The organism is Pseudoalteromonas haloplanktis ATCC 14393 (genome assembly GCF_000238355.1).
Classification (GTDB): Bacteria; Pseudomonadota; Gammaproteobacteria; order Enterobacterales; family Alteromonadaceae; genus Pseudoalteromonas; species Pseudoalteromonas haloplanktis.
In genome coordinates this window covers 114,776-172,446 of record NZ_AHCA01000009.1, presented here as the reverse complement: position 1 = coordinate 172,446, position 57,671 = coordinate 114,776, and the positions used below count along the sequence as shown (strand labels likewise).

Sequence of the window (57,671 nt, the reverse complement as noted above, 5' to 3'; positions counted from 1 at the left end):
GGCCCTGCAAAGTAACACTAGCATCGCCTGTTATGTTATTTTTCATCAGCTGGTTAAGTTCAGCAAACCCTTGAGTGTTGTTAAACTGTTTTTCTAGTACTTCTAGCCCTTCTTTACCGTTAGGGCCTTCATCGGTAATCGATAACTTGTGGTTGGTACGATTTGATAAGTGCACCACTTTTTGATCGCCGTCGAGTAAAAAGCCAAAGCCTTGGCCGTTAAAGCGAATATCTTCAACCATTTTATTGATTTTATTGAGTTGTAAATCAACACCACCAAAACCAATGAGTTCACCTTGTTGATCATAAACAGGTTGTTGTACGACGGCTGAGGCATTGCCTGTTGTTAAATCAACAGAAATTGGCCCTACATATAAGCGGTTTAGTTTTAATGCATCTTTCCACCAGCCGCGTTTATACGCATAATAGGGCTCGTTATTGTAATGAGTGGTTCGCTCATTTTCTTTAAAGTATTCGCCGGTTTTTGCTGATGCAAAAAAGGCGGATAAAATATTTTCGTCTTTACTACTAATGCGCACAAAGTCTTGGTTTATTTCATCATATCCAGGTGCACCTTGTAAGGTTTGGTCACGTTTTTCCCAATTATCAAACCAGTTTACTAAATGCGGATTATTGACAAAAGTGGCTACTACTTTTCCGTACTGAGCAAAATAGCTTTGCATTGATAGTTGTTCGCTTTGCAAGTAGCTGTGGGCTTCACGCTCGATACTTTGTCGAGACAAAGCGGCAATGTGATTAACAAAGTACGCAGAGGCAATCAGTAATAAGACACTTATAGTGCCACCGATCAGTAATAGTATTTTTTTTCGCAATGATAGATTTTTAAGCATAAGTGCACACATTTTTGTTATTTAGTAGAGTAAGCACTCTTATCTAACCATATCTTGATACGTAGTGCTATGGTATCTGATAAGACAAATTAATGAAATTTTATAAAATTGTAAGGGTGATGTTACGTAATGGGTACAAATAAAGACCAGTTAATTGTATTAGGTGCAGGTTGGCTGGGTCAGCCCTTGTGTTTACAACAGCAGGCTAAAGGCTGGGACGTACAAGGTACGCACCGCAGCAATGTACACCAACATGCTTTTCAACGGCAGCTAGTATTGCTAGACAATAAGCTAACTCATCAACTTGATTTACATAATGCGTGGTGGGTATGTGCAATACCGCCTCGTAGCCGACACGCAGACAGCCACTATTTAGAAACTCTGACGCTGGCCATTGAGCTTGCTGAGTCTATGAAGGCAAAAGGGTTTCTCTTATGCTCATCAACAGCTGTGTACGATCAAGATAATGCAATCTATACAGAGCAAAGTGAGGTTAAAGCAAGCACTGCACGTCAACAGCCACTAATTGATGCAGAGCAATTAGTGTTAAATGCGGGGGGAAAGGTACTTCGATTAGGTGGTTTAATTGGTCCTGATCGCGAACCAGGTAGGTTTGTGGCGGGTAAAGAATTACGTGGCTCGAGTCGACAAACCGTTAATATGGTGCAGCAGCAAGATGTAATTAATGCGGTACTTACGGTGCTGGATAACTGGCAAGTGGCAGCGCCAATATACAATGTTGTGAATCCCGCGCATCCAACTAAAGCGGATTATTATCAGCAGAAGTGTCAGCAGTATGGTACGCAAGCGCCCACCTTTATTAGTGACAAAATAGCCGAACGCATCATCAATGGTTCGGCTATTGAAGCGTTAGGTTTTAATTATCAATTTGCTATTTAAAACGAAGGTAAAATGCCCGTAGGCAACAAGTTACATAGTTTACCTTGTTGCAATAACGTATTGGCAGCTTCGATATCAGGGCCAAAATAACGGTCCTTATCGTAGTAACTGACCTTTTCACGCAAGATAGCTTTAGCTTGCTCTACTTTTACAGAAGCTGTTAATGGTTTTCTAAATTCCAACCCTTGCGCGGAGGCAAGCCATTCAATGGCTAATACACCTTGGGTGTTATTGGCCATTTCACCAAGACGACGCGCTGCAAAGGTTGCCATTGAAACATGGTCTTCTTGGTTTGCTGACGTTGGTAGGCTATCTACCGACGCAGGGTGCGCCAGTGATTTATTTTCAGATGCCAGTGCTGCCGCTGTTACTTGCGCAATCATAAAGCCCGAATTAACCCCACCATTTTCAACTAAAAACGGTGGCAGTTTTGATAGATTTGAATCAATCAATAGGGCAATTCGACGCTCCGCAAGGGCGCCAATTTCGGCAATCGCTAACGCTAAGTTATCGGCTGCCATTGCAACTGGCTCGGCATGGAAGTTACCACCAGAGATAATATCACCGACATCTGCAAAAACTAATGGGTTATCTGTAACACCATTTGACTCACACAATAACACCTCTGCGGCTTGGCGAATTTGTGTTAAGCAGGCTCCAAGCACTTGTGGCTGACAACGTAAGCAGTATGGATCTTGTACTTTTTCACAATCAACATGGGCTTCGCTGATCTGCGATTGTGCACCAAGCAGTTCACGGAAGATGGCTGCGGTATCTATTTGCCCGCGTTGACCACGTATATCATGAATACGCGCATCAAATGGTGAGCGACTACCCATAGCCGCTTCAATGCTGATTGAACCAATAGCACAGCTTTGTGCATATAAGTCTTCGGCGCGGAATAAGCCTTGCAGAGCAAATGCAGTAGAAGCTTGAGTGCCGTTTAACAAAGCTAAGCCTTCTTTAGCGGCAAGTGTTAGCGGTTCAAGCTTGGCAATTTCTAGGCCTTGGGCAGCGCTGATTAATTTACCTTGATGACGCATTTCGCCTTCACCCAATAGTGGTAAACACATGTGTGATAACGGTGCTAAATCGCCCGATGCACCCACCGAGCCTTTCTTGGGCACACAAGGGTAAACTTCGGCTTCAAGTAATTGCATAAAAAACTCAATAACTTTTAAGCGAATACCGGAAAAACCACGAGATAAAGAATTGATTTTGAGCACCATCATCAAACGTACCGTGCTGTCATCCATGTATTCGCCAATACCTGCTGCATGAGAAAGCACAATAGAGCGCTGTAGTAGTTCCAGTTCATGCTCGGCAATTTTAGTATTAGCCAGTAAGCCAAAACCAGTGTTAATCCCGTATACTGTACGCTGCTGATCAATCACATCTTGCACCGTTTGTGCGCTTGCGGCGATCTTGATGTCGCTGTCTTTAGCAAGCGTTAACTTAACTGGCGAAAGATTAATTTTACGCAGTGTTGCCAAATCGAGCTGGCCGGGTGTGAGAGTATATTCAAACATGGTTATTCCTTATTCAACATAGGTAAGTCGAGACCTTGCTCGTTTGCGCAATTAATTGCAATATCGTAACCTGCATCAGCATGGCGCATTACGCCGGTAGCAGGGTCGTTCCATAGCACGCGACCAACGCGTGCGGCAGCTTCATCTGTACCATCGGCAACAATCACCACACCAGAGTGTTGGCTAAAGCCCATCCCTACGCCACCACCATGATGCAGTGAAACCCACGTCGCACCGCCGGCAGTATTCAGTAAGGCGTTTAATAATGGCCAATCAGAAACGGCATCTGAACCGTCTTTCATTGCTTCGGTTTCACGGTTAGGGCTGGCAACTGAACCTGAATCTAAATGGTCACGGCCAATCACGATTGGTGCTTTTAATTCGCCATTTTTAACCATCTCGTTAAACGCCAGTGCTAGGCGGGCGCGGTCTTTTAGGCCAACCCAACAAATACGCGCTGGTAAACCTTGGAACTGAATACGTTCACGAGCCATATCAAGCCAGTTGTGCAAATGCTTATCATCAGGAATAAGCTCTTTAACTTTAGCATCAGTTTTATAAATATCCTCAGGATCGCCAGATAGCGCTACCCAACGGAACGGACCGATGCCTTCACAAAATAATGGGCGAATATAAGCGGGTACAAAACCTGGAAAATCAAAGGCATTACTTACACCTTCTTCAAACGCCATTTGGCGAATGTTATTGCCGTAATCAGTTGTCGCAGCGCCAGCTTGTTGTAGGGCTAACATAGCAGTGACTTGTACTGCCATAGATTGTTTTGCAGCTTTCACTACGGCTTGTGGATCTTGTTCACGCATTTTAGCAGCGTGTTCCATGCTCCAACCTTGTGGTAAGTAGCCATTAAGCGGATCGTGCGCTGATGTTTGATCGGTTACAACGTCTGGGGTAATTTTACGTTTAACTAGTTCACTAAATACATCGGCGGCGTTACCAAGTAAACCAACCGATAGCGCTTCACCTTTAGCGCATGCATTGTTGATAAGCTCTAGGGCATGATCCAAATTGGTCGCTTTAACGTCTACATAGCGGGTTTTAATTCTAAAATCGATACGTGTTTCATCACATTCAACAACTAAGGCACTAAAACCCGCCATGGTTGCAGCAAGTGGTTGTGCGCCACCCATACCGCCTAAACCACCGGTTAATACCCATTTACCAGTAGCATCACCGTTAAAGTGTTGTTTTGCCATGGCGACAAAGGTTTCGTAAGTACCTTGTACTATGCCTTGTGAGCCGATATAGATCCAAGAGCCTGCGGTCATTTGCCCGTACATCATCAAGCCCAGTTTATCTAGCTCATTAAAATGCTCCCAATTAGCCCAGTGTGGTACTAAGTTTGAGTTCGCAATTAATACCCGTGGTGCATTGCTGTGAGTCTTAAATACCCCAACAGGTTTACCCGATTGCACGAGTAGCGTTTCGTCGTCTTCGAGTCTATCAAGGGTTTCGATGATTTTATCAAAACAAGGCCAATCACGGGCTGCACGACCAATGCCACCATATACAACGAGGGCATGTGGGTGCTCTGCAACCTCAGGATCTAAGTTATTCATTAACATACGCTTAGCCGCTTCGGTGAGCCAGCTTTTAGCGCTTATCTTATCGCCATGTGGCGCGCGGATCACACGCGATTCGTCAAGTCTATTGTTCATGGAGTGCTCCTGTTGTATATACAAGCTTGTTAGTTACAAAAAATACGCTGTTAAGCGCATCATTTTGATATTAATGATCTTTTAATGTTGCTTTTTAAATGTTAAATGGCCACCTAAGCGGTATTTACTACCAGGGGACACTAAACGAGCAAAGCTTACTATGCCTGCGGATGACCAGGTGCGGCGGATCACCTGCAAACAAGGTTCTTCATGGTATAAGTTTAACCACTGGCACATTTCACTATTGGGCATAATTGCTTCAACTGTGTGGCGTGCTTCGGTCAGCGGAGCCACACTTGATAAATACTCATGCGGTGTCAACGTGGTAAAATCTTGCTGTAAGTAGCTTTGTGCTAGCGCGGGATTAACAAAGCGCTCCTCCACTTGCAGTGGTTGATCGTTTTCGTTGTGCACCAGCACACTGCGAAATACTACACTGTCTACTTCAACACCAAGGGCAATGGCAATCGGTGCCACGGCATTGATTGATTCAAGTACTAATACCGTACAACTGTAATTGCCATTTCGGGCTTTCACTTCATCCGCTATATTTTTAATTTCAAGTAATGATGACTGTGATTTGAAACTGGCGACAAACGTCCCTAAGCCTTGGCTACGAGTAAGGATGCCGGCTTCGGTTAATTCGCTTAATGCTCGGCGTGCAGTCATGCGGCTAACACTAAATTGTTCGGCTAACTCGTTTTCAGAAGGCACTCGTTGGTTTTCAAGCCACGCGCCTGAGCGAATATTATCAACAATAAACTGTTTTATTTGCGCGAACTTAGGTGTCGTCATGTACAGAGCCACTGCGTTATTTTAATGAAATACAGGCTATAAGATGGCACATTTATCTTGTATATACAAGATAGCTTGTTAAACTGATGAAAACATTTTTTAGGGGCTGCTATGACAAATCTAACTGTAAATAACCACGGTGAGGAGTGGGACTTATTGATCACTGATGCCAATATTGCCACTATGGATAGCAGTATTGCTGCACCTTACGGGGCTATTGAAAATGCCGCGTTGGCAATTAAGGATGGTCACATAGCTTGGCTTGGTAAGCAAAGCGAGTTACCACAGTTTGATGCATTGGCAACGCCAATCATTTCGGCAAAAGGGCAGTGGCTCACGCCTGGTTTAATAGATTGTCATACCCACTTAGTGTTTGCCGGCTCCCGCGCTGAAGAATTTGAACAGCGTTTGCAAGGTGTAAGTTATGAGCAAATTGCCGCACAGGGCGGCGGTATCGCAAGTACAGTCAGCGCCACTCGCGCAGCTGATCATGAAACATTATTTGTATTAGCGAAAGATCGTTTAAATGCACTTTATGCTGAAGGTGTTACGACTGTTGAAATTAAATCGGGTTATGGACTCGATTGCGAAAGTGAAGTGAAAATTCTCGAAGTGGCGCGATTACTGGGTGAAAATCACCCTGTTGATGTAAAAACCACTTTTTTGGGTGCTCACGCACTCCCAGCAGAATATAAAGACCGCAGTGATGAATATATTGAGTTAGTGTGCAATGACATGTTGACGCAAGTCGTTGCGGGTAATTTAGCCGACGCAGTGGATGTATTTTGTGAAAATGTCGGTTTTAGTCCTGCACAAACTCGTCGTGTGTTTGATGCGGCCACTAAGCACGGTCTACCTGTTAAATGCCACGCAGAACAATTATCAAATCAACAGGGCGCGCAGCTAGTTGCTGAGTTTAATGGTTTATCGGCGGATCATATTGAGCATCTAGATGAAGAGGGTGTAAAAGCCATGGCAGCGGCAGGTACTGTCGCGGTTTTACTACCCGGTGCATTTTATTTTTTACGTGAAACTAAGCAGCCGCCAATTGCATTATTAAAGCAATATAATGTGCCCATGGCCATCTCAACCGACTTTAACCCAGGTACGTCACCCTTGTGTTCTTTGCAATTAATGATGAATATGGGCTGTACCTTATTTAGGCTAACACCAGAAGAAACCTTAACAGGTGTCACTAGAAATGCAGCAAAAGCCCTAGGTTTAACTGATCGTGGGGTACTGAAAGTGGGTATGCGTGCAGATATAGCACATTGGCAGATATCCCACCCTGCGCAATTAAGTTACCAATTAGGCGTAAATAAACTGTTAAATTTGTGGGTTTTGGGTAGACTAAACTAATCAGTATTAATGTTGTACTCAAAAGATGTTTTTAATTGCGCTATTAACAAACACAGGACTTGAACATACTGCAGGGAGCGCATTACTTAACCACACAATTACCTGTTTTTTTGGCCGGTGCTGTTTTAATGGCGATGATCTGCGCTTTGTGCGTTACTCAAAAGCCGTTATTCCGTTTGAGTTACTTGATCAATAGCGTACTAGCGCTGGCAGTATTAAGTAATGAGCTTAACTTTTTGGAGTTATTCTTCGCAGCCAGTATCGGCTTACATTTATGGTTGGCATTTTCGCAAGATAAATGGACGATGCTAACAATCAGTTGCTGTTCTGCTTTGGTGTTTACCGTATTTTTAGCCGCTCATTTATTATTGGGGTCACCACTTTATTTGATTGTACTGGCGAGCATAGTATTAACGATATCAGGCTATTTTACTGATGAAGAGCTGACAACTAGCGCAGATGAAACAACTCAACTTAGTAGTGCCAGTTACATGGAACCTGCGCCGTTATTAAATTTACCTAACACTACACTGTTACGCCAACGTTATTATCAGTGGCGTAAAGATAACCCACAGCGTGCAGCCTTGGTGGTATTTCGTTTAGAAGGGTTTGCACAAGTTAATCAGCATATTGGTCGTGATTTTGGTGACTTATTACTTGCGCAGTCGGCGAACCGTATTAAGCAATTACTTCTTATTGATGAAGTGATTAGCTTAGCGGGTGAGCAGAAGTTAGCGCATTTAGGTGGACTTAACTTTGCTTTTATTTGTAATTTAGCCCACCAAAAACACTTACATGAACAGCTAATCAATCAAATATTAGGGGCGACAGTAAAGCCTTTTAATGTAGCTAACTGCACCATCAAAGTAAGCGCGCGGGCGAGTTTTGTAGATTGTGATGAGCAAGAAAATAGCTTTGATAATCTAATTTCGTTCGCTTTTCTCGCGTTAGATAGCCACCCTCAACAACAAGTGGTTGCTTATCATCAACAAATGAAAATAGAGCAAATAGAACAGCAAGCCCGCTTACAAGAGCTCGCAAATATAGATTTTACCAGTGAGTTTGAATTGTATTTCCAGCCGATTATTTGTAATCAGCATGAAAAAATTGAGTTTTTAGAGTTATTGCTACGTTGGCAGCATCCTCGACAAGGGATCTTATCAGCCAACCGTTTTATAGATGATATACGTGTGGCTGGGCTTGCCTATCCATTAGCGACCTTTGTAATAGAGCGCGCTGCGGAACTTGCTATGGCACTGCGAATGGAAGGTATTAGTATGCCTTTAAGTATCAATCTATTTGGTTCAGAAATGCTCAATGAAGAATTTATTGAGTTTATCGATCGCATCTTTGCTGAGCATAATCTACAAGCGGGTGATTTAATTATTGAGTGCCCATTAAACTTGTTTATGAGCCTAGACGAGCAGGGTAAAGCCATGGTGTCGCGCATAAATAGCATAGGGATTAAAGTGTGTGTGGATGGTCTTGGCGATAGCCCTATTTGGTTAGCTAAACTGCCAAATTTAGCGGTTGAGTATGTAAAAATAGCCCCGGCATTAACTGCCGATTTTAGTCAACAAAGCCATGTTCGCAGTTTGATAAGTGGTATGGTCGATATGCATAATCAGCAAAATGCGAAAGTCATTTGCGAAGGGGTTGAAACCCGTGAGCAGCTAAACTTTGTGAAAAGCTTAAATACTTACGCTGCACAAGGGTATTACTTTAGTCATCCATTGAGTAGTGTTGGCATGATCTCTTGGCTTAAGCAATGGCAAATTGAGCATCAATAGCTGTTATAGCTGCTCTCTGGCTTGTAAATAAGCATTCACTAGCGCAGTTATTATTTGTCCTGCGTCGCTCATTCCTGCCTGCATACCGCTGGGGTGTTGATTCGGCGCAGCTTCACATAAATGCAAGTAGTGGCTGTTTATTTGGCTGGCAGCCAAATGCACAAAATGCTCGGCATCACTGACACTAAAACCACAGTTTGTGTAAGCACTGACGGGCATTAATGAAATGCTATCTAAATCAACTTCCACCCCAAGAGGAGCATGAGTTAGCGTTGCAAGTGCTTGCTGGCAAGCTTCTGTGAGAGTTTTTTCGCGTTTTACTTGCAGTGCTTGGTAGCTGTCATAATTAAATTGCGCAGTTGCTAAAGCGTCAATAATCGTTTGATTGTTTTTTAGTTCATGCATGCCAATTACATGGTAATTAGCTAGGCACTGCTCATTGTAAGCATAACGAAAGCCATTGCCGCTGTGGCGACCTTCGCAATCACGAAAATCAGCATGTGGATCAAAATTAATTGCATTGATCGCAGTTTGTTTGTGTTTGCTGAGTGCGCGAATAATACCTAAGCAATTATTATGACCACCGCCAATAACGATAGGCTCAAGACCTGCGGCAAAAATTAAACTCAACACTTGCTCAACACGCTGATCAAGTTGAGCACATAATTCACGTAATTGGATTAACTGCTGAGGATCTTGGTTTGATAAATCGCGTGCCGCAAGGGTTAAATCGTTCACTGCGACTTCACCTAATAACAACACTTTTTCGTTCGCTAAAAATTGGTTATCAGGTTGATTTAAAAATCGTTTAAGGAATGCTTGCCAACCATCTTCCGCACCACCATTGCCTAGATTAGCGCGCGGACCAATATCTTCGCACACCCCTACTAGCACATACTTAATACCAAACTGTGCGGCATCTTGCATGGCTTGCAGAGGATCTACATGGGTATCGAGCAAAGCGATAGATTGCCATGCTTTTTTTTCATTGGCGCGACTACTACACCAAGGTTTTACAGTCGCTTCGTCATAAATATGGAGATGGTTTGTCACTGACTATTCTTCTACAATTTCCAGTTCAAGTTCTTCTGCTGATAACACAATACCTGTACTATCGGCGTAGATAAAATCATCATCAAAAAACGATACACCCGCAAAGTTTACGCCAATGCCATCTTCGCCAGCACCAGTGCTATCAGCCGCTACAGGGATCGAAGCGATGGCTTGAATACCTAAATCAAGTTCTTCCAACTCATCAACATGGCGAACGGCCCCATAAACAATAATACCTTGCCAGTTATTTTCAATGGCGAGTTCTGCAAGCTCAATATCAATAAGCGCACGACGTGTCGAGCCACCGCCGTCAATTAATAGCACACACTCGTCCCCATCTTGAGAGAGTATGTCGCGGATCAGTTCATTATTTTCAAAACACTTTACGGTTTTTATTCGGCCACTAAAGCTGTGACGACCACCAAAGTTAATGAACATAGGTTCGAGCACATCGACCACATCGGCAAAGTGATCGCATAAATCTGAAGTGCTGTAATCCATTTTTCTATCCTTTTTGAAGATACGTGAGCTGAACTTTAGTATACCTTGCTTTATTGCAATAACAACGACTTAATTGCAATGCTTTGTTCTTTTTTTAAACAATTATTGCGCTAAAACAGTAAAAGCAATATTAGTGTCTTAAAAGCGTCACTCAATTGTTATTTTCACCACCTAAGCTGAAATTGTGTACAGCGTTTACACCATAAAGGAGCAAGTGATGAATGAGAACAACATGCTAAAAAAAATGGCCCAGCTTGATCAAAGCTTATTTTTAATGGTGTTTAATGGTAATGCCCCAAACTGGTTAAGAAATTCTGCCTTAGGTTTTTCTAAAACAGGGGATGGGGGGCTTTACGTGTTAATTGCTGTTGGTTTTGGTTGGTTAAGTAATGAACCTGAGTTACGCCTTTTAGCAATGACCTTATTACTTGGCTTTTTAATCGAGCGACCAATTTATTATGTCGCAAAAAATAGTTTTGCCAGAATTCGGCCATGTGATTGCTTAATCAAAGGGGCTTACATTGTCCCTAGCGATAAGTTTAGCTTGCCATCAGGGCACAGCGCCGGCGCATTTTTAGTTGCCGTTGTATTAGCTCAGTACTTTCCAGAACTCATTAGTTTGTGGTTTCTATGGGCTACATGTGTTGCTACTTCTCGGGTTTTACTTGGCGTTCATTTCCCTATAGATGTCGTTCTTGGTGCATTGATGGGCAGCAGCTGTGGTTTATTAGCAATCTTACTAGTGGCGACTTTATGAAGATATTGTATGGTATTCAAGGGACCGGCAATGGTCATGTTACCCGGGCGCGCGTGATGGCGAAGGCGTTCAAGCAAATGGGGGTTGAGGTTGACTATGTGTTCTCAGGACGAACCCAGCAAAATTACTTCGATATGGATGAGTTTGCAAATTATCGTAGTTTTCGCGGCTTATCCTTTAGTACTAAAAATGGCCAAGTAAATAGCTTTCACACGGTGAAAAATACTCGGCTTTGTAAATTGCTGAGAGATATAAAACAGCTCGATGTATCTGATTATGATTTTGTATTTAACGATTTTGAACCTATTACCGCATGGGCGGCAAAGCGCCAAGGAGTGCCTGTTATTGGCATGAGCCATCAGGCCGCATTTTTATCGCCTAAAGTACCGATGTTTGGACACAGCTTACTTCGGCGCTCATTTATTAAATATTATGCTCCTGCAGATATTTATTTAGGGGTGCATTGGCAACCTTTTGCGCAAAATATCATTCCGCCATTTATTGCTCATCATCACCATAACAACCCTGTTAATGTAGATAATAAAGTATTGGTGTATCTTCCTTTTGAAGATCTCAATAGCGTAATTGATTACTTACGCGATTTTCCTGAAAAAGAGTTTTATTGTTATCACCCCCAAGCTAGCAATGCATCAAGTGGGCATATTCATTTGCGAACTCCAGCCCGAGATGGCTTTTTAAATGATTTAGCAAATGCCAGTGGTGTGATTGCTAATGCAGGATTTGAACTGTCGAGTGAAGCATTAAAGCTTGGTAAAAAGTTGCTACTAAAACCCTTATCAGGACAGTTTGAACAAGATGCCAACGCACAAACATTATTGGCAATGAAAGCTGCACACGTTATGAATTATTTAAACCCCAATGCCTTGGATGATTGGATCCACAGTGCCGGGCAAAAACAAATTAATTTTCCGAGTGATCCACAGCCATTAGTTGATTGGTTGGTGGCAAAGCAGTGGCATAGCACTGAGGATTTGCACCAAAACTTGTGGTCAGCGGTAAGCTAACGTTAAATTTAGTTCAGTTTTTAAAACATCTTGTAAATAGAGCAATAATGTAAGCTAACTTTCCGTTATTTAACTATACTATTTACAATGAATAACTTTAAAGGCTGTTGTTAATGGGTTTACTCCAAAATTTGACTATTAAACGTCGTTTACAAGTCAATGCACTCGTAGTTGGTCTTGCGATGGTAGTTATGCTGTGCGTCATTATTTATGAAGCACGCATAATGTTAAAACTAAATGAAACGATTCAATATGCAGAAGAACTCGATATCCATGAGCTTTCTATGCGTAAGTACGAAAAAGACTTTTTGTTTTATAAGCAAGAAAGCAGTTTAGAGTTATTTGCACAAGAATATGAGCAACTAAAATATAAAATTAGTATGTTAACAGAGCTCTCCCAAGAGCTGGATATCGCCACGGCACAGGTAGAGCAATTTGCCACTCTTGCTGAGCAGTATAATGAAGATTTTCAGCACGTTGTTAAATTGCAAAAGAAAATAGGTTTACACCCAACAGATGCACTTTATGGTGAACTACGAGATGCCGTCCATCAAATGGAAGCTTTGCTCGATAAGCAAAATAACTACCACTTATTAAGCCTAATGTTACAGCTTAGACGCTCAGAAAAAGACTTTATGTTGCGCTTTGACCTGAAATACCTAGACCGTTTTGAAGAGGGGGTTGCTCAGCTGGCAAGGCAGATCCGCAACGAAGACTTAGCAACCAATCAGCAGTCTGAATTGCTCAGTCTACTCACCAGCTATAGTAGCAAGTTCAAAGCATTAGTTGATGCACAAGTTGCGCTAGGTTTAGATTTAGATTCCGGTGCGCTGGGTAAAATGCGTACGAGTGTGAAAAAAAGTGATGACGTGGTGACACAAATTACCGCAGCAACTAAAAAGCAAGTGGAATCTACAGCCGCCCAAGCACAAATGACGGCGATCATAATTTTTATTATCGCAAGCTTGTTAGTGATGCTTTTAGTGTACTTCACAAGTCGCTCGATTATAGTGCCTATTGAGCGGGTTTATCATGCTATTAATGATATTCGCCGTAACAATGATTTACGTCTTTCTATAGAGCACACAGGTAAAGACGAAGTAACCACTATGACCATTGACTTTAATAGCTTAGTGGGTGATTTTAAAAAGCTAATTTATGAGGTGAATACCGCTTTAACCACGCTAAATATAGCGACCGACCATCTATCGGAAACTACCGCCGCTACCAGCTCAGGTATGCAAGAGCAGTTACATGAAGCCGACATGGTAGCAACGGCTGCCACTGAAATGCAGGCGACTATTCAGGATATTTCTCATAATACTGAAGCCGCAGCTAAAAAAGCTGAATCAACTAACCAAAGCGCGCAACAAGGCCGCCAAGAAGTTGAAGCAACGGTTAAACAAATAAATCAACTGTCTGATTCGCTAGGTGATGCCTCAGCGGTTGTATCGCAGCTCGAAAAAGACGGCGAAACAATTGGTTCAGTACTTGACGTTATTCGCGCTATTGCCGAGCAAACAAACTTACTAGCCCTAAACGCTGCAATTGAAGCCGCACGAGCTGGCGAGCAAGGACGCGGCTTCGCAGTGGTGGCCGATGAAGTTCGCTCGCTTGCCCAGCGCACGCAAGAGTCAACAAAAGAGATTGAAAGCATTATTTCTATCTTGCAAGGGCGCACTCAAGAAGTGGTAAGTATAATGCAGCACTGTAGAAATCAAGGCGGCGAAAGCGCAGCGCAAGCAACTAAAGCCGGTGAACTGTTAGGCTCAATTACCGAAGATGTACAAACGATTATGGAAATGAGCACTCACATTGCCGCCGCAATTGAGGAGCAAAGCCAAGTTGCTTCAGAGGTAAATAAAAACGTAGTACGTATTCGCGATATTGCCGAAGACGCCTCCGGCCACGCCGCCACTAACGCACAAACCAGCGAAGAAGTGTCAGAGCAAGCAAGAGTACTTTATAAAGCAATAGATAAGTTTAAGGTGTAGCTGTCAGCTGTCAGCTGTCAGCTGTCAGTTTTAAGCGCTAAGCCATAAGTTTTAAGCAGCCTGAGTTGTTTGAAAGTTATGGCTTTTTTGTTTGGATCATTAAATGAGCGCAGCGTCTCTTAACCTCTTTGTGAGTAATTCAGTTAAAGATCTTTTGTACAAAGGGAAGGGGATAACAAGCCGCGGGGTTCGAGCAACGAGCTGTGGGTATATACCTAGCACCATTGTAGGTCGTCATTTATGGCGAGAATCAATTAACTATTGGAATTGACGCGCTAAAGCACGACCTACGCCAATCTCAGGCTCTAGTTGAATAATTCAGTTAAAGATCTTTTGCACAAAGGGAAGGGGATAACAAGCCGCGGGGGTCGAGCAACGAGCTGCGGGTATACACCTAGCACCATTGTAGGTCGTCATTTATGGCGAGAATCATTAACTATTGGAATTGACGCGCTAAAGCACGACCTACGCCAATCTCAGGCTCTAGTTACCTAACCTCTAAACTTCGGTTTTTCCTCTAAAGCGCAGTGTCTCTCAACCTCTTTGTGAATAATTCAGTTAAAGATCTTTTGCACAAAGAGAAGAGAATGAGAAGTAAATGAGGGAAACGTAGCGCTTAGCATTGGCATGTTTAAATAATCGATAATCTAACACTAATGTTACTAAGCGATTGAATCAAAATAGCAACTCGGCTATGGTTGATGCATCAATAAAAATAAAGACGAGTTACTCTACAGGCTCGTTATGTGCTTAGGAGGATTCGTGTTCAAATTCATTATTGGGGCTATTTTAGGTTGCTTTATTTCTTTTATTTTTCTAACTCTAATACTGGTTTCTACCATAAATTTCGATATGGCTCTGGTAACAAATATTGTGATTGCACTAGCAACCGTTGTTGCAACTGCAATTCATTTTGACTCTGTCAGGAAACAAAGAAAAGATCGGGTTTGGGAAATAAATAAAGACATACTTTTAGATTTAGCTCACTCTCTTTCTTTAGTTATTGAAGCTTCTGAATATTACTTAGAATTAGAGTGTAATGAATTTAATGAATTGCCTCGTTCAAGAAAGCCTAAAGAAGATGTTTACGAGAACTTTAAAGATAACCAAGAGTATGCGATTAATGTATATCGTACATTAATGAGTAAAGAGTTAATCGATAGTATTGAACTTGCGAAAAAAAGAAATGACCAAATTACCGACGCAGTAAACTATGATGCAATAGGCCATACTCAAGCTTACTTAGAGTCGCTTAACTCATATAAAAGGTTACAAGATAATTTAAACACTTTCATCGCAAGTATTTCAGGTGTTAAATATATATAATCGAGTAGCCGGATGTATCTATCTCCAGTCCCCACATAACCCATTATGTGCTTTTTATTGACTGGAAGTGCTGTGGGCGGTCTACCTCCCGTAATGAATATTGATCCAAATACCTCTCAATGACACTGAAATCTTATGAAGCTAAGTAGTCATTGCCTCCAGCGGCACATTCTTATTCTATGACGGATTCAGTGATCTAAATCCACCGTTAGTTAATTCAAATAAAGATCAAAATAGACAGCACAATGGAGCGACGACAGCTTTTTTATTGAATCAAAATAGCAACTCGGCTATGGTGAACCATCAACAATAAATTAAAAACGAGTTAATCTACAGGCTCGTTATTTATAGTACTAGGTAAATTTTGAGTCCTTATTTTGAAATTAATATAGAGCCCAGCGTGGATTACTTTTTGTGGGTGTTCCCCGTTTTATTTTTGTTTAGTATTTTGATCAGGTTTTCGGCTGTTTCTGACCTTGCAACGAGTTTAGTAAATATTTCTCGCAATTGGCTTTTAACAATTATCGGGTTCATTTTTATCATCGGATTGTTTGTAACATACTCAGAGTTGAAGCGAGACAGCGAGATTAAAAAGCAGATCGATGCGGGAGATTTTTCAGTTGTATCAGGCTGTATTCAAAACTATAGGTTAGACAAGGTTAAGAGGCAAAGAGCTACATTCGAAGTTGATGGGGTTGAGTTTTCATTTAATAGTTACACAAAAACACCTTTTTTCTATGAAAAAGAGTTACCTGGTAAAGTTGTAAAAAATGGTAGTTGTTTAGAAGTTAGCTACTTACCAATAAGCAAAGAAAACAAAATCATAAAAATCGTAAAGCTAACAAAGTAATTAAAAAAGGACAGAAACAGTTGGTTCTTGCTCCTTTGGCACTTATTTTAGTTAACGGATACCTTTGATTGTTTTGGCGTTAACTAATTGATATTAAATTACAAACTCGAATATCAGCTTTGATTGAAGCTCATTAATATCAAACTTATTCAGACTATTTAGGGCTTATTAAAACCAAGAACCTAGTTACCTAGCGCCTTCTGATTATCTTCACTACACTCAACCACAATCACATAATCAACTTTAACGCCGAGCAGCTTAAAACTTACCGCTTATCGCTTAAAGCTTCTTTAAGGTACAAACTTGATCGGTACGCTGTCTTTATTGGCATTATGCTCTTTGAGACGTTGTTGGTAGGTTTGCCATAGCTCATCATGTTGGGCTTGTAGGTGGGTGAAGTATGCCCAGCTGAATAAGCCGCTGTTGTGGCCATCATTAAAGTCTAAACGCAGTGCGTAGTGGCCGACGGGTTCAATGTGTTTAATATTTACTGATTGCTTATTAAGGACTAATTTCATCGGTTCGTTACCGTGGCCTTGTACTTCGGCGGACGGTGAATGAACACGTAAGAACTCACAGCTAAAGGTGCAATGGCTGTCATCGTCAAAATAAACATCAAGGGTTTTACTAACGGTATGATGATGTACCTTGATCACTTGCTTCATTGTTATACCTTTGTGATTAACCTAAAACCTAGAACCTAGAACCTAGAACCTAGAACCTAGGCCCTAGATCCTAGTTTTAAAATTAAAGAATAAAGCGGCTTAGGTCTTCATCTTCAACTAATGCGCCTAGGTGCTTCTCTACATAACTTGCATCAATTACGATATTGCTACCTGCTTGCTCTGAGGCGTCAAATGAAATCTCTTCCATTAGTTTTTCCATCACAGTATGCAGGCGACGAGCACCGATGTTTTCGGTTTTCTCATTTACTTGCCATGCTGCTTTTGCAATGCGTTCAATGGCATCGTCGCTAAATTCAACACTTACTTGCTCTGTTTTAAGAAGCGCATGTTGTTGCTCAGTTAATGAAGCATGTGGCTCTGTAAGGATGCGTTTAAAGTCATCAGCCGTGAGCGCTTCAAGCTCTACACGAATAGGTAGGCGGCCTTGTAGTTCTGGGATCATGTCTGATGGTTTTGCCATTTGGAATGCACCAGAGGCAATAAACAACATATGGTCGGTTTTTACCATACCGTGTTTAGTGCTAACCGTTGATCCTTCGATTAATGGGAGTAAATCACGTTGTACGCCTTCACGGCTTACGTCTGGGCCTGATGATTCACCGCGCTTACAGATTTTGTCTATCTCATCGATAAACACAATGCCGTTTTGTTCAGCAGCGAAGATGGCTTGCTCTTTTAGCTCTTCAGGGTTTACTAATTTTGCAGCTTCTTCTTCAACTAATAGTTTGAAGGCTTCTTTGATTTTTACTTTGCGCTTACTGCGTTTGTCACCAGACATATTTTGGAACATGCTTTGCAGCTGGTTGGTCATTTCTTCCATACCCGGTGGTGCCATGATCTCAACATTTGGTTGTGCTTGGGCTAAATCAATGTCAATTTCTTTGTCATCTAGTTGCCCTTCACGTAGCTTCTTACGGAATACTTGGCGTGTAGATGAGCCGTCTTCGCGTTTGCTTTCGCCAAAAGAATCTTTGGCTGGTGGCAATAGGGCGTCTAAAATGCGTTCTTCTGCGGCTTCTTCAGCGCGATGTTTGAACTTCTTAGTCTGCTGTTCGCGAGTCATTTTAATTGACACGTCAACTAAGTCACGAATGATGGTTTCAACTTCTTTACCAACATAGCCTACTTCGGTGAACTTTGTTGCTTCTACTTTAATGAAAGGGGCGTTAGCAAGTTTTGCTAAGCGACGAGCAATTTCAGTTTTACCTACACCCGTTGGGCCGATCATCAATATGTTCTTTGGTGTTACTTCTGTGCGAAGATCTTCATTAAGTTGCATGCGGCGCCAGCGGTTACGAAGTGCAATAGCCACTGCTTTTTTAGCTTTTGCTTGACCAATAATATGTTGATCAAGTTCATGAACGATTTCTCTGGGAGTCATATCAGACATAGCAGTTCCTATTACAATTCTTCGATGGTTTGGAAGTTATTTGTGAAGACACAAATATTGCCTGCGATGGTGAGGCTTTTTTCAACGATGTCGCGGGCGCTTAGATCGGTATTTTCAAGTAGAGCTGTTGCCGCTGATTGCGCAAAATTACCACCACTACCGATGGCAATTAGGTCGTTTTCAGGTTGCACAACATCCCCGTTACCGGTGATGATCAAAGATGCGGTGGAATCGGCCACTGCGAGTAGGGCTTCTAACTTTCGTAAGGCGCGATCGCTGCGCCAATCTTTGGCCATTTCAACAGCGGCTTTGGTCAAGTTGCCTTGATGCATTTCAAGTTTGCTTTCAAAACGTTCGAATAGGGTGAAGGCATCAGCAGTGCCGCCAGCGAAACCGGCGATCACTTTGCCATTATAAAGGCGTCGAACTTTGCGGGCATTGCCCTTCATTACGGTGTTACCAAGCGAAACTTGGCCATCGCCACCAATAACGACTTTATCGCCGCGACGTACACTTACAATAGTGGTCATGTTATTCCTCATCATCGAGCCGCAGGGGCAGCTCGTTAAAAACGATTGATGATGAGTTAATATGGGTTAATGGGTTAAAATCAAGTCCAATTCCAAATTCCACAGCCAGTTATTTTGCTGCGCTTGAGTTTATTTTTATCACTTTCGGCTAAACGTTTGGTTTTGTAAGGGCCTAAGCGTACTTTATACCAAACCCCATTAGTGCCCGTTGTTTCTCTAATTTCGGCGATGAGTCCGGCAAATGCTATTTTTGCTTTGAGAGTTTCGGCTTGGGCATGGGTTCTGAACGAGCCGCACTGCATTACATAGGGGCCTTTTTGTTCAATTTCTCTTACTTCAACTTGAATCTCATGTTCTTTGATTTCTTTAATAAATTCTGGCGGACGCGGCTTTGCTAGTTGTTCTTTTACTGTTGCCGGTACTGGGTTTGCTTGTTGCTCAACTAATTTTGGATCGGCATTGGTTTTTACATACCATAAACCAAAGCTAAAACTCGCAACTAACAATACAACCACAAGCAGCAATAAAACCGGGAATGGTTTTTTTGGTGGCGGCTGTTTTTTACGGTTATTTGGTTTTTTATTTATAAAATCATGTTGTGCCATGGTTATGTGGACTTCTAACCTTAAATCATATCTATAGGATCTACATCTAAGCTCCATCGCACCTTTTGCGCTAATTTACTGGTACTTAAATAGTCGACCATTTGCGCGAGATATTGGTGTAATAGAGGGCGTTCGAGCGCTTGAATATGTAATTGAAAACGATATTTCCCTGCAATTCGCTCGAGTGGTGCAGGGATCGGACCCAGCAATTGTATACCAGTTAGACTCTGAACTGGAACTAAATCCGTTAAAAAATCGACCACTTGCTTTATGTTGTGTCCTTCAGCGCGCACAATTGCCATATTAGTAATGGGAGGTAATTGTGCGTCATCACGCTCCTGTAATGCAAAGCGGGCAAAATCTTGGTAACCATTGTTGACTAAGTCTTGTAATAGCGGATGTTCAGGAAAATGCGTTTGTAATAAAACCTGCCCAGGTTCGCCACTGCGACCAGCACGTCCTGCAACTTGCGTAACCAGTTGTGCTAAATGCTCAGTGGCGCGAAAATCACAGGAATACAAGCCACCATCTACGTCGAGTATCAGTACAAGACTAACATCAGGAAAGTGATGGCCTTTAGCCAGCATTTGGGTGCCAACCAAAATACGTGCGCCACCTTGGTTTATGTCGTCTAAGGCTTTTTCTAAGCTGCCTTTACGGCGCGTTGAATCACGGTCGATCCGGCTAATTGGCGTGTCAGGAAATTCACTTGCTAAAAATTCTTCTATTTGCTCCGTGCCTTTTCCATTTGGAAATATTTGCGTACTGCCGCAGTCAGGGCACTGGTGTGGCACGCGTTCTTGCTCACCGCAATGGTGGCAAATCATTTGTCCAATCGCTTTATGGAACGTTGCACTGGTACTACAACGTGTACATTCACTAAGCCAGCCACATTCATGGCAGATCAAGGTTGGCGAAAAACCACGGCGATTTAAAAATACCATCACTTGTTTGCCGCGCTTTAAATGCTGGCGAATCATTCCCAGGCTTCCATGTGCTATACCTGCTTGATCAGGTTGGCCTTTCATATCCAGTAATTGAAACTGGTTATCGGTACTGGTTTGTGCGCGTTGCGTTAAGCTTAATAACTGATATTTATTGTTCAGCGCTTTATGTAAGGTTTCAAGTGCTGGGGTTGCTGAGCCTAAAATGAGTGGGATCTTATGTTGAAAAGCGCGATAGGCCGCAAGGTCACGAGCATGATAACGCAGGGTATCTTGTTGTTTAAAAGAGCTGTCGTGCTCCTCATCCACGATGATCATACCGAGTTTTAAAAACGGCAAAAAAATACTCGAGCGGGTACCAATCACTATGGCACAGCTGGCTTTTTCACAAAAACGCCATGTTTGTAAGCGCTCGTTATCGGTCAGTGCTGAATGCCATAACATAATAGGAGTATCAGGAAAGCGACGACGAAAACGATTCACAGTTTGTGGTGTCAGACCAATTTCAGGCACCAGTACTAATGCTTGTTCACCACGTTTTAAAACATCTTCAAGGCATTGTAAATAAACTTCGGTTTTACCACTGCCGGTTACGCCTTCGAGTAAAAAGCTATTAAACCCTTTAGCTTGATTAATTGTACTGCAGGCGACGGCTTGCTCTTTATTTAGTGTGGGCTTAGTGCCCACTGTGGGTATTTGTTGTTGCCATTGATTATCGTGCTCAATAGTTTGGCTGATCAGTTCTTTAGCAAGTAAGCTGTCGATGGTTTTTTTATTAAATCCCAGTGCTTTTAGTTCTGTTAAAGACGATTTACCTGATTCAGCTAATTGTTTCAGTAAGCTTAATTGGCTTTTAGCTTTTAAAGACGGCAGCTTGGCGCCTTTATCGGTCAGTGTCACCATATTGATACTGCTTTTATCTGGGCATAACCCTTGGCGTAGGGCACTAGGTAAAGCAATATGAATGGTTTCGCCTAATGGGTAGCAGTAGTAACGGGCGGTGAAACGCAATAATTCGAGATGTTGTGGCGAAAGAATCGGTTCATCGTCAATGACTTCAAACATGTCTTTGAGTTTGTCTGCGGGCACGTCACTGTGGTTTTTTAAAGCCAATACCACCGCAACTTTACGTTGATTGCCAAACGGTACCATAACACGGGCGCCCACCTGAGGCGGTGTTAATAAACCGCTAAGCTGCGCTGGGATGCGATAATCAAAAGTGCGCTGCAACGGAACTTTTATAGCAACTTCAACAAAACTCATAACAACCCAAACAGTAACTAGCAAGGAAGTTAATGTACTAAAATTACAGCTAAAAACCTAGCAGCTAATCTTTGCTTTAAAGTTTTTGGTTGTTTTATTAGCAAAAACGCTATTTAAAGCTTGTAGCAAGCGGGGTTGTTGCATAGAATACGCGTCCTAAATAATTTGTTTTAACGACGTATGGTACCAGACTTCGGGTTTGGAGAGCGATGCGGCCTTAACTAGAGGTTTCTATGAAAGAAGGTATTCACCCTAAGTACGAAGTAATTTCAGCAACTTGTTCATGCGGAAATAAATTCGAAACTAGTTCAACACTGTGTAAAGACATTCACTTAGACGTATGTTCTGCGTGTCACCCGTTTTACACTGGTAAGCAAAAAGTTTTAGACACTGGTGGCCGTGTTGATCGCTTCAACAAGCGTTTCGGTTCACTTAGCAGCAAGTAATTATTGTTGTTTTGTCGGAAAAAGCACCCTAGGGTGCTTTTTTTTATGCCTGTGGTTTATAAAAACAGCGGTCACTTAGCCTTTAAGCTTTGCTTATTTAGGTCGCCTCCTCAGATTCATTATGTTGTGACTATTTCCCACTTTTATATCCAGTATAGCGAGCAAATAACAGACAAATAGTGATTAATTCTTTATATTGAATCTACTGTTAAAATGTAACTTTGGATGCTTTTACCGATAAAATTAAAGTTTATGCAGCTAAATGTTGCTAACTTCTGAATTTTTAACGCTATAGCTGTTATTGCTGATTTTTGCTTTCAATACTCACTTAATAAGCATTTTTAGTTAGGTATTTTGATGCTTTATAATTATTTTTTAGGCAAAAAAAACAGGTATTTTGCAAAATTTGCCGACAAAACGCATAAAATTAACGGATATAGCATATAACAGGATAGACCTGATATTGCTTGAATTAAATTATAATATAGGTATCGTTCCTTAATAGGTGTCGTTCCCTATAAGAACTGCTTACTCTCACTTTCAACTTAATTTACTTGCAGGATAAAATCGCGTTATGTCAGATTTTCGTGAACAAGCTTTACATTACCATTCGCACCCCGTTCCAGGAAAGATCAGTATCGAGCTTACTAAGCCGGCTGAAACAGTCCAAGAGCTCGCTTTAGCATATAGCCCTGGTGTTGCTGAACCTGTACGTGAAATCGCTGCTGATCCTGCTAATGCCTATAAATACACGGGTAAAGGCAATATGGTTGCGGTTATCACTAACGGTACTGCCATCTTAGGTTTAGGTAACTTAGGGCCATTGGCGTCGAAACCCGTTATGGAAGGGAAAGCGTTATTATTTAAACGTTTTGCTGGCCTTGATTCGATTGATATTGAAGTAAAGCACAACACCACAGAAGACTTTATCAATACCGTTGCTAATATTGCCGATACGTTTGGTGGTATCAACTTAGAAGATATCAAAGCGCCTGAGTGTTTTGAAATCGAAAAAGCATTAATTGAACGTTGTAGCATCCCAGTATTTCATGATGATCAACACGGTACCGCGATTGTGACCGCAGCAGGTATGATTAATGCGTTAGAAGTGCAAGGTAAAGATATTGAAGATGCGATTATCGTGTGTTTAGGTGCAGGGGCCGCAGCAGTTGCCTGCATGGAGCTACTCATTAAGTGTGGTGCATTGCGCGAACATATTTATATGCTCGATCGTAAAGGGGTTATTCATACTCGTCGTGATGACTTAAACGAATATAAGCAGCTATTTGCTAACAATACTGATAAACGTACCTTGCAAGATGTGATTGCAGATGCTGACGTGTTTGTTGGGGTGTCTGGGCCAAATCTATTAGCGCCAGAAGATCTTAAATTGATGGCTGATAAACCTGTGGTATTTGCTTGCTCAAACCCAGATCCAGAAATATCACCTGAGCTTGCTCACAGCGCTCGCAATGATTTAATTATGGCGACGGGTCGCTCTGATTATCCAAATCAAGTAAACAACGTATTGTGTTTCCCATTTATTTTTCGTGGTGCACTAGATGTACGCGCTAGCAAAATAAATGATGAAATGAAAATTGCGGCGGTTGATGCTATTCGTAGCATTGCTAAAGAGCCAGTCCCTGTAGAAGTATTAAAAGCCGCAGGTGTTGATAAGCTTGAGTTTGGCCCTGAGTACATCATTCCAAAACCAATGGATCCGCGTTTATTACCGCGTATCGCTAAAGCGGTCGCGCAGGCGGCTATTGATTCTGGTGTCGCACGTATTGATATGCCTGAAAATTATATGGCTTAGATCGGAACATACAATAAAAAAACCTCAGTACCGTTAAGTCGCTGAGGTTTTTTTGTATTTAATTCCTGAAGTATATTATTTTTAATCTTCGTTGAGTACAGGCACTTCTAAGCCCATTTCAAGCATGATTTTCTTCACTTCTTCAGGTACTTTCTCTGGATTATCTTTACGTAAGTCTTCATCGTTTGGCAATGGTTGGCCAGTAAACGCATGTAAAAACGCTTCACAAAGTAGTTCGCTATTGGTTGCGTGACGAAGGTTATTAATTTGACGGCGAGTACGCTCATCAGTTAAAACTTTTAATACATTAAGCGGGATCGAAACGGTGATCTTTTTAACTTGTTCTGATTTTTTCCCGTGTTCTGCGTATGGGTGAATATACTCACCATTCCATTTAGCCATAGGATGTGTCGTTGCCTCAGGTTGTTAATTGTTTGCGCGGCCTTTTGCGCACAAAGATGCCGAAATTCTATCGTTTTAAATAAGATAGTCAAATACTAGTTATTTAGCCATCTAGCAACATAAATGTTTTTACTGCCGTACTTGCACCTAAAACAGCATAAATGCTTTGACTTCTTAAATCCGATCCTCTAACCTTTTGGACGTCTAAACATCCATTTAATTGTAGGTGACGTTATGAGTCAAAAGAATAAAGCGACCATTGCAGTGCGTAATGGCATTGATGCAGATAAACATCACGGTGCTGTTGTGCCTCCCATTCATTTATCGACCACCTACTCATTTGCCGATTTTGATACCAAGCGTCAATATGATTACGGCCGCAGCGGTAATCCAAATCGTGACATTTTAGCTGAAACCCTAGCAAAGCTTGAAGGCGGTGCAAAGGGTATAATCACTGCAACAGGTATGGCTGCAGTGCATTTGGCTACACAACTACTGAGTAGCGATGATACCCTAGTGATCCCACATGATTGTTATGGTGGCAGTTATCGCTTATTTACTTCACTTGAAAAGCGTGGCTTATTAAAGTTAGTAGTTTTAGATTTAACTAAATCTGAAAACCATCAAAAAATTCTTGAGATAAAACCAAAGCTTATTTGGATTGAAACGCCAAGCAATCCAATTTTACGCTTAACAGATATTAAAGCGATCACCACAATTGCGAAGCAGTGTGGCGCATTAGTTGGCGCAGATAACACCTTTTTATCACCAGCATTACAAAACCCAATTGAGTTTGGTGTTGATATTGTGGTGCATTCGACGACTAAATATATCAATGGTCACTCTGATGTTGTAGGCGGTGCTGTGATTGCAGCAACCCAAGAGCTTGGCGATGAGCTTGCTTGGTGGGCAAATAATATTGGTATTACAGGGGCGCCGTTTGATAGCTACTTAACTTTACGTGGCCTGCGTACTTTAAATGTTCGTTTGCGCCAGCACCAAGAGAATGCCTTTATTATTGCCGAGTATTTAGAAAACTCACCTTACGTGAGCCAAGTCTATTACCCAGGTCTTGAGTCTCACCCGCAACATGAGTTGGCAAAACAGCAACAACGTGGCTTTGGTGGTATGGTAAGCTTTGATATTAAAGGTGATATTAATGATGCAGCGGCATTTCTAACTAGCCTAGAAGAGTTCAGTTTGGCGGAATCGCTCGGTGGCGTAGAGAGTTTAATTTGTCATCCTGCAACCATGACCCATGCAGGAATGGAAGCGACTGCACGGTTAGCCGCTGGCGTAGGCGATACGCTGATCCGTATTTCGGTTGGTATTGAAGATGCCAAAGATTTGGTTGCTGATTTAGAACGCGTATTTAATAAGGTGAAACCTGGGCAAGGTCAGCACACAACGGCTGCAACATCGGTTTCTCAACAACAAGATCAAGAGCAATCAAGCTCATTTAAGCTGACTCCAGCACATACGGCTTTGTGGTAATAGAAATGGTAAATATAGTTCATAAATTTGGTGGTTCTAGTTTAAGTTCGGCAGAGCGTTATCAGGCCGTTGCTAATATTATTTTAGCGCATACTGAGGCGGGTGACTGTGTGGTGGTTTCTGCCGCAGGAAAAACCACCAATACGTTAGTTAAACTGTGGCAAAGCTACCAACAAGGTGATCAGCAAGCGGTTAGTGATATTTTACTACAACTTGATAATCACCAACGTACATTGATTGAGCAATTACTAAGCCCTACAGCGCGATATGCTGCATTAAATATGCTTGAGCAAGAGTTGGCCTTAATAGCACAACAAGCGCAACAGCAAAGCTTACAGGAAGCTGCATTACTTGCTCATGGTGAAATATGGTCGGCACGGTTATTAGCAACCTATTTGCAGCAACTTGGCCTTGCTGCAAATGATGTGGATGCACGGCAATTATTTACCTTAAATGATGGGCAATTATTACATCAAAAAAATCAACAAGCGTGTGCGCAGTTAATTTCGGCCAATAGCATTAATGTGGTTACAGGCTTTATTGCCGCCGATTGCCAAGCAAATACGGTAACACTTGGGCGTAATGGCAGTGATTACAGTGCAACTTTATTGGGGAGTTATTGTAATGCTCAACAAGTGTCAATTTGGACCGACACCCAAGGGGTTTTTAGTACTGATCCGCGTAAAGTTAAAAAAGCGATTAAGTACTCAAAGGTATGTCGTGGCCAAGCTAACCTGCTCGCCCGTTTAGGCAACCCTGTATTACATGCGAAAACACTTTCGCCATTAAAAAATACTGATATTAAATTAGTGGTCCGTAGCAGCTATGAAACAGAAGCCAGTGCCACGGAAATTGTTAAAGAAGGCTACAGTAAAGCGAAGCGTTTTATTACTACTTTAGAAAATATTGATTTACTGCGCATTGATCAGTTACGTGGTGGAGAAATTGGTGAATTAAGTCAACTTATTCAACATAGTTTGCATCACTTTATAGAAAATGGAGATACCTATTTATTGGTGCCAGCTAGCGCTACTCATCAAGTGGTCAGTCATTTGCAAGGTCGCGCTAATATTATTGAATCTAATTTACATGGTTGCGCCGTTGTCGCGCCAAGTAATGATGTGGCGCAACTATTTGAACAAGCAACTCAAGTGCTTACTGAGCAAAGCTTAACGCCACGTTTTAGCCACCAAGATGCAGACTATATTTTGTTGTTAACCGATCAATCAATTGATAGTGACGTATTAACCTTATTGCACGATAAATTGATCAACAAAGGTCAGGAGCTGGCTATTATTGTGGCGGGATTAGGCAATGTTGGCGAAGTGTTTATTGAGCAACTGAGTCAGCAACTGAATCGTTTGCAACACCATTTTAGCGTTAAACTGGTTGGTTTGTTACGCTCACGGGCAATGTTGTTTAGCCCAAGTGGTATTGCGCTAGAGCAGTGGCAATCACAGTGGCAAAACGAAGCGATTGATTATCAACAGGATGACTTATTAACGCGTATTAGTGAACTTGATTACGAACATAAAGTGGTGATTGATATTACCGCCAGTGAAGCATTTAGTGAGTTATATCCTGCGTTTGTAAATTTAGATTGTCATTTGATCAGCGCTAATAAATACGCCGGCACGGCCAATAATGATTGGTATCAAAACTTACGCCGTAATTTAGCTGAGCGTAATTTGTTATGGCGCTATAACACCAGCGTTGGTGCTGGTTTACCAATTAACTTTGCACTTGCTGATCTACAAAACAGTGGTGATAGCATTACCCACATTGAAGGGGTATTCTCGGGCACGCTTTCGTGGTTGTGCAGCAGTTACGACGGCAGTGTGGCGTTTTCAGATTTAGTGTTACAAGCGCAACAAATGGGATACACCGAGCCTGATCCTCGTGAAGACTTATCAGGGCGAGATATGCAGCGTAAGCTATTAATTTTAGCTCGTGAGCTAGGTTTAACGTTGGAGCTAGACGACATTGCTTTAACGCCATTAATGCCTGAGCAATTAGCCCATGGTGACTGGCAGTCTTTTCTTGATAATAAGCAGTTGTTAGATGACTTTATTGCTGAAAAAGCCGCTGCGGCAGGCAAAGAAAATAAAGTACTGCGTTATACCGGTGCGTTAACCATTGCTGATGGTAAAGTGACCGCTAAAGTGGGATTGGCATACGCAACTCAAGGGGATGCCTTAGCTAACTTGACCCCTGGCGACAATATTTTTGTGATCAACAGCCAGTGGTATAGTGATAATGCCTTGGTGATCCAAGGCCCAGGTGCGGGAAAAGAAGTAACCGCCGCGGGCGTACATTCTGATTTATATTGGTTAATACAAAATCTAAAATAATCGAGATCATCAATGATAAAAAAGCGCCAGTCGGCGCTTTTTTACGTAGTTGCGATTTTATATTGCGACGATTAAAACAGCTCTTCTTCTGTTTTAGTTTCTTCTTCAAAGACATTTTCCACATGTTGCATTACATACTTGGTTGGCGAGGTGCCTTTTTCAAAGTATTCAAAGCGACTGGTGTAATCATTTTTTTGACTCAGTAAACCGGTTGCTAAATCGATTCTTACCGACACGAGTCCTTCTGGTGGCTCAATCGGCGCTTCAGGTTTACCGTCGAGGGCAACACGCATAAAATCAACCCAAGCTGGCTGCGCTGTTTTGGCACCAGATTCAGCACCAGATATTTGGTTTTTATCCATGTTGTTATTATAGGTTGAACGGCCAAGTGGGTTACCTGGGTTATCAAAGCCTACCCAAACTGAGGTCATCACATTGCGGTTAAAGCCACTAAACCAGGTATCAACAGAGTCATTGGTAGTCCCTGTTTTGCCTGAAAGGTCACGACGATCCAGCGCTTGCGCACGCCAGCCAGTACCACTCCAGCCGGTTTTATGTGCCCAGCTACCACCACCCCATATTGCGCTGTGCATTGCATCAGCAATTAAAAATGCATTTTGTTTCGAGATAATACGTGGTGCACAATGAGTCATCGATGCTTCTTGGCTGCTTTGAGGCTCAGTTGTTAACTCAAATTGTTCATTAGTTACCTGAGGTATCACAGGATCACAAGCTAACAGTGGTGCTGTTTTAAATAATACATTACCTGCTGAATCTTGAATTTCATTAATGAAATACGGGGTGATCAAGTGGCCGCCATTGGCAAATGCACTCATACCACGAGCAAGCTCAAGCGGTGTAATTGACGCACTACCGAGTGCTAATGATTCACTTCGATTAATATCGCTATCTTGAAAGCCAAACTTTAATAAGTGATCAGCGGTGCGGTGTAAGCCAACGCCACGCAATAAGCGCACCGAAATAACGTTTTTCGACTGTGCCAATGCGCGACGAATACGGATCGGACCATTGTAAACTGCTGGGCTATTTTTTGGACGCCATGCCACGCCTAAGCTTTTATCCCATTGATTGATTGGTGCATCATTTAAAATAGAGGCTAAGGTATACCCATTGTTTAGCGCCGCAGAGTAAATAAATGGCTTAATATTAGAGCCCACTTGACGCTTCGCTTGTACGGCACGGTTATATTGACTTTGCTCAAAACTATAGCCGCCGACAATTGCTTTAATACGACCATCGTTAGGATCTAATGAAACTAATGCACTGGATGCTTCAGGCAATTGGCTAAGTAGATAGCTGCCATCGTCATTTTTACGCAACAGTATTTGCTCGCCTGGATTGAGTATGTCGCCAGCAGTTTTTGGTGGAAACCCTTGGCGATAGCGAGTGATATATTTGCGCGCCCATTTCAGGTTGTTCCAATCAAGAGTAGCTTGCTCGCCATTTTTTAATAAGACAGTTGCGCTTTGCTCGCTCACTTCAAGCACGGCGGCAGCTAATAATGGGCCGATTTCTTTTACTGGCCTTAGCTTTTCTAAAATGTCGCTATGGCTTAAAGCGGTTTGTGTTTCAAAATCCCATAACTGTTGCTCAGGGCCGCGGTAGCCATGGCGCATATCATACGCATGCAAGTTATTGACGAGGGCAGTTTGTGCCGCTGCCTGTACGTCAGATTCAACACTGGTAAAAACCTTAAAGCCGGTATTATAAGCTCGTTCGTAGCCGTATCGGGCCACCATTTCAGCGCGTACCATTTCTGAGATATAAGGTGCATACAGCTCGATTTCAGCCCCATGAAACTTAGCAGTAATAGGAGCGTTGGTAGCTTCATCATACTCGGCTCTAGAGATATATTTTTCATCTAGCATACGACCCAATACTACATTACGTCGCGCTTTGGCACGGATTGGGTTTCTAATTGGGTTTAATGCCGACGGCGCTTTAGGTAAGCCAGCTATCATCGCCATTTGCGCTAAATTTAATTCGTTTAGGTTTTTCCCGTAATAGACTTGTGCTGCGGCGCCGATGCCGAAAGCGCGATTACCTAATTCTATTTTATTTAGGTATAAAGCAAGTATTTCATCTTTGCTGAGTAAATTTTCAATATGCAGTGCGATAAAAATTTCTTTGACCTTACGAATGTAGGCTTTTTCTCGTGTTAAGAAAAAGTTACGGGCTAGCTGCATGGTAATAGTACTTGCGCCTTGTTTTTTCTCTCCCGTTGAAATTAATACGAGCGCTGAACGCAAAATACCTATAGGATCTATGCCTATATGGTCATAAAAACGATTGTCTTCAGTGGCTAATATAGCATCTATAAGCGGTTGCGGTATCTCATCGATGGTCACTGGAATACGGCGTTTTTCACCGAACTGGTTGATTAATAAACCATCTTTAGAAAATACTTGCATAGGAGTTTGTAATTGCACGTCTTTTAAAACTTGCACACTGGGGATATCAGATTTAACGTAATAATAAAGGCTTACTAAAGTAATGAGCCCCAAAAACGTGCAAATGATAAAAAATTGTAAAGTTCGTTTTAATAAAATCACTTATATTTTCCCTAAATGGACTCCCAATTAGAATCGGAGACTGCTAGTATATATTGATTAAAAAATGAATAGTATTTTTTCATATAAAAATTATAACTTGTTTATTCTTAAAACAAAGGCCAAGTTGCAAACATGCTAAGTCAACTATTGAGTAAGTCTTCATCGATGATGGTAGGGATAGATATCGGTTCACATGCTATAAAAGCAGTGTTACTGAATGAAACGGACAGTGGCTACCGGCTTGAGGCGTTAGCAATAGAGCCTATGCCAAAAGGCACTATGGCTGAGCGCAGTATTCAAGATATTGAGGCAATTGGTAATATTATTACTAAGCTAAAACGTAAATTGCCTAAGTCAATTAAGTCTGCTGCGGTTGCTGTGTCTGGGCAAACGGTGATCACAAAAGTGATTTTTATGGATGTTACGCTCACTGATGCAGAACTAGAGTCGCAAATAGCCATTGAGGCAGACAGTCTTATTCCTTATCCGTTAGACGAAGTTAGCCTAGACTTTGAAAAATTAAGTACAAATGAAGCTGATCCATCAAAAATGAATGTGTTGTTATCAGCAGCGCGTACTGAAAGTGTGGAAGCCCGCGTAGGTGCGTTAGAGTCAGCCGGTTTAACTGCGAAAGTGGTTGATGTGGAAAGCTATGCTTTGAGCCGCACTATGGATGTTTATTATCAACAATTACCGAGTGACGCATTTAACAAATGTGTGGCGGTCGTTGATATTGGCGCAGTGCTGATGTTGGTTAGTGTGGTCCTCGGTGGTGAAACAATTTATACCCGAGATCAAGTATTTGGTGGCGACCAATACACTAACAGTATTGTGGCCTATTATAATAAAAGCTTTGATGAAGCTGAGATTGGTAAAACAACGGGTGATTTACCCCCTAATTATACCTTTGAAGTACTGGCGCCGTTTCAAACGTCATTGTTACAACAAGTACGCCGTGCAGTGCAGATGTTTTTAACTACGAGTGGCAAAGATCAAATTGATTATATTGTACTTACTGGCGGTACTGCGATGATAGATGGTTTAGATAGGCTGCTAATTGAAGAGCTTGGTATTCACACTATAGTGGCAGAACCGTTTGCAAATATGGATATTTCCCCGCATGTGGATCGCAATGTGTTACAGCGTCACCGTACTCAATTTGCAATAGCGACGGGTTTGGCATTAAGGAGCTTTTCATCATGCCACATATAAATCTACTGCCGTGGCGTGAACAGCAACGAAAACAATCACAAACTAAATTTGCCACTATTTTGTTTTTAGTGGTACTTGGTAGTTTTATGAGTATGTATTTATTAAGTACTTATTACGGTAACTTGCGTGATGGGCAAAATATCAAAAACAATTATCTTACAGCTGAAATTAGCCAGTTAGATCGCCGCATTAGCGAAATTCGTGAATTAGATAAAAAGAAAGAAAACCTACAACAACGCATGCGTTTAATTGAAGAACTACAAAGCAGCCGTAACTTGGGCACCCAAATCATGGATGAAGTAGCCAAAATAGTACCGACTGGTGTTTACTTAACTAAGTTAGAGCGCCGTGGCAGTGCGATACATGTGGTCGGCCGAAGTGAATCTAACAACCATCTTTCAAATATGCTTCGTGAAGTACAAAACTCTTACTTGCTCGAAAAGCCCACCATGCAAGGTATTGTTGCTGGGGAAAAATCGTCACGCTTATTAAGTGATTTTAATATGGAATTTTATGTAAAAGCGTTTGATAAAATTGGCGAGGTTAAGCAATGAACCTTGATATCAAAGCATTAACTGAGATTGAATGGAACGAAATTGAGCTTGAGAATATTGGTGATTGGCCAATTGTAGTTAAAGTTATTTGCTGTACTTTTGTTGCCGCATTAGTGCTGTTTTTTAGCTATAGCTTATTAGTTTCAGATGAAATTGATAGTTACCACAATGCGGTTAGTAAGGAAGTTGAATTACGCAGCACCTACCGTGCAAAGTATGCAGTAGCCAGTAACTTAGAGATCTATCGCCAACAGATGGTTGAGATGGAAGAGAAATTCTCTTTACTACTAAAACGCTTACCCACTTCTAATGAGACGCCGGGCTTACTCGATGATTTATCGTACGTAGGTACCACCAGTGGTCTAACTTTTCTTAAAATTGGCTGGTTACCTGAAGTTGAAAAAGAGTTTTATACTGAATTACCGATCAAAATTGAAGTGATAGGCAGTTATCATGAGTTTGGTGATTTTGTTGGTAAAGTAGCGCAATTGCCACGTATTGTTAGCTTGCATGATTTTTCAATTAATAGTTCGGATTCCGGTAAGTTGACATTTAGTGTGGTCGCTAAAACTTACCGCTATGAAGGCGGCGTGAAGAAAGTAGGAGCTAAAAAATGAAAAAATTAGCTTTTGTTTTACTCAGCAGTGCTTTGCTCAGTGCATGTAACGATGACACCTCTGAGCAAAAAGAGTTTATTGACCAAGTAAAAGCCAGTACAACGCCTAAAGTTGAGGAAATTCCGAAACTGACAAAATTTGAACATTTTGAATACAATGCACAGCAATTGCGTAGTCCTTTTGTTGCGCCACAACCCGAAATTATTCAAAATAACATGATCCAAGTAAAAAATTGCTTACACCCTGATCCTGAACGTCCACGCGAGGTATTAGAAAAGTATCCATTGGATAATTTAGCGATGAAGGGCACCTTAGGATCGGATGGACAAACGTGGGCATTAATAAAAGCAGCGGATGACACCTTGCACCGAGTCACTGTGGGCAATCATGTTGGTTTGTACCATGGCGTTGTACAGCAAGTAAAAAGTGATTATATAGAATTGTTAGAATTAATTCCCGATGGGTCTGGTTGTTGGAAAGAGCGCCTGACAAAGCTTGAAATGTTAGAGGCGAGCTCCAATGGCACTAGTTGAAAATAAAAAAGGTAAAATTAAAATGCATAAGGGAGTATCGTGGAGTAATCGCATTCAACAGGCTTTGTTTGTTGTTATTGCCCTTTTTATCACGCAATCAGCAATAGCGACACCGCTGCTGTATGACATTCGTTATAACCCACTCATGGCTGGAGAAACACAGTTACAGCTAGTCTTTGATGAAGAGTTGACGACAGAGCCAAAGGTTCAGGTTTTCAATAACCCTGCCCGCATTGAAATGCGTTTTAACGCAGCCGATGTTGAGCAAGGTTTGGCCGATGTAGCAATTAATCAAGCTGGCATTGAAAATGTGAGTAGTGTGACTACGGATGGTACTTTAATCGTTACTGTGCACTTAGAGCGTTTAAAAATTTACCAAACATCTGTTAATAATAACCTTGTTTCATTACATGTATCTGATAACCCACTCACAGCACAAGCGGGTAATAGCACAACTCAAGCTGAGGCGAGTCATTATATAAATTCAATTCAGTCGATTGATTTTCGTCGTGGTGAAAAAGGTGAAGCGCGAGTATTAGTATTTTTACAAGATACCCAAGCTGCGATTGATGTGCATGAAAGTGGTGGGAAAATAATTGCTGAGTTTCACCATACCGATATTTTAGATGACTTATTGTATGAACTAGATGTGCTCGACTTTGGCACAGTAGTGAGTTCAATTGAGACATTTAAAGAAGAGAATATGAGTCGGGTGGTAATAAGCCCTAATAGCGCGTTTAAATTTACTTATCAGCAAATAGAAAATATTTTAACTTTAACAGTTGAAAAAGATGACTCACAGCGTTCTTACCTAGAAGGTGGCAAAGAGTACCAAGGTCGCCCTATGACCTTAAACTTCCAAGACATTTCTGTTCGTGCGGTATTGCAGATCATTGCCGGTTATAACGACTTTAACTTAGTAACCAGTGACTCGGTCAATGGTAACATCACTTTGCGTTTAGACGGTGTGCCGTGGGATCAAGCACTTGACGTGGTATTGCGTGTTAAAGGCCTTGATAAACGCATGGATGGATCTATTTTAATGGTGGCACCTTCTGAGGAACTGGCGGCTCGTGAAGCTAAAGAGCTTAAAGCCAAGCAGCAAGTTGAAGATTTAGAGCCGCTTTACAGTGAATACATTCGTTTGAATTATGCAAAAGCGGAAGAGTTTGCTGATTTACTAAAAACAGATACTAACAGCATCATTAGTGTACGTGGTAGCGTGTCAGTTGATAGACGTACCAATACCTTACTGATTAAAGATACTGCAAAAAGTATTGAAAGTGTGCGCCGTATGGTTGAGACCCTAGACATAGCAGTACGACAAGTTGTTATTGAAGCACGAATGGTGACTGTACGCGACAACGTGAAAGAGGATCTCGGTGTACGTTGGGGCTTTAGCGATCAACAAGGCACTGATGGTATCTCGGGGACACTAGAAGGCGCGAACACGATTTCTAACGGCACTATTCCAAGTATTTCTGATCGCCTTAATGTTAACTTGCCAATTACCGGGGCTGCTGGCAGCATTGGGATGCACGTTGCTAAGTTAGCTAATGGTACGTTACTTGATTTAGAGTTAACGGCGTTGGAAGAGGAAAACCGCGGTGAGATTATTGCGAGTCCGCGGATCACTACCGCTAATCAGAAAAAAGCACGTATTGAGCAAGGTACTGAGATCCCGTACGTTGAATCTGCTTCAAGTGGGGCAACCACGGTAAGCTTTAAAAAGGCTGTGTTAAGTCTTGAAGTTACACCGCATATTACCCCAGATAATAAAGTGATTCTGGACTTGATCATTACTCAAGATACCCGAGGTGATACAGTGCAAACAGGAACAGGACCTGCTGTTGCAATTGATACCCAAGAAATTCAAACCCAAGTTTTGGTTGAGAATGGTCAAACAGTGGTACTTGGTGGTATATTCCAGCAGCAAATCATTAACTCAGTTAAAAAAGTACCATTATTAGGTGATGTTCCTTACCTAGGAGTGCTGTTTAGAAGCACAAGTGAGTTTAATGAAAAGAAGGAATTGCTGATTTTCGTTACTCCGAAAATCCAAATAGAGTAATTTTCACTGATTTATTCTTACACAACGGGCAATTATTGACTTTAATTGCTCGTTAATTGGCTTTTTGTTCTAATTGACTTGAAATACCCAATCAATTACTGAGATAATCCCCTCCTTAATTTTGGGGCCAGGTCGTTAGGCGGGGTTTTATTTCAAATTTTAGAGTTCGTTTGTACTAAAAGATATGGCTGAAAAACGTAATATATTTCTAGTTGGCCCTATGGGGGCTGGCAAAAGCACAATTGGTCGTCACATTGCAGACCAATTGCACCTTGAATTCGTCGATTCTGATCAAGAAATCGAACGCCGCACTGGTGCTGATATTGCCTGGGTGTTTGATCTTGAAGGTGAAGAAGGCTTTCGACTTCGTGAAGAATCTGTCATTGGCGACCTAACTGAAATGCAAGGTATTGTACTTGCAACAGGTGGTGGCTCAGTGATGAGTAAAGAAGTACGAAATAAGCTTTCGGCTCGTGGTATCGTGGTATACCTTGAGACACCAATCGAAAAGCAAGTTGCACGTACGCAGCGCGACAAGCGTCGCCCATTACTGCAAACAGAAGAAGCACCTCGTGATGTTTTAGAGCGCTTAGCTGAAGAACGCGAACCGCTGTATAAAGAAGTGGCTGATTTTACTGTACGCACTGATGAGCAAAGCGCTAAAGTTGTTGCTAATCAAATCATTGAGAAATTAGATTTTTAAATACCAATAAGAAAGGATACTAGCAATGCTTGAATTAACAGTTAATTTAGACGAGCGAAGTTATCCTATTTATATTGGAAAATCTGCACTTCAACAGACTGACAGGCTACGTCATCATATTGGTGATTGTCGGCCTATCATTATCACTAATGACACCATTGCACCTTTATACCTAAGTGATGCAATGGCGTTGTTAGCTGATTTAAATCCACTAAGTTTTATTATTCCTGATGGTGAGCAATATAAATCACTGGAATGGTTTGAGAAAATTTCAGCATTTTTACTTGAAAACAACTGCGGTAGAGATACCTGTTTAATTGCCTTAGGTGGCGGTGTTGTTGGTGATCTAACCGGTTTTGTGGCGGCTTGCTATCAACGCGGCGTACCATTTATTCAAGTACCTACTACATTGCTATCACAAGTTGACTCTTCTGTTGGTGGAAAAACGGCAGTTAATCATCCTTTAGGTAAAAACATGATAGGGGCGTTTTATCAGCCTCAAGCGGTTTTTATCGATACGCAATCACTGCATACACTCCCTGCTCGTGAGTTTGCAGCTGGTATGGCTGAAGTTATTAAATATGGCTTAATTTACGATACTGAGTTATTTAGTTTTCTTGAAACTAACATCGCGCAGTTACAGGCTTTGAATGAAGAAACTATCCAGCACGTGATCTTCCGTTGTTGTGAAATTAAAGCTCTGATCGTTGCTCAAGATGAAAAAGAAGCGGGCCTACGTGCTTTGCTGAATTTAGGGCATACATTTGCACACGCTATTGAAGCGCAAATGGGTTATGGGCAATGGTTACATGGTGAAGCGGTGGCAACCGGCATGGTATTAGCTGCAAAACTTGCACATACTCGTGGAGATTTAACTGTGGAACAAGTATCAAGAATTGTGACATTAATTGCACAGTACAACCTACCGTGTGATATTCCTGATGTGATGAACAGCGAACACTTTTTACATCACATGCGTAAAGATAAAAAGAATAAAAAAGGTACAATTCGTTTTATTCTTCCTACTGAGTTTGGCCAATGTGCGCTGGTTGATGACGTCTCTGATCAACAGGTTAGAGATTTAATAGGGCGCTAATGCAATCGCAAATCTTACCTAGCCGTGCGGCTTTGGTTGATCGGATTGCCCTACAGTTTGAATATGGGCAAAATCTCATTGTCTTATTAGGCCCTTCAGGGCTTGGTAAAAGTTACCTTCTAGAAACCTTTATCACTGATAAATATAGTGATTTTAATAAATCATTTGTGCAGTTACATGCCCGCATGACAGATAGCCAGTTAATGTCTGAGCTACTTGAACAAAGCTTTCGCTCGCCATTGATTGATCAAAATCTAAGTTTGTCAGAGAACTTTTACCAATTAGCAAAACAGCAAGACTGTGGCTCTTGCTTGTGGGTGCTAGATGGTGGTCGGCATTTGTCTGAAGAAATGGTGCAAGAACTAACAATACTTGCTCAGCACAGCCCAACAACGCTTTATATTTTATTGGCATCGCAATCGGTAGGGCAATTTAATAAAGCCGTTGAACTTCATTTAGAGCCCTTGTCTATTGCTGAAAGTAAGCAGTTAATGCAGTGTTATTTTCCTGATTTACCATATGATGAAGATCCTGTTTTTCAAACCTTTTTGCAAGAAGCGCATGGTAACCCGAGCCTATTATTAGCATGGCAGCCTACGCAACATACTGCAAAAGTAGCAGTAGCAGATAAAGTATCTTGGCGTTTACACTTGATTGCGCTGTTGGTAATTATAATGCTGTTGATCATTGGTTTTTTATATCAATCGGATATGACCCGTTGGTGGCAAGATTTTTATCAGCAACAACCAGACAGTTCGGTGTCGACAGCGATTCCAGTGGCCACCTTAAAGCAACCAGTTGCAGAGCCTGCATTAGCAACGAGTTCTTCAGCAGTAAACCTTACTGATGCTGAATTAGCCGAGCAACAAACTCAGTCAGAACAGGGAGAGCAGTCGAAGGAAAATCCTTCTCAAGACAACCTTGAACAGAAAAAACCTGCCCAAGACAGCTTAACTAAAGAAAGTTTAGATAAAGAGAACAATGTTGCGGCAATATTCGATAGTTTAGCGCCTGCAGCAGAGCCAGTTGATGTTATTGCGAGTCTAGCCGATGATGTTGACTCGAAAGCGAGTCGCGCAGCAGATTTGCCAGTTGATAATGGCTGGTATTTACAGCAGGCCGATGAGCAGCTTGTGATCCAGCTACTAGCGGTAACTCAACAGGCCGTTGCCGAGCAGTATGTGGTTGAGCAAGGCTTGCAGTCACTTGCTAAAGTTTACCAGACAAGGCGAAATGGCAAAGTGTGGTGGCTAGTCACTTATGGTAGCTATGATAATTTAAAAAGTGCGCAACAGGCGTTATCGAACTTATCTGAAACAGTGCGTAAAAATAAGCCATTTTATAAAAAAATCAGTAAAATAAAACAAGAAATCGCGTTACTAGATCAGTAAACTTACTTTGATTAGTGTAAAATCGCGGCACACCAGTTTGAAGTAAAGAGCCGATGCAGAAAAAGACCAGAGCCTTCCTTAAATGGGCTGGCGGAAAATACAGCTTAGTTGAAGATATTAGCACGCGCTTAAATGAAGCGAGTAAGCATGCTGATACCTTAGTTGAACCGTTTGTTGGCGCTGGTTCGGTATTTTTAAATACCGATTTTAAACATTACATCCTCAATGATATTAATGCTGATCTAATCAATCTTTATAACGAACTAAAAAACTCACCTGATGAATTTATTAGTGACGCTAAAAAGTTATTTGTTGATTTAAATAATCAAGCTGACGCGTATTACGATTATCGCGTACAGTTTAATCAAAGTAATGATATTTATGAGCGAGCTATTTTATTTTTATACATGAATCGCCATGGTTACAATGGCTTATGTCGTTATAACTTGAAAGGCATTTTTAATGTGCCATTTGGTAAGTATAAGCGTCCTTACTTTCCAGAAAATGAAATGTATATTTTTGCCGAGAAAGCACAACAAGCCACATTTACTTGTTTAGGTTATGATGACGTATTTAAATTAGTTCCAGATAATGCGGTGATCTATTGTGATCCTCCGTATGTCCCTTTGAGCAAAACGGCTTCGTTTACCTCGTATGCTAAAGGTGGTTTTAATTTAGATGATCAGGCCAATTTAGCAAATTTAGCAGAGCAGGCTGCATTTGAAAATAAAACGCCTGTATTGATCTCAAACCACGATACGGTCTGGACTCGCAAAATTTATAGCCAAGCGAGCTTGGCAGAAATTCAAGTTAAACGCACGATTAGCCCTAAAGGTGGCTCGCGTAACAAAGTAAATGAGTTAATGGCTATGTATTTAGCACCCAAGTCACCACGCCATAAATAGCGGCAACAAAAAGAGTAAATAATATAACTGCGATGATGATAATACTCAGTGGCGAGTGTTGTTTGAAGTCAGAACGGCGTTTGTTTTCAGACTGCACGCCGAAGAATGCTGCAATAACGCTTTGCATAGCACTCAGCAGCTGTTGCATTTAATTAAAACCGCGGACTAAGTGAACGCGCTTTTTTTGGTTCATCTGAGCTAGTTAGTAACTCAAGTAAATCTAAATAATGAAACTGTGCACTACGGCTTTCACCGGTGAGCCATGACATCCAACTTGATTCTTGTTCGACTTTCATGCATTGGGTAGCATTATTAATAGTGAGGTGTCCAGAGCTACATTGGCAATCGTTTGCTGCCATAAAGGCATCATCACTTTTTGAAAAATAGCTTATAGAAGCGATAGTTATAGCAGCCGCAGTTAAGATCCCGATTTTAAAAGCACGCATTTGACTAAATCCATAATAATGTAACTCATTAGAGCATACATAAAAAATGCTCAAATAACAAACTTAATTTACCCTTAATAAATATAAATTTTTAATAAAATTAAACGCTTAAGGTAAAAATAATGTTTAAATTTAGTTGCTTGAAATTTAACCGTTGCATTTAATTAAATAGAGTTAAAGCTTAAATTTATGGGTTGTTTCGCTCATTATTGAATGTCGTACAATATATTGCAGATTTATTTTCCCGCCTTCAGGTTATTTGTTACATTAGGCGTATCAAGGCTTTATAAATCAGCTTAGTTGCATTTATGAATACACTCTAAGGATTGTTTATGTTAGAAACACTACAAAAGTATCTGATTGCTCCCTCTATTTTATCTGCTGATTTTGCGCGCTTGGGCGAAGATGTTGAGCGTGTCTTAGACTCAGGTGCAGATGTAGTGCATTTTGATGTCATGGATAATCACTATGTACCAAATCTAACAATTGGCCCTATGGTCTGCAAAGCGCTACGTGATTATGGCATCACAGCGCCTATTGATGTGCATTTAATGGTTAAACCTGTTGATAGTTTAATTCCGCAATTTGCAGAGGCTGGTGCGTCAATTATTACCTTTCACCCAGAAGCGAGTGAACATATTGATCGTACTTTACAGTTGATCAAAGACCATGGTTGCCAAGCTGGCTTAGTATTTAATCCCGCAACGAGCTTAAGCTATTTAGAACACGTGATTGATAAACTTGATGTGATTTTACTGATGTCGGTAAACCCAGGGTTTGGTGGTCAGAGCTTTATTCCCCATACTTTGGAGAAACTTCGTCAAGCGCGAAAAATTATAGATGACTCAGGTCGTGCAATACGCTTGGAGGTGGACGGCGGGATTAAAGTCGACAATATAGCCGCTGCGGCTCAAGCTGGCGCGGACATGTTTGTAGCAGGTTCCGCAATCTTTAATCAGCCAAATTATAAAGCAGTGATAGAGCAAATGCGTGAACAGTTAAAAGGTGTTAAGTAATGAAGTACGAGGTTGCTTTATTTGATTTAGATGGCACTTTAGTTGATAGCGTTTATGACTTATATATCGCTATGAATCTGACCTTATCTGACTTGGCTTTTCCTATTGTTAGTCAGCGCTTGGTGGAAAGCTGGGTCGGCAATGGCATTGAAACTTTGGTAAAACGGGGTTTAAGTGGTGATATGCAAGTGAGTGAGCATTTAGACGCTGTACTTGCTGACAAAGCAATTACGTTGTTTTACGGTCATTATGGACAAATTGTTGGTGAATACAGTGTGTTGTATCAACACGTAGAAACTGGCCTTGCGGCATTACGTGGAGTACCAAAAGCGTTGATCACTAATAAAGCGCGATGCTTCACAGAAAAACTATTAGATAAACTCGCATTAACAAGTCACTTTGAAGTGATAGTTTGTGGTGACGACATGGCTAAAAAGCCATCCCCTGAGCCGCTTTTATTTGCTTGTCAGCAATTAAATGTAGCTGTTAGCCAGGCAATAATGATAGGTGATTCAAAAAGTGATATTTTAGCTGCTCAAGCTGCCAATATTGATGTAATTGCGTTAAGTTATGGCTATAACCAAGGTGAAAACCTCAGTGATTATAATCCGCAGTACCTCTGTGATACATTCTTAGATATAATACCTGTGCTTAGCCAAAGGTAAGCGCTTGCATTTTTAATTTTAGTATTTTTTATTTTAGTAATATAAAGGAACATCATGAGTAAACCAGTAGTGTTAAGTGGCATGCAGCCAACCGGTGGGATGACAATAGGCAACTATGTTGGTGCTATTAACCAGTGGGTAAAGCTACAGGAAGAATATGATAGTCACTTTATGTTAGCCGATTTACACGCCATTACCGTACGCCAAGACCCTGAATTGTTAAGAGCGCGCGTGTTAGATGGTATTGCTTTATACGTAGCGTGTGGAATTAACCCTGAAAAAGCTGCACTATTTGTGCAATCACAAGTGCCTGAACATGCTCAATTAGGTTGGGTATTAAACTGTTATGCACAAATGGGTGAGCTGAACCGCATGACCCAATTTAAAGACAAGTCAGCCAAGAATACTAATAACGTCAATGTGGGCTTGTTTGCTTACCCAGTACTGCAAGCGGCAGATATTCTTCTTTATCAAGCGGCACAAGTGCCAGTGGGGGATGACCAAAAGCAACACTTAGAGCTTACTCGTGATATCGCAACGCGTTTTAATAACGTTTATGGCGAAGTGTTCACTATTCCTGAACCTTACATTCCTGAGTTTGGTGCACGCGTAATGAGCTTGCAAGATCCGCTGAAGAAAATGTCTAAATCAGATGAAAACCCAAATGGTTTTATCATGATGTTAGATGAGCCGAAAAAGATTGAGAAAAAGCTGAAAAAAGCAGTAACTGATTCAGACGAGCAGGCACGTATTTATTTTGATCGTACTGAAAAACCAGGTGTATCAAATTTATTAACGCTAATGTCAGTAGCCACTAAACGTTCAATTGAAGAGTTAGTGCCTGAATACGAAGATAAAATGTATGGTCATCTGAAAAAAGATACGGCCGATGCAGTGGTGAGCATGATTGAACCAATTCAAGCGCGTTTTAAAGAAATTCGTGAAGATCAAACTATGCTTGATACCATCATGAGAACCGGCGCTGAAAAAGCCAGTGCACGCGCTGAGGTGACCTTAAAATCGGTTTACGAGGCATTAGGCTTCATACCTCGCCCATAATTTAGCTTTAGTTTGCAAAAAACCGCTTTTGAATAATATTCTAAAGCGGTTTTTTTACTTTTAAAGTGTGGCTGTTGTACTAATACCAATCGACTTAAATATTTAACCATTCTAGCGAGCTAAATAAAGCGCTAACTGCGTTATAAATTTTTCATGTAGAACAACTACATGTCAAAATTTACGCCTTGTTATCACGTCATTTATCTGTCGCTATAAATGGTCAGTAACTTAACACGATTGGTATAATAGACAATGTATGCGGCGTTTTTATAGCGCACTAGGCTTTGTCTAGTTTATCAGCTAACTTTTTATCAATTTGTTTTTGTAGCTCGTCCATTGATTTTTCCAAGTTCACATCTAATTTTGTATCTAATCCATTTTCGAATGCTTGCTCTTTCGCTTGCGCTTGTTGTACTACAGATTTTGAGATATGTAAGCTACCTAGTTGTTGCATAACTAGCTCAGGGTTACCTGCTGCCATTGCTGAAGAAGTACCAAAAGTAGCGGCGATTAAAAATACTGGTAATGTTTTTTTGATTAAATTTTTCATGATTGAACCCTTTTAATTTTTAAACTTTAAGTTAACTATTAACTGCAAATATTGGCTGCGATTAAATTAGCAGTGAACCGTTTGCTGTTGACGGTGATAAGAATAGCCCTGAAATTTAATAAAGTCGCTTATCTAGTTATGAGCAATTAATTGATAATAGTTTTTTATTTATTGTTATTTTAAATCAATGTCTTATTGTTAAACCTTATATTGCAATATAAGGTTTAACTACATAAATAATCGTCCCTGTGCTAGGGTTAGTAGATACAAAAAAAGAAATAAGCCTTATGAATTATCAAATCGGACCTTGGCAATTTATTAAAAACCGTTGTGTGGTTGTTGCAGGTAATATAGAACGAGAGTTAGATCCGTTACTTGTTAAATTACTAATGCACTTTATTAGTAAGCCTCAGCAGATCATTGCCCGTCAAGAATTAGTAGAGCAGGTTTGGCAGCAAAGTTTTGTTGATGACAATGCGATTAATCGTGCAATCTCAGAGCTACGCAAGCAACTTTCTCACCCTATTGAAAAAGCCCCATTATTAAAAACTCATTATCGCAAAGGTTATAGCTTGACTGTGGTTGCCACGCCACTAGCTGTAAATGAACCACAGCATCAGCCGAACGCTATGACCTCTATTGATCATGTTCGTGAGGTAAGTCTTAATGCGACAAATGTAAGTGATATAAAGAGCGACTCAGAAATTGCCCATGTGGTGCTTGCAGAAAGTAGTACTAGTAGCCAAGTAATAGCGACAAGTTACACTAAATCAAAACAATTTTACGTAGTTGCTGGCGTGTTGTTACTTGTGCTGATTACTGTAATTGTCAGTTGGCTGGTGATGAACAACACAAAGCAGCATCCACCTGAGCAAGGTGAGATCATAAAAACAACCGCAACAATTATCCCAAGCACATGGAATGTAGGCGCAGAAGCGGTACCAGTTCTTTCTTTTGATAAGCAATATTTGGCCTACAGTAATACTGATTTAACTACTCAGCAACCCCATGCCTTTGTTAAGCGTATCGCCGATCAACGAGAAATAGAGTTGCATTACCAAGACTTCAATGTCTCTATTTTGTCATGGCAGCTTAAGCAGCATAGTGTATTGTTGCAGGCAACAAAATTATCTGAGCAGCAATGCTTAATGGTACTGGTTGATATTAGTGACTTTTTAAATCCTACCGCGGGGCGGGTTATTCGTGAGTGCGACTTACGTTATACCGGTTATGCGCAACTGGATGAAAGTGGTACATTCTTATATTTCAGTGAATTTAAAGACAAGCAAGGTGGCGCTGGGCTTTTACGCTATAACACTCACACTAAGAAAGAAACCACTTTAGTTCCAAGCTCTGACATATTGTATGGGGTATTGATGCCGCGTATTTCATCATCAGGTAAATACATAGGCTATATTCAATCATTGCAAGGTCAGCCATTTTCCTTTTTTACTTACAACTTACAGACGACAGAGATAAAGCGCTTTTTTCAGGGGCAGTCAAAAGGAATTAGCTTTGCATTTGATTGGCTACCTAATGAAGACCGTGTGTTTGTTTCAGAGTATGACCGCCTAACGACTATTAATGTTGTTGATGGTAGCCATACGGTTCGTGAAATATCACCTTACCTGTCGGCTTATTATATAGCGGCTCAATCCGCTAATAGTTTTTACTTTTCGCCAGCACAAACCCAGCAGCTGTCGATATTTAAAGTCACTGATTTATTTTCGCTACAGATGCAAGGGCATTATTTATACCAATCAGAAGGTAATAACTACAATGCATTGCCGCTGCTTAGTGGACAGCAAGCCAGCACATTGTTTATTTCTAGCCGCTCAGGCAATGGTCAAATTTGGCTCGAGCAAGGTGACCAACAAGTGCAAATAAGTAATTTCACCGCACAGCATGGTACGCCTGATTTTGGTTTTGTAAGAATGGCCAGTAATGGCAAGTTTTTATTACTCAAAATTAATGAACAGCTCAACTTTTTTGATATTGAAGCGAAAAAGCTGCATAGCATAGCGGAGTTAAAAGGATTAAAAGTTGCAAGCTACGCATGGTCAGATAATAACGAGCTAATATGGCTAATTGAACAGCAGGATAAACGTTATCAATTATGGCAATTTAATTTGTTAACCCGTGAATTGGCTAAGCGTAATGATATTGCCCCTTATGCATTACTTAACGATAACCAAGGGCGCAGTTATGCTGTCACCAACGATGAGCTGATCCGACTTGCGGATGATACACGTTGGCAGCTTCCTGATGCTGCCCGTAGCACCTCGTTTCATGCAATTAATGCCGAGTATTTATATATTAGTGATGGTATCTCGCGAGTAGCTCGCTTTAATTTAACCAGCCACGCACTTGAAGAAACGCATGTTGATTTCAAGTCGTTTGCCTTTAATGTCACCGATAATAATGAGCTGCTATTCAATCGCCGAGATGTGAAAGATACACAAATAAAACTAGTCAGTTGGTAGGATTTAGCTGCCTGACACATATAGATATAACTAAAGCCGTGCTTGATTTAACAAGCGCGGCTTTACTTTTTGGGTTGGTAGTTAGCTACTGCGGTGCCTTTATTCCTGCGGAGTCACAGGCTTTTACTGTAAAGCTATAGCCATAGGGTTTGCTGTTATCTAAGGCTATTTCGACAATTTCGTAATCATTTAATTCGACAACTTTGGTATTTGTGGATTTTTTACAGCGTGAGTAGCTATTTGCTTCAAAACTGTAAGCAAAGATCGCGATTAGGCGCTTACTGCGTTCAAAATAGCCTTTAGTATCAAGGAAAGAATAGACAGCATTAGAAATATCGGTATCGCCTTCTGAAGTCGCGTCGAGAGTGATTAGCGGCTGCTTGTCAGTTTCTTGTTCAGACTCAGTTTGTTGTTGTATTTTTTCTGATATTTGCTCTATCGCTTGCTCTTGTTGTGCTTTTGGCTTGGCAGATAATTGCTGACTTTGAGAAAAGGTGATTGTTATATCATCAATAACTTCGGTTGTGGGCTTACCATCAACAAACGAAAATATATTTAGGATCACCACGCTTGCAAGTACGAAGCGCAGTAGAGCTGTTAATAAAGGTGAATAACTCTGTGTGATGAATTTGATGCGATCAGAACCAAAAGGTTTGATCAACAACAGGGCGAGAATATACAGAGGTAAAAGTAATTGCAGGGCAAGTAATGTGGCAAGAGTGATCCCCAGTGCCCATGGCGGTAAATAAATTAAGGTTGCAAAATTATGAGTGTAATTTAACTGGCTCGCCGACACCATAGTGACTTCGTTAACAATACCGCTAGCGCTGGCGAGCACAAAGTTGGCTATCGTTGCGTAAAAAATTAGTATCAGTGCTTTACCGGCAAGTGAATGCCAGAGATGATTAAACTTAGGCCAAAACTCAACGATTAAAGCAATAATACTCAAGGCCGTGCAAAGCCAACCTGATTGCAACACAACGAGGCTGGCCAATGCGAGTAAATACAGTTTTTGTGCGGTACTTAAATTAAACCAAATAGCTTGGCCGCGCTTAAAAATACGCTTTGCTTGCACTTGCCAACTTGCGTGTTGTTGCTTGAGCTGTTTATTAGCACGCCATTTGATTATTTTTAGATACCGTTGCACATTTTTCCTAACTTATAAAAGCGGCTTTAAGTAATGACCAGTATGTGAGCGCTCACATTCAGCCACTTCTTCCGGCGTGCCTGCAATGAGAATTTCACCACCACCCGCGCCACCTTCAGGGCCTAAATCAACAATCCAATCAGCGGTTTTGATCACATCAAGGTTGTGCTCAATCACCACAATGGTATTACCGTGGTCACGTAAGCGATGCAATACAACTAACAACTGCTCGATGTCAGCAAAATGCAAGCCTGTGGTTGGTTCATCCAAAATATACAAGGTTTTGCCAGTGTCACGCTTGGATAGCTCGCGGGCAAGTTTAACTCGCTGTGCTTCACCACCAGAGAGTGTGGTAGCTGCTTGGCCGAGGCGAATATATGACAAGCCTACATCCATCAAGGTTTTTAGCTTACGTGCAATCGCTGGGATTTTGTCAAAGTAGTCGTGTGCGTCTTCAACGGTCATCTCTAGCACTTGATGAATGTTTTTGCCTTTGTACTGTACTTCTAACGTCTCGCGGTTATAGCGTTGGCCTTTACAGACATCACACGGCACATAAACATCCGGTAAAAAATGCATTTCTACTTTAATTACGCCATCACCTTGGCAGGCTTCACAGCGCCCACCTTTAACGTTAAAACTAAATCGACCCACTTTATAGCCACGCGAACGTGACTCTTGAGTGCCGGCAAATAACTCACGAATACCGGTAAATATACCCGTATACGTTGCAGGGTTTGAACGCGGTGTACGACCAATTGGGCTTTGATCGATATCGATCACTTTGTCAAAGTGCTCAAGGCCTTTAATTTCTTTATATGGCGCAGCTTCTGCGGTGGTTGCACCATTTAACTCGGTATGCGCGAGCTTGAACAAGGTGTCGTTAATAAGGGTTGATTTACCAGAGCCAGATACGCCGGTAATACAAGTCATCAAACCAAAAGGAATTTTTAAATCAACATTCTTGAGGTTATTACCTGTCGCGCCAAATAGCTCTAGCCATTTGTCGTTAACTTTATGCCGAACGCTTGGCACTTCAATTTTACGTTTACCCGATAAGAACTGCCCAGTAACTGATTTTTCACTGGCTAAAATATCATCCCGCGTACCTTGAGCAATAACATAGCCACCATGCACACCAGCCCCAGGGCCAATATCAATAATGTGATCGGCAGCGCGTATCGCATCTTCATCATGTTCAACGACAATTACGGTATTACCGAGATCTCGTAAATGGATAAGCGTTTTTAACAGGCGGTCGTTGTCGCGCTGATGCAAACCAATAGAAGGTTCATCAAGTACATACATTACACCAACAAGACCTGCACCAATTTGGCTTGCTAAGCGAATACGCTGTGCTTCACCACCGGATAAAGTGTCAGCACTGCGTTCAAGAGATAAATAATTTAAACCAACATTAATTAAAAACGATAAACGGTCGCGGATCTCTTTGAGTATTTTTTCAGCAATTTGACCTTTTTGGCCGGTTAAGCTTAAACCTTCAAAAAAGTCCATGGCTTCACCAATACTCATGGTGGTTATTGCTGGCAGGTTGGTTTGCCCTATAAATACACTACGTGCTTCTTGGCGAAGGCGAGAGCCTTTACAGCTAGGGCAGGCTTGACTGGTTTGGTATTTAGCGAGTTCTTCGCGTACCGAGTTTGACTCAGTCTCACGATAGCGACGGTTCATATTATTGAGCACGCCTTCAAACTCATGGTTACGCGTTATTAAATCACCACGATCGTTGCGATAGTTAAATGCAATTTTAGTGCTGCCAGAGCCCTCTAAGATAATCTTTTTAGCCTCTTTACTTAGCTCTTGGAACGGCACTTCCAAATCAAATTTATAATGTTCAGCAACCGCTTGCAGCATTTGAAAGTAGTAAAAGCTGCGTTTATCCCAACCTTTAATTGCGCCACCAGATAAACTGAGTTCCGGGTTTTGAATAACGCGGTTAGGATCGAAATACTGTCTTACCCCTAAACCATCACAGCTTTGACATGCGCCAGCAGGGTTATTAAATGAGAATAACCGTGGCTCAAGCTCAGTCATCGCGTAGCCACAGGTAGGGCAGGCAAAGTTTGCTGACAGTAATAATTCTTCAGCATTTGCATCATCCATTGAGGCTATGGTAGCCACACCTGCAGACAATTCCAGCGCGGTTTCAAACGATTCAGCTAAACGCTGTTGTAAGCCATCTTTCACTTTAAAGCGGTCGACAACCACTTCGATGGTGTGCTTTTTGTGTAGCTCTAAGGTTGGAGGATCGGAAAGATCGCATACTTCGCCATCAATACGGGCGCGAATGTAGCCTTGACTGGCTAACTGCTCTAATAACTTAACATGCTCACCTTTACGCTCTTTTACTACCGGAGCCAGTAGCATCAGTTTGCTACCTTCAGGGAATGCCAAGACAGTATCGACCATTTGGCTAATTGTTTGTGCTGCTAGTGGTAAATCGTGAGTAGGACAACGTGGTTCACCTACCCGGGCAAACATTAAACGTAAATAGTCATAAATTTCGGTAATGGTACCAACGGTGGAGCGAGGATTATGTGACGTTGATTTTTGCTCAATTGAAATTGCCGGTGACAGCCCTTCAATATGATCAACATCAGGTTTTTCCATTAAAGATAAAAATTGTCTGGCATAAGCCGATAAAGATTCTACATACCGACGTTGCCCTTCTGCATATAAGGTATCAAATGCCAAAGACGATTTACCTGAACCAGATAGGCCGGTGATAACAATTAATTTATCACGGGGAATGGTTAGGCTGATGTCTTTTAAATTGTGCGTGCGGGCGCCTCGGACTTCAATGTTTTCCATGCTATCTCGTTTCATTACCAAATTGATTTACTGAGTATCTCATAATACGCAGCAAGATTAATCCTTGATCAATGAAAAAATCATCAGTTTGAAACGATTATTTCTTGTTAAGCTTGTGCTAGAATCCCTGCTCGAATTTTAATAGACAGCAAGAACACGCGAATCATGACAGCATCTTCACTTAATTCACGAGAAAAACGCGCCGCAGTATCGCTCGCGAGTGTGTTTGCATTTCGTATGCTTGGCTTATTTATGTTAATGCCTGTGCTGGCAATTTACGGACAAGATTTAGCTGGATTTTCACCGTTATGGATTGGTATTGCGATTGGTGCTTATGGCTTAACGCAAGCGGTGTTGCAAATCCCTATGGGTTGGCTATCAGATAAAATTGGCCGTAAAAAAGTTATTGTAGGTGGTTTGTGTGTGTTTGCGCTAGGGTCAGTGATTGCTGCAACCGCAGATTCTTTACAAATGGTAACCGTTGGGCGAGCTTTGCAAGGAATGGGGGCGATTGCCAGTTCATTGCTGGCGTTTGCATCCGATCTTAGCCGTGATGAGCAACGACCAAAAGTGATGGCTGTTATCGGTATGAGTATCGGCATGAGCTTTGCTGTTGCTATGTTACTAGGCCCTATGGTCGCTGCGGCTTGGGGTATTGCTGGAATTTTTTGGTTGACGGCAGCGCTGGCTATTCTTGGTATTTTTATTATATTATTCTTAGTACCCAAAGCGGTTAATAAAGCGCCCAAAGGCGATACCCTAGCCAGCTTTACAGATATTAAAAAACTAATTAAACACCCACAGTTAGCACGTTTAGATATGGGGATCATGTTGCTGCACTTAACCCTAACCACTATTTTTGTGGCGCTACCTGGTCAATTAATTGCTAATGGCCTTGTTGCATCAGCACATTGGCAAATATATATCCCAGTGTTGATTTTTGGCTTTTTGTTAATGGCGCCGATGATGATCATCGCCATTCGTAAAGAAAAAGAAAAGCAGGCCTTTATCGCATCAATTGCTTTGTTAACACTGAGTATGACTGCAATGGCATTATGGGTTGATAGTATTTTAGGTATGGCATTATGCATGTTGGCCTATTTTGTGGCGTTTAATTTTCTAGAAGCGACTATGCCTGCATTAGTATCGCGTTTTTCACCAGCAAACCAAAAAGGTTCGGCGATGGGAGTATTTTCATCTGGGCAATTTTTTGGGGCATTTTTAGGTGGTATTTTAGGAGGTTACGTTGCGCAATCAACAACAGCACAAGCAGTGTTTGCCGCAGCCGCAGTTGTTGGGTTAATATGGCTTATCCTTGCGTGGAATATGCAAGTCCCGCCAAGAAGTAAAATGATAAGCTTAATGACTGAATTAAGTAATGAGCAGCAAGCGCAAACCCTTGCTTCTCGTTTAGTTGCTTTACCAGGTGTAATTGAAGCAACGGTAGTATGCGATGAAAATCGTAGCTATTTAAAGATTAATGATAAAGAATTTGACCTAGACCAAGCCCGTAAAGTGGCTGGTTTAATATAACGTTTATAGGAGAAAGGTCCATGGCACGCGGTGTGAACAAAGTAATCTTGGTTGGTAATTTAGGTCAAGATCCAGAAGTACGTTATATGCCTAATGGCAATGGTGTAGCGAATATTACCTTAGCAACGTCTGATAGCTATAAAGATAAAAACACCGGTCAAATGGTTGATAAAACAGAATGGCACCGTGTGGTATTTTTTGGCAAATTGGCTGAAATTGTCGGCGAATATTGCCGTAAGGGATCACAAATTTACGTTGAAGGTAAATTACAAACACGTAAATGGACCGACCAACAAGGCCAAGAGAAATACACCACTGAGATCGTAGTAGACGGCTTTACAGGGCAAATGCAAATGCTAGGCGCACGTGGTGGCGATCAGCAAGGTGGTGGCTACCAAGGTGGTCAACAACAAAGCCAAGGCGGCCAATCTCAAGGTGGTTACGGCCAACAGCAAAGCGCTCCACAAGGTGGTGGTTATCAACAAAGTGCACCACAACAAAGTGGTGGTGGTTATGCGCCTGCTCCACAACAAGCTCCTGCCGCTCGCCAGCAGCCAGCTCCACAACAGAATAATCAATACCAAAGTGGTGGCTATGCTCCACAAGGTGGCGGCCAACCACAAGGCGGTTTTGCACCTAAACCACAAAATGCCCCACAAGGCGGCGCATCAAATCCAATGGAACCACCCATTGACTTTGATGACGATATCCCGTTTTAACCAAAGACAAATTTAAAAATGTTGAAAAAAACCTCGCACTGGCGAGGTTTTTTCGTTTGAACTCAAATCAGCACTGATTATTTACGGTATTGCAGAGATATTCAGCGCTGTTAGGCAGCGTTACTTTATAGTCAGTACCATAGGGATTGCCAGCTTTATAAAAGTCGGTTGATATAATTTGTGCACCACTACTAAATGCAGCGTTAGCGCGGCTCATATCATTTACTTTAGCTTCGTAGGTTTCTATATCTGCACGAGTGCGAACTAAGTAACCTTGTTTAACGTACTTTTGTATCTCTTGCTGGCGAACTTTTGCATTATCAAGTAACAAAAATGCGGCATGTTTTTCACCAGGTGTTGAGCGTAAAAAAGCCACGCGTTTTTCAAGGTTCGGCCGTCCACTTAAGTAATGTGTTAAGTCTGATGTATCACCTGCAGCAATCATCATAAATACGAACTTGCCTTTACTGCTGGCAAGGCTAGGCCAGTTCTTGGCGCGTACAGCCTGTTCTAAAGTAGGATAATGGCCACGAACATCATCAGGGGTTATTAACTTATTTCGACCAATAATATTGACAATACTGCTGTCCATTTCAGCGTAACTATTTTGTTCAAAAGGTAAAACACTTGTTGCCCCAGGTAGGGCATCCATAGCAGCTCGTCCCTTTGCTTCTAACATAATAAAGATAGGTGCGTGATCTGGATTGCTTGCTGACCAGTCAGCAAGTTCTTGCAAGCACACAGTAAATAAATTGCAATTAGATCTAAAGTCCAAATCTGCTACGTGTAGCACTTTTAAACCTGGTTTTTCGAGGTCGGTTTTATCATGAGGCAATAGTGCTGACTCAGGCACACCTTTTGACTTTAAAAGCTCGTAACCCGCAGGTTTTAAAAATCTACCACCATCAGGATCGCGGTAAATATCAATCTCAAGTGAGCGAACGCCATGATCAAGTTGATCTGTTAATGATTCATAGCTGTAGTTTAAGCCTTCAGCAAAGCCAATTGGACTAGGGTGCTCTTCTTGAAATTGCTGAGATTGTTCTTTGCTCATGTTTTCCATGAACGCTGATTTTTTTGCTTCAATAGCTTTATCAAATACACTGAGTAATTTTGGATCAACAAACTGAGAATAGCTGTTGTGGGTTCCTAATACTTGGATTTCGTTAATCTTTAGCCCGTGCTCAGTCTCAATGGTGCTGGCGCAACTTACTGCCAGCATAATAGCTGGCAGGGCAAGTAGGTATTTTTTCATTTTTTAGTTACTCACATTTTGCATTAACAGGGTTACATAAATACTCAGCACCAAGTGGTAAATGTACTTTGTAAGTAGTTCCGTATGGATTCCCAGATTTATAAAAGTCGGTAGAAATAATTTGTGCCCCACTACTGAAAGCGGCTTTAGCACGAGTCATATCATTAACTTTGGCTTCATAGGTTTCGATGTCTGAGCGAGTGCGTACTAAGTAGCCTTGTTTTACAAAGTCTTGAATTTCTTGCTGACGGACGATGGCATTATCAAACAAGATAAAGGCCGAGTGAGCTTGCCCAGGTGTTGAGCGTAAAAATGCCATGCGGCCCTCAAGGTTTGGTCGCCCTTCGATATAGTTAGCGAGGTCTGAGGTATCACCTGCGGCAATGAGTAAAAATACAAACTTACCTTTACTGTCAGCTAAGCTTGGCCAGTTATTAGCTTTAACGGCTTGTTCAAGGGTTTTATAGTTACCACGCACATCGTCAGGGGTAATGACTTTATTTTTTCCTAATACCTTAATAATGCTGTTGTCCATTTCAGTGTATGCGGATTGCTCAAACGGTAATATTTTGGCGGCTCCCGGAAGCATTTTCATTACCGATCGACCCTTTGCTTCAAGCATAATAAATATAGGTGCATGATCTGGATGTGTATTTGACCAGTCAGCTAATTCCTGCAAGCAGGAAGTAAACAAGTTACAGTTTGATCTAAAGTCAAAATCAGCTACGTGCAGTACTTTTAGTCCTGGTTTATCTAAGTCAGTTTTATCATGTGGTAACAATGTCGACTCAGGCACACCTTTTGATTTTAGTAACTCATAGCCTGCAGGTTTTAAAAATTTCCCGCCTTCTGGATCACGGTAAATGTCGATTGCTAAAGAGCGCATTCCTGCATCTAGTTGCTCTGTTAGTGAGTCGTAGCTATAGTTTAGGCCTTCAGCAAAACCGATTGGGTTTGGGTGCTCTTCTTGAAACTGCTTAAATTGTTCTTCACTCATATTGTTTATGAATTCAGATTTCTTTTGTTCAATTGGTTTATCGAACATAGTTAATAGTTTTGGCTCAACAAATTGAGAATAGCTATTATGTGTACCTACTACTTGAATTTGATTTATTTTTAATGTGTTTTCAGCAGTGTTATTCGCTACTGCAGATGAGGCTGTAAGCGCTAATGCTGCTAATGTCATTGAATTAAGTTTCATGGTTTTATCCTTAATATTAACTAAAAGTCCATACGAAAACGGATGCCGTAGAAGCGTGGATTAGCACGAATAGCAGTCGTTGAACCAAACAACTTACCAGCGTTACCTATGTCACGGTTCCACTCTTTATCTAAGGCGTTTTCTACATAGAGCTCGACTTTGTAACCTGCGCTATAGTTTTCAAATCCTAGATTTAAATCGAGTAGACCGAAGGCTTCTTGGCGCTCAGTCTCTAAGTTGTCATTATTAAAGAAGTAATCAGAGCGATATGAATAACGAGAATTAGCAAAGACTTCCCAGTTGCCACCCATTGCTTGGCGAGCATCTAAGCCAATGCTGAAGGTGTTTTGTGGCGCAAGGCGAAATTGATTTCCAGACAAGTCAACTTGTTCACCATCCAAAGTATCGACAAAGTTAACGTATTCAGTATCTATGTAAGAGTAATTAACAAAGCCTTCTAACCAGTCAGTTAAGGTTGCGCTTACCACGCCTTCAAAACCCCACGCCTTGGCTTTACCTGCGTTAGCAGTCCCTTCGGTAATATCTAAACTCATTGTCTGGAAGTCTTCATATTCGTATGTATAAAGTGCCATATCGAAATAGATATTATTGGTTTGGCCTTTAGCACCCACTTCATAAGAAATTAGTGTTTCATTACCGACAGTACTGGTTGTGTGATCGACTGTCGTAGGGGTAGGGTTGGTGATATTTATATCAGGGTAACCAGAGCGTTTACCGATAGACATGCCACCATACACATTCATGGTATCGTTTAAGTGGTAGGTCAGGGCAAAACGTGGAGAGAGCATATCGAAATCAGCTTCTGTAGTATAGGTTTCACCAAATGAATTACCGCCAAACATGCCATTTGGCATAACGAATGATGGGGTACCATCTAAAGTATATGGATTAGCAGATTCTGATAACTTGGCAGTGTCCCACGTGTAACGAAGACCAGCATCTAGCACTAAACTATGTGTAATTGAATAATTTAAATTAGCAAATATTGAGCGGCTATCGCGGTCATTACCTATAACACTACTTGAAACATTCCCGGTGTTTAATGGTACCGATACGTTGGGAGCGACTGGCAATGCTGGTAATGGCGTCGTATTTGTCGGAAAACCACCTAATAAATATTGTTCGTTTACAACAAAGTCAGTGCCTGAGTCAGATTTATCACTATAAAAACTGCCGCCAAAGGTATAGGTTGCATTGTCAGTATTATAAGCAAAACGTATTTCTTGGCTAAAAGCTTCTTGGTTATCAAAAGCAAGGACATGATAAGCATCATAGGTCGTACCATCTACATCAAAGGAATTTTGAAACCAAAGTTGGCGATAACCCGTTAATGAAGATACCGTCCAGTTTTCATTTAAATCCCAATCAGCTAATAACGTATAACCAGATTGTCGTCTAGCTTGTTCGCGGTCATAGGTATTTTGACCAGCATCAGAAAACGGTGAGGTATCACCATCTGGTGACGCAAGTACAATTGATTTAGTCATGGCATCGCCATCACCATCGTTTTGGTAGTCAAAAATAAAATCAATATTAACGTCATCATGTGGTAACCAGCGTAACGACATACGCCCTGCAAACATATCATCGTCGTTAAGCTTGTTGTCTGGGTCGCCAAGGTTGTAGGCATAGCCGTCACGCGTACGTTTACTTGCAGCAACACGAATGCCAAATTCATCACTGACAGCAGCATTATATGCGCCAGTTAGGCTAGTTAAGTTGTAGTTGCCTAATTTAGCTTCTAAAAAACCGCCTGATTCAACGGTATTCGCTTTTTTCGTATGGATCGCAATAGCACCCGTTGATGCACCACGACCAAATAAAGTACCTTGTGGGCCTTTCACAATTTCAATGCGTTCAATGTCATAGAGTTCTTTTGTGGCACTGCGTGAACGCGAAGAATCAATCCCATTATAAAAAATGGAAATCGTGGGTTCTGCAGCAGCCCCTGCGTTTGCTGCTTCAACACCGCGGATAATAAAGCTTGGTGAGCTATCAGTTTGTTGTTGAGCTAAAAAGCCGGGTGTTAAGGAAGAAACACGCTCAAGGTCAGTGATATCCATTTTATCTAGGTTTTCACCACTGAAGGCGGTAAGTGCAATTGGCACTTCTGTGATTAGTTGCTCTTTTTGTTGAGCTGTTACAACTATTTGCTCTAGCTCTTTATTATCTGCGCGAGCGATTTTATCTGCTTCTGCATAGCTGGGTGCTGCAAGCAGTGCGGTGATAGCCAGCGCGAGTTTAGTTAGTTTAGTGTGACTTATTGTGTTGATTTGGGTTTTCATTTTGTTACTCCTCAGTAATCGATGCGGCCATACTCAGGGGAAAAGATTGCAGTTCTGTTAAATGAAGATTGATACTTTAACTATAGATATCTATAACGTTTAAGTTATTGTTTTGTAGTGGTTAAATTTGTTTATGTGAAAGATACTTTTTGACCATCTATTGTCAAACGGTAACTAAAGCGAGTCGTTTTTAGGTCCCTTTTACTACTAAAAAGGTAGGTTTCGGCATGCGTTTCGCCAAGCAGACTAATTAATTCGTCTTTTATTCGATTGCGATTTTGATCGAGCTTTTTAGGAGTTAAGCCATTTTCTAATAAATCATTTATTGCTCGGGTGCTGCCACCATACTCACTCATTAATTTAGCTAATTCTTCACCAAGCTGACGATCAGGCTTAGTGCTAGCAGGGTTGAGTAACCAGCCTTGATGTTGGTCTTGAAGTCGCTTTGACGCATACCAGTAATAATAAAAAA

49 protein-coding genes (2 of these 49 running past the window's edge) are annotated in these 57,671 nt (G+C 41.4%); 27 read left to right on the top strand and 22 right to left on the bottom strand.

Annotated elements, in window-relative coordinates; genetic code table 11:
• A protein-coding gene (locus PHAL_RS0116630; protein WP_029216208.1) for a methyl-accepting chemotaxis protein crosses the window boundary here: on the bottom strand, positions 1–850 show its 5' end (the start). 1,178 nt of this gene lie to the left of the window's left edge; the window shows 850 of its 2,028 coding nt (coding positions 1–850); it begins with the start codon at positions 848–850; its stop codon lies off the left edge, out of view.
• A gap of 129 nt (positions 851–979) precedes the next feature.
• Between PHAL_RS0116630 and PHAL_RS0116625 the strand changes: the two genes are divergently transcribed.
• Entirely contained in the window at positions 980–1,750 is a 771-nt protein-coding gene (locus PHAL_RS0116625) for an NADP-binding protein (RefSeq protein WP_016709561.1), read from the top strand.
• Here the strand turns inward: PHAL_RS0116625 and hutH are convergent.
• From hutH to hutC, 3 genes are all read right to left on the bottom strand, one after another.
• Positions 1,747–3,279 (bottom strand): histidine ammonia-lyase, encoded by a 1,533-nt coding sequence (gene hutH, locus PHAL_RS0116620; protein ID WP_016709560.1) that lies wholly within the window; start codon positions 3,277–3,279, stop codon positions 1,747–1,749. The genes PHAL_RS0116625 and hutH overlap by 4 nt on opposite strands.
• A 2-nt stretch (positions 3,280–3,281) precedes the next feature.
• Positions 3,282–4,955, bottom strand: a complete 1,674-nt coding sequence (gene hutU / locus PHAL_RS0116615) for a urocanate hydratase (protein ID WP_016709559.1) — start codon at positions 4,953–4,955, stop codon at positions 3,282–3,284.
• Between the two features lie 81 nt (positions 4,956–5,036).
• Positions 5,037–5,750: a histidine utilization repressor gene (hutC, locus tag PHAL_RS0116610; protein ID WP_016709558.1), complete on the bottom strand. Its 714-nt coding sequence runs from the start codon at positions 5,748–5,750 to the stop codon at positions 5,037–5,039.
• Positions 5,751–5,861: 111 nt separating this feature from the next.
• On the opposite strand from hutC, the gene hutI reads away from it, so the two are divergent.
• Together hutI and PHAL_RS0116600 are read left to right on the top strand one after the other, a co-directional pair.
• Positions 5,862–7,109 carry an imidazolonepropionase gene (hutI, locus tag PHAL_RS0116605; RefSeq protein WP_016709557.1) on the top strand — a complete coding sequence of 416 codons (1,248 nt, stop codon included), beginning with the start codon at positions 5,862–5,864 and terminating at the stop codon, positions 7,107–7,109.
• 128 nt (positions 7,110–7,237) lie between these two features.
• Entirely contained in the window at positions 7,238–8,899 is a 1,662-nt protein-coding gene (locus tag PHAL_RS0116600; RefSeq protein ID WP_050901596.1) for a GGDEF domain-containing phosphodiesterase, read from the top strand.
• 3 nt (positions 8,900–8,902) lie between these two features.
• Here the strand turns inward: PHAL_RS0116600 and PHAL_RS0116595 are convergent, their stop codons facing one another.
• Both PHAL_RS0116595 and rraA read right to left on the bottom strand, forming a co-directional pair.
• Positions 8,903–9,952 (bottom strand): formimidoylglutamase, encoded by a 1,050-nt coding sequence (locus PHAL_RS0116595; protein WP_016709554.1) that lies wholly within the window; start codon positions 9,950–9,952, stop codon positions 8,903–8,905.
• A 3-nt stretch (positions 9,953–9,955) separates the two neighbouring features.
• Positions 9,956–10,453, bottom strand: coding sequence for a ribonuclease E activity regulator RraA (gene rraA / locus PHAL_RS0116590; protein ID WP_016709553.1), 498 nt, complete (start codon positions 10,451–10,453; stop codon positions 9,956–9,958).
• A 217-nt stretch (positions 10,454–10,670) separates the two neighbouring features.
• Between rraA and PHAL_RS0116585 the strand changes: the two genes are divergently transcribed.
• The 5 genes from PHAL_RS0116585 (at position 10,671) to PHAL_RS0116565 (ending at position 16,405) form a co-directional block, all read left to right on the top strand.
• Positions 10,671–11,210 (top strand): phosphatase PAP2 family protein, encoded by a 540-nt coding sequence (locus PHAL_RS0116585; protein WP_016709552.1) that lies wholly within the window; start codon positions 10,671–10,673, stop codon positions 11,208–11,210.
• Positions 11,207–12,235 (top strand): MJ1255/VC2487 family glycosyltransferase, encoded by a 1,029-nt coding sequence (locus PHAL_RS0116580; protein ID WP_016709551.1) that lies wholly within the window; start codon positions 11,207–11,209, stop codon positions 12,233–12,235. Before PHAL_RS0116585 ends, PHAL_RS0116580 begins: the two co-directional genes overlap by 4 nt.
• Positions 12,236–12,348: 113 nt before the next feature.
• Entirely contained in the window at positions 12,349–14,229 is a 1,881-nt protein-coding gene (locus PHAL_RS0116575) for a methyl-accepting chemotaxis protein (RefSeq protein WP_016709550.1), read from the top strand.
• A gap of 762 nt (positions 14,230–14,991) precedes the next feature.
• Positions 14,992–15,555 carry a hypothetical protein gene (locus PHAL_RS0116570; protein WP_016709549.1) on the top strand — a complete coding sequence of 188 codons (564 nt, stop codon included), beginning with the start codon at positions 14,992–14,994 and terminating at the stop codon, positions 15,553–15,555.
• Between the two features lie 400 nt (positions 15,556–15,955).
• Positions 15,956–16,405, top strand: a complete 450-nt coding sequence (locus tag PHAL_RS0116565) for a hypothetical protein (RefSeq protein WP_237405630.1) — start codon at positions 15,956–15,958, stop codon at positions 16,403–16,405.
• 290 nt (positions 16,406–16,695) lie between these two features.
• Here the strand turns inward: PHAL_RS0116565 and PHAL_RS0116560 are convergent, their stop codons facing one another.
• The 5 genes from PHAL_RS0116560 to priA form a co-directional block, all read right to left on the bottom strand.
• Entirely contained in the window at positions 16,696–17,070 is a 375-nt protein-coding gene (locus PHAL_RS0116560; protein WP_016709547.1) for a gamma-butyrobetaine hydroxylase-like domain-containing protein, read from the bottom strand.
• An 82-nt stretch (positions 17,071–17,152) separates the two neighbouring features.
• Positions 17,153–18,481, bottom strand: a complete 1,329-nt coding sequence (gene hslU / locus PHAL_RS0116555) for an HslU--HslV peptidase ATPase subunit (protein WP_016709546.1) — start codon at positions 18,479–18,481, stop codon at positions 17,153–17,155.
• An 11-nt stretch (positions 18,482–18,492) separates the two neighbouring features.
• Positions 18,493–19,011 (bottom strand): ATP-dependent protease subunit HslV, encoded by a 519-nt coding sequence (gene hslV / locus PHAL_RS0116550; protein WP_016709545.1) that lies wholly within the window; start codon positions 19,009–19,011, stop codon positions 18,493–18,495.
• A gap of 80 nt (positions 19,012–19,091) precedes the next feature.
• Entirely contained in the window at positions 19,092–19,616 is a 525-nt protein-coding gene (locus tag PHAL_RS0116545; RefSeq protein ID WP_016709544.1) for an SPOR domain-containing protein, read from the bottom strand.
• A 20-nt stretch (positions 19,617–19,636) separates the two neighbouring features.
• Positions 19,637–21,823 (bottom strand): primosomal protein N', encoded by a 2,187-nt coding sequence (gene priA / locus PHAL_RS0116540; RefSeq protein WP_016709543.1) that lies wholly within the window; start codon positions 21,821–21,823, stop codon positions 19,637–19,639.
• 233 nt (positions 21,824–22,056) lie between these two features.
• On the opposite strand from priA, the gene rpmE reads away from it, so the two are divergent.
• Both rpmE and PHAL_RS0116525 read left to right on the top strand, forming a co-directional pair.
• On the top strand, positions 22,057–22,269 hold the full coding sequence (gene rpmE, locus PHAL_RS0116530) for a 50S ribosomal protein L31 (RefSeq protein ID WP_016709542.1): 213 nt from the start codon (positions 22,057–22,059) through the stop codon (positions 22,267–22,269).
• 574 nt (positions 22,270–22,843) lie between these two features.
• Complete coding sequence (locus PHAL_RS0116525) at positions 22,844–24,085, top strand: malic enzyme-like NAD(P)-binding protein (protein WP_016709541.1); 1,242 nt, start codon at positions 22,844–22,846, stop codon at positions 24,083–24,085.
• A gap of 81 nt (positions 24,086–24,166) precedes the next feature.
• On the opposite strand, the gene metJ is transcribed toward PHAL_RS0116525, so the two are convergent.
• A complete protein-coding gene (metJ, locus tag PHAL_RS0116520) occupies positions 24,167–24,487 on the bottom strand; it encodes a met regulon transcriptional regulator MetJ (protein WP_016709540.1) in 321 nt (106 codons plus the stop codon).
• 234 nt (positions 24,488–24,721) lie between these two features.
• Here metJ and metB point away from each other — a divergent pair, with 234 nt between their 5' ends.
• Positions 24,722–25,981, top strand: a complete 1,260-nt coding sequence (gene metB, locus PHAL_RS0116515; RefSeq protein WP_016709539.1) for a cystathionine gamma-synthase — start codon at positions 24,722–24,724, stop codon at positions 25,979–25,981.
• A 5-nt stretch (positions 25,982–25,986) separates the two neighbouring features.
• Complete coding sequence (gene metL, locus PHAL_RS0116510; protein WP_016709538.1) at positions 25,987–28,332, top strand: bifunctional aspartate kinase/homoserine dehydrogenase II; 2,346 nt, start codon at positions 25,987–25,989, stop codon at positions 28,330–28,332.
• Positions 28,333–28,403: 71 nt separating this feature from the next.
• On the opposite strand, the gene PHAL_RS0116505 is transcribed toward metL, so the two are convergent.
• On the bottom strand, positions 28,404–30,905 hold the full coding sequence (locus PHAL_RS0116505) for a penicillin-binding protein 1A (protein WP_016709537.1): 2,502 nt from the start codon (positions 30,903–30,905) through the stop codon (positions 28,404–28,406).
• Between the two features lie 132 nt (positions 30,906–31,037).
• On the opposite strand from PHAL_RS0116505, the gene PHAL_RS0116500 reads away from it, so the two are divergent.
• The 9 genes from PHAL_RS0116500 (at position 31,038) to PHAL_RS0116460 (ending at position 39,987) form a co-directional block, all read left to right on the top strand.
• Entirely contained in the window at positions 31,038–32,117 is a 1,080-nt protein-coding gene (locus PHAL_RS0116500) for a pilus assembly protein PilM (RefSeq protein ID WP_016709536.1), read from the top strand.
• Positions 32,105–32,671, top strand: a complete 567-nt coding sequence (locus tag PHAL_RS0116495) for a PilN domain-containing protein (protein WP_016709535.1) — start codon at positions 32,105–32,107, stop codon at positions 32,669–32,671. Before PHAL_RS0116500 ends, PHAL_RS0116495 begins: the two co-directional genes overlap by 13 nt.
• The gene (locus PHAL_RS0116490; RefSeq protein ID WP_016709534.1) at positions 32,668–33,288 is read left to right on the top strand and encodes a type IV pilus inner membrane component PilO; all 621 of its coding nucleotides are present in this window, start codon (positions 32,668–32,670) and stop codon (positions 33,286–33,288) included. The genes PHAL_RS0116495 and PHAL_RS0116490 overlap by 4 nt, the downstream gene beginning before the upstream one ends.
• Positions 33,285–33,821 carry a pilus assembly protein PilP gene (locus PHAL_RS0116485; RefSeq protein WP_016709533.1) on the top strand — a complete coding sequence of 179 codons (537 nt, stop codon included), beginning with the start codon at positions 33,285–33,287 and terminating at the stop codon, positions 33,819–33,821. The genes PHAL_RS0116490 and PHAL_RS0116485 overlap by 4 nt, the downstream gene beginning before the upstream one ends.
• Positions 33,808–35,892, top strand: a complete 2,085-nt coding sequence (locus PHAL_RS0116480; protein WP_016709532.1) for a type IV pilus secretin PilQ — start codon at positions 33,808–33,810, stop codon at positions 35,890–35,892. Before PHAL_RS0116485 ends, PHAL_RS0116480 begins: the two co-directional genes overlap by 14 nt.
• Before the next feature lie 184 nt (positions 35,893–36,076).
• Positions 36,077–36,595 carry a shikimate kinase AroK gene (gene aroK / locus PHAL_RS0116475; protein WP_016709531.1) on the top strand — a complete coding sequence of 173 codons (519 nt, stop codon included), beginning with the start codon at positions 36,077–36,079 and terminating at the stop codon, positions 36,593–36,595.
• Between the two features lie 25 nt (positions 36,596–36,620).
• The gene (aroB, locus tag PHAL_RS0116470) at positions 36,621–37,691 is read left to right on the top strand and encodes a 3-dehydroquinate synthase (RefSeq protein WP_016709530.1); all 1,071 of its coding nucleotides are present in this window, start codon (positions 36,621–36,623) and stop codon (positions 37,689–37,691) included.
• Positions 37,691–39,082: an AAA family ATPase gene (locus PHAL_RS0116465; RefSeq protein WP_016709529.1), complete on the top strand. Its 1,392-nt coding sequence runs from the start codon at positions 37,691–37,693 to the stop codon at positions 39,080–39,082. The genes aroB and PHAL_RS0116465 overlap by 1 nt, the downstream gene beginning before the upstream one ends.
• A gap of 53 nt (positions 39,083–39,135) precedes the next feature.
• Positions 39,136–39,987 carry a Dam family site-specific DNA-(adenine-N6)-methyltransferase gene (locus PHAL_RS0116460; RefSeq protein WP_016709528.1) on the top strand — a complete coding sequence of 284 codons (852 nt, stop codon included), beginning with the start codon at positions 39,136–39,138 and terminating at the stop codon, positions 39,985–39,987.
• Here the strand turns inward: PHAL_RS0116460 and PHAL_RS0116455 are convergent.
• Positions 39,950–40,135 (bottom strand): DUF2970 domain-containing protein, encoded by a 186-nt coding sequence (locus PHAL_RS0116455; protein ID WP_016709527.1) that lies wholly within the window; start codon positions 40,133–40,135, stop codon positions 39,950–39,952. The genes PHAL_RS0116460 and PHAL_RS0116455 overlap by 38 nt on opposite strands.
• Positions 40,136–40,139: 4 nt before the next feature.
• Positions 40,140–40,433 (bottom strand): hypothetical protein, encoded by a 294-nt coding sequence (locus tag PHAL_RS0116450; protein ID WP_016709526.1) that lies wholly within the window; start codon positions 40,431–40,433, stop codon positions 40,140–40,142.
• Between the two features lie 332 nt (positions 40,434–40,765).
• On the opposite strand from PHAL_RS0116450, the gene rpe reads away from it, so the two are divergent.
• Genes rpe through trpS form a run of 3 tightly spaced genes read left to right on the top strand, consistent with a single transcriptional unit; the run spans position 40,766 to position 43,173 of the window.
• Positions 40,766–41,449, top strand: a complete 684-nt coding sequence (rpe, locus tag PHAL_RS0116445) for a ribulose-phosphate 3-epimerase (RefSeq protein ID WP_016709525.1) — start codon at positions 40,766–40,768, stop codon at positions 41,447–41,449.
• Positions 41,449–42,114, top strand: a complete 666-nt coding sequence (locus tag PHAL_RS0116440; protein ID WP_016709524.1) for an HAD-IA family hydrolase — start codon at positions 41,449–41,451, stop codon at positions 42,112–42,114. Before rpe ends, PHAL_RS0116440 begins: the two co-directional genes overlap by 1 nt.
• 54 nt (positions 42,115–42,168) lie before the next feature.
• A complete protein-coding gene (gene trpS, locus PHAL_RS0116435; RefSeq protein WP_016709523.1) occupies positions 42,169–43,173 on the top strand; it encodes a tryptophan--tRNA ligase in 1,005 nt (334 codons plus the stop codon).
• A 277-nt stretch (positions 43,174–43,450) separates the two neighbouring features.
• Here the strand turns inward: trpS and PHAL_RS0116430 are convergent, their stop codons facing one another.
• Complete coding sequence (locus tag PHAL_RS0116430; RefSeq protein WP_016709522.1) at positions 43,451–43,723, bottom strand: hypothetical protein; 273 nt, start codon at positions 43,721–43,723, stop codon at positions 43,451–43,453.
• A gap of 287 nt (positions 43,724–44,010) precedes the next feature.
• Here PHAL_RS0116430 and PHAL_RS0116425 point away from each other — a divergent pair, with 287 nt between their 5' ends.
• Positions 44,011–46,206 (top strand): winged helix-turn-helix domain-containing protein, encoded by a 2,196-nt coding sequence (locus PHAL_RS0116425; protein ID WP_016709521.1) that lies wholly within the window; start codon positions 44,011–44,013, stop codon positions 46,204–46,206.
• Between the two features lie 85 nt (positions 46,207–46,291).
• On the opposite strand, the gene PHAL_RS0116420 is transcribed toward PHAL_RS0116425, so the two are convergent.
• Together PHAL_RS0116420 and uvrA are read right to left on the bottom strand one after the other, a co-directional pair.
• Positions 46,292–47,353, bottom strand: a complete 1,062-nt coding sequence (locus PHAL_RS0116420) for a hypothetical protein (protein WP_016709520.1) — start codon at positions 47,351–47,353, stop codon at positions 46,292–46,294.
• A gap of 12 nt (positions 47,354–47,365) precedes the next feature.
• Complete coding sequence (gene uvrA, locus PHAL_RS0116415) at positions 47,366–50,185, bottom strand: excinuclease ABC subunit UvrA (protein ID WP_016709519.1); 2,820 nt, start codon at positions 50,183–50,185, stop codon at positions 47,366–47,368.
• A 165-nt stretch (positions 50,186–50,350) separates the two neighbouring features.
• Between uvrA and PHAL_RS0116410 the strand changes: the two genes are divergently transcribed.
• Both PHAL_RS0116410 and ssb read left to right on the top strand, forming a co-directional pair.
• A complete protein-coding gene (locus PHAL_RS0116410; RefSeq protein WP_016709518.1) occupies positions 50,351–51,718 on the top strand; it encodes an MFS transporter in 1,368 nt (455 codons plus the stop codon).
• Positions 51,719–51,738: 20 nt separating this feature from the next.
• Complete coding sequence (gene ssb / locus PHAL_RS0116405; RefSeq protein ID WP_016709517.1) at positions 51,739–52,437, top strand: single-stranded DNA-binding protein; 699 nt, start codon at positions 51,739–51,741, stop codon at positions 52,435–52,437.
• Between the two features lie 67 nt (positions 52,438–52,504).
• On the opposite strand, the gene PHAL_RS0116400 is transcribed toward ssb, so the two are convergent.
• The 4 genes from PHAL_RS0116400 to PHAL_RS0116385 form a co-directional block, all read right to left on the bottom strand.
• The gene (locus PHAL_RS0116400) at positions 52,505–53,692 is read right to left on the bottom strand and encodes a Ca2+-dependent phosphoinositide-specific phospholipase C (protein WP_016709516.1); all 1,188 of its coding nucleotides are present in this window, start codon (positions 53,690–53,692) and stop codon (positions 52,505–52,507) included.
• Between the two features lie 7 nt (positions 53,693–53,699).
• Entirely contained in the window at positions 53,700–54,893 is a 1,194-nt protein-coding gene (locus PHAL_RS0116395; RefSeq protein WP_016709515.1) for a Ca2+-dependent phosphoinositide-specific phospholipase C, read from the bottom strand.
• A gap of 20 nt (positions 54,894–54,913) precedes the next feature.
• On the bottom strand, positions 54,914–57,199 hold the full coding sequence (locus PHAL_RS0116390) for a TonB-dependent receptor (protein ID WP_016709514.1): 2,286 nt from the start codon (positions 57,197–57,199) through the stop codon (positions 54,914–54,916).
• A 131-nt stretch (positions 57,200–57,330) separates the two neighbouring features.
• A protein-coding gene (locus tag PHAL_RS0116385) for a hypothetical protein (protein WP_016709513.1) crosses the window boundary here: on the bottom strand, positions 57,331–57,671 show its final stretch. 829 nt of this gene lie beyond the right edge of the window; only the last 341 of its 1,170 coding nucleotides appear in the window; its start codon lies beyond the right edge, outside the window — the gene reads right to left on this strand; it ends in the stop codon at positions 57,331–57,333.

Coding starts and splice junctions, on each gene's coding strand:
- PHAL_RS0116500 (WP_016709536.1), top strand. CDS start 31,038: ATGCTAAGTCAACTATTGAGTAAGTCTTCATCGATGATGGTAGGGATA.
- PHAL_RS0116425 (WP_016709521.1), top strand. CDS start 44,011: ATGAATTATCAAATCGGACCTTGGCAATTTATTAAAAACCGTTGTGTG.
- PHAL_RS0116410 (WP_016709518.1), top strand. CDS start 50,351: ATGACAGCATCTTCACTTAATTCACGAGAAAAACGCGCCGCAGTATCG.
- ssb (WP_016709517.1), top strand. CDS start 51,739: ATGGCACGCGGTGTGAACAAAGTAATCTTGGTTGGTAATTTAGGTCAA.
- PHAL_RS0116440 (WP_016709524.1), top strand. CDS start 41,449: ATGAAGTACGAGGTTGCTTTATTTGATTTAGATGGCACTTTAGTTGAT.
- hutI (WP_016709557.1), top strand. CDS start 5,862: ATGACAAATCTAACTGTAAATAACCACGGTGAGGAGTGGGACTTATTG.
- PHAL_RS0116400 (WP_016709516.1), bottom strand. CDS start 53,692: ATGAAAAAATACCTACTTGCCCTGCCAGCTATTATGCTGGCAGTAAGT.
- PHAL_RS0116465 (WP_016709529.1), top strand. CDS start 37,691: ATGCAATCGCAAATCTTACCTAGCCGTGCGGCTTTGGTTGATCGGATT.
- rpmE (WP_016709542.1), top strand. CDS start 22,057: ATGAAAGAAGGTATTCACCCTAAGTACGAAGTAATTTCAGCAACTTGT.
- hslU (WP_016709546.1), bottom strand. CDS start 18,481: ATGTCTGATATGACTCCCAGAGAAATCGTTCATGAACTTGATCAACAT.
- metB (WP_016709539.1), top strand. CDS start 24,722: ATGAGTCAAAAGAATAAAGCGACCATTGCAGTGCGTAATGGCATTGAT.
- PHAL_RS0116575 (WP_016709550.1), top strand. CDS start 12,349: ATGGGTTTACTCCAAAATTTGACTATTAAACGTCGTTTACAAGTCAAT.
- PHAL_RS0116545 (WP_016709544.1), bottom strand. CDS start 19,616: ATGGCACAACATGATTTTATAAATAAAAAACCAAATAACCGTAAAAAA.
- PHAL_RS0116460 (WP_016709528.1), top strand. CDS start 39,136: ATGCAGAAAAAGACCAGAGCCTTCCTTAAATGGGCTGGCGGAAAATAC.
- hutU (WP_016709559.1), bottom strand. CDS start 4,955: ATGAACAATAGACTTGACGAATCGCGTGTGATCCGCGCGCCACATGGC.
- trpS (WP_016709523.1), top strand. CDS start 42,169: ATGAGTAAACCAGTAGTGTTAAGTGGCATGCAGCCAACCGGTGGGATG.
- PHAL_RS0116395 (WP_016709515.1), bottom strand. CDS start 54,893: ATGAAACTTAATTCAATGACATTAGCAGCATTAGCGCTTACAGCCTCA.
- PHAL_RS0116490 (WP_016709534.1), top strand. CDS start 32,668: ATGAACCTTGATATCAAAGCATTAACTGAGATTGAATGGAACGAAATT.
- PHAL_RS0116580 (WP_016709551.1), top strand. CDS start 11,207: ATGAAGATATTGTATGGTATTCAAGGGACCGGCAATGGTCATGTTACC.
- metL (WP_016709538.1), top strand. CDS start 25,987: ATGGTAAATATAGTTCATAAATTTGGTGGTTCTAGTTTAAGTTCGGCA.
- rraA (WP_016709553.1), bottom strand. CDS start 10,453: ATGGATTACAGCACTTCAGATTTATGCGATCACTTTGCCGATGTGGTC.
- PHAL_RS0116455 (WP_016709527.1), bottom strand. CDS start 40,135: ATGCAACAGCTGCTGAGTGCTATGCAAAGCGTTATTGCAGCATTCTTC.
- hslV (WP_016709545.1), bottom strand. CDS start 19,011: ATGACCACTATTGTAAGTGTACGTCGCGGCGATAAAGTCGTTATTGGT.
- PHAL_RS0116485 (WP_016709533.1), top strand. CDS start 33,285: ATGAAAAAATTAGCTTTTGTTTTACTCAGCAGTGCTTTGCTCAGTGCA.
- hutH (WP_016709560.1), bottom strand. CDS start 3,279: ATGTTTGAATATACTCTCACACCCGGCCAGCTCGATTTGGCAACACTG.
- priA (WP_016709543.1), bottom strand. CDS start 21,823: ATGAGTTTTGTTGAAGTTGCTATAAAAGTTCCGTTGCAGCGCACTTTT.
- PHAL_RS0116525 (WP_016709541.1), top strand. CDS start 22,844: ATGTCAGATTTTCGTGAACAAGCTTTACATTACCATTCGCACCCCGTT.
- hutC (WP_016709558.1), bottom strand. CDS start 5,750: ATGACGACACCTAAGTTCGCGCAAATAAAACAGTTTATTGTTGATAAT.
- PHAL_RS0116560 (WP_016709547.1), bottom strand. CDS start 17,070: ATGAAGCAAGTGATCAAGGTACATCATCATACCGTTAGTAAAACCCTT.
- metJ (WP_016709540.1), bottom strand. CDS start 24,487: ATGGCTAAATGGAATGGTGAGTATATTCACCCATACGCAGAACACGGG.
- uvrA (WP_016709519.1), bottom strand. CDS start 50,185: ATGGAAAACATTGAAGTCCGAGGCGCCCGCACGCACAATTTAAAAGAC.
- PHAL_RS0116600 (WP_050901596.1), top strand. CDS start 7,238: ATGGCGATGATCTGCGCTTTGTGCGTTACTCAAAAGCCGTTATTCCGT.
- PHAL_RS0116450 (WP_016709526.1), bottom strand. CDS start 40,433: ATGCGTGCTTTTAAAATCGGGATCTTAACTGCGGCTGCTATAACTATC.
- rpe (WP_016709525.1), top strand. CDS start 40,766: ATGTTAGAAACACTACAAAAGTATCTGATTGCTCCCTCTATTTTATCT.
- PHAL_RS0116625 (WP_016709561.1), top strand. CDS start 980: ATGGGTACAAATAAAGACCAGTTAATTGTATTAGGTGCAGGTTGGCTG.
- aroB (WP_016709530.1), top strand. CDS start 36,621: ATGCTTGAATTAACAGTTAATTTAGACGAGCGAAGTTATCCTATTTAT.
- PHAL_RS0116480 (WP_016709532.1), top strand. CDS start 33,808: ATGGCACTAGTTGAAAATAAAAAAGGTAAAATTAAAATGCATAAGGGA.
- PHAL_RS0116390 (WP_016709514.1), bottom strand. CDS start 57,199: ATGAAAACCCAAATCAACACAATAAGTCACACTAAACTAACTAAACTC.
- PHAL_RS0116430 (WP_016709522.1), bottom strand. CDS start 43,723: ATGAAAAATTTAATCAAAAAAACATTACCAGTATTTTTAATCGCCGCT.
- PHAL_RS0116585 (WP_016709552.1), top strand. CDS start 10,671: ATGAATGAGAACAACATGCTAAAAAAAATGGCCCAGCTTGATCAAAGC.
- PHAL_RS0116495 (WP_016709535.1), top strand. CDS start 32,105: ATGCCACATATAAATCTACTGCCGTGGCGTGAACAGCAACGAAAACAA.
- aroK (WP_016709531.1), top strand. CDS start 36,077: ATGGCTGAAAAACGTAATATATTTCTAGTTGGCCCTATGGGGGCTGGC.